This is a genomic window from Candidatus Sericytochromatia bacterium (assembly GCA_035285325.1).
Lineage (GTDB): Bacteria > Cyanobacteriota > Sericytochromatia > S15B-MN24 > JAQBPE01 > JAYKJB01.
Map to the genome: position 1 here is coordinate 1 of JAYKJB010000132.1, position 57,671 is coordinate 57,671.

Below are 57,671 nucleotides of genomic sequence, written 5' to 3' on the forward strand. Positions count from 1 at the left end.
TTCTGAAAATGGTCGCCAGCGAAAGCGAAGTGTTCGAACGGATCAAGAAGATCGTGATCGAGCGTTTGGACGTCAGTGATGCCTCGGTCACGCTGGACGCGGGATTCACCGAAGACCTCGGAGCGGACTCGCTGGATACCGTGGAGTTGGTGATGGCCTTCGAAGAGGAATTCAACGTCGAAATTCCGGACGAGGATGCCGAGAACATCAAGACCATCCGCGATGCCGTCAACTATGTGGTGAAAGCCGCCTGAGCCAACATCGGGGGCGACGCCGGCTTTCAGGCCGGACCGTTCCAGTCCGCGATGGCGGACCCCCACGTCAGCCCTGCCCCGAAACCTGACAGGCAGAGGGTATCGCCGCGCTTGATGCGGCCTGCGCCCACCTCCTCGGCCAGCACGATCGGAATCGAGGCCGCCGAGGTATTCCCGTAGCGGGACAGGTGACTGGGGACGCGCTCGAGGGGCACCCCCAGACGAGTGGCCACACCTTCCAAAATGCGCTGATTGGCCTGGTGCAGCAAGAAGGCGTCGATGTCGTCCAGCTCGCACCCAGCCATGTGACAGACCTCGCGGATCTGGTCCGGGACGGTATCCAGCACAAACTTGTAGATCTCGCGACCGTTCATTCGCATGAACGATTGCGGTCGGCTACGCGGCACGCAGTCGGTTGGTGAAGCGTCCGGCGCGATCACCAGCTGGTCCGCCCGGGTGCCATCGGTCGCCAGCTTGAGCGCGTGAAGCCCTTCGACCTGACCTCTTTCCACCACCACCGCCCCGGCGCCGTCACCGAACAGGATGCTGGTATTGCGGTCCTCGTAATCCATGAACCGGGAGAGGGCATCGGCGCCCACCAGCAGGCAGCGCGTGTACAGGCCGGTACGAATGAACTGGCTGACCACCGCCAGACCAAAGACAAAGCCGCTGCAGGCCGCTTCCATGTCGAAGGCCACCGCGCGCGTGGCGCCAAGGTGCGCCTGTAGCCAGGCCGCAGTGGAAGGCATCGGATGGTCCGGACTGGAGGTCGCCACCACGATCAGTTCCAGCGACGCCGGCTCCACTCCGGCCATCGAGAGCGCCTCCCGCGCAGCCGGCAGGCAGAGCTCCCACAGGTTTTCCTCTGGGGCCAGTACCCGACGCGTCGCGATGCCGGTTCGGCTGCGAATCCACGCGTCGCTGGTGTCAAGACGCGCAGCGAAGAAGTCGTTGGACAGCACCCGTGTCGGCAACTGCGCGCCCACGCCCGTCAGGGCGACGGGATGAAGGCCGGCTGGGAGGGGGTCACTGCCAGGTTGGGCAGGCATGGCGTATCTGGCCTTGTGTCAAAGGGCTGCGGGAGCGGGCCCGCCCGAAAAGGGAAAGGCGGCCGACGCCCCTGCCCCAAGCCTTGGGGCGGAACATCGACCGCCTCCTGAAGACTTTCCGGACCGGCACCTTTGATCCCGGTCACGGATGGTCCGCAGGGCGGAGGGTTTAGCCTTCCGCGGCGGGGACGCCGTACTGCCGACCCTTGTAGGTGCGGCAGCTCTGGCAGAGGGTGTGCAACAACATCGGCGCGCGGCAGGTCGGGCACGTCGTCAGGTTGGGAATGTGGATGCTGTTCATCCAGTGCGAGCGGCGGTGGCCGGTGCGCATGTTGGTGTGCTTCTTTTTAGGCTGGGGCATCGGGGCGTTCTCCGGGCGAGACGACGGCGCCGGCCGTCGATGGCGATAGTCAGGGGTCAGTGCTTCCCGTTGCGTTCCGGCTGAAAGCTGCTGAGTGCGGACCAGCGAGGGTCGAGACTGACGGTCTCACTGCTGGACACCAGAGGTTCACATCCGCACAGCTTGCGTACCGGCAGGCTGAGCAACAACGTCTGACGAACCAAATCACTAACGTCGAGGTAGCCCGAGAGCGGTACAGTCTCCTCCACCTCTTCGGCAGAGGGAACCGTATCGACCACTTCCAGAGCTTCCGTCAGTTCGAAGGCCACGGGCGCTTCGAAAAAAGCGCCGCAACGATCACAACCCAGGCGGATGCGGGACTGAAAGGGGCCGGTCAGTTGCAGCAAGTGATCGCCAATGCGTTCAACCCGCAGCTGACCCTTCACAGGTTCCACGAGCTGTTCGCCTTCATCAGGCAGCGCGAGCGACTCGTCAAAGTCGTACCACGTGACCGAACTCGGTGCTTGCAAAATGCTCGATACCAGGATCTGCATGTTGCGCTCCCGAACCCGACCAAAACAGCCTTATTATCATAAGAGAGGGCTAAGGACGTGTCAAGAAACGGAATCGTCCTGTCAGCGATGCCGTTCTCGCAGCTCGCGCGCGGTGTCACGGGCGACATCTCGCTTGGCGATTGCGTCCCGCTTGTCGTGGAGTTGCTTACCCTTTGCCAGACCCAGCTCCAGCTTGGCCCAGTCGCCATCCCAATAAAGCTTGAGCGGGACAAGTGTCAGCCCCTTCTCTCGGGTCTTCCCCAGCAAACGGAAGATCTCCGTCTTCTTGAGCAGCACTTTGCGGCGTCGCAAGGGGTCGACGTTGTAGATGTTGCCGTGGGTGTAGGGCGCCACGTGCATGTGATAGACCCAGACCTCGCCATCTTCGATGCGAGCAAAGGAGTCCGTGAGGTTCACCTTGCCCATGCGCAGGCTTTTGACCTCAGTACCGGTCAGCACCATTCCGCAGTCGAAGCGTTCCAGGATGTGATATTCGTGGAAGGCCCGGCGATTGTCGGTAATGATGCGGTGTGGCCGCGCTGGGGCTTTCTCGGGGGCAGCCAAGGCGAACGACTCCAGATGGGGGGCGGGCAAATTTCAATCATACACCCTCAGCAGCGCAGGCGTCGCCTTGCCTGAGGGTAACCTGGTTGGTTTCGTGGGAATAAAGGCCGCGGGGTCGGCCTGCTGGCCGCCTCGCCACGGAGGACGAGACCGACTTGCGCATCGCACTGGCCGCGGATCATGGCGGTTATGCCTTGAAGGAATATCTCAAGAGCCTGCTGGTCTCTTGGGGGCACGAGCCCATCGATATGGGCACCCACTCGGCGGCGGCGGTCGATTACCCTGACTTTGCTTTGCTCGGTGCTGCGGCCGTGGCTCAGGGCCAAACGGAGCGGGCCATTTTGCTGGATGGTGCCGGAATTGGCTCCGCGGTGGTGGCGAACAAGCTGCCAGGGGTGCGAGCCGGCTGTTGCAACGACCTGTTTTCGGCCCGCAATGCGAGGGCCCACAACGACACCAATGTTCTCACCCTGGGCGCGCGGGTGATCGGGGAGGGGCTCGCCAGTGAGATCGTGAAGGTCTGGCTGGAAACGGCGTTCGAAACCCGCCACCTTCCCCGCATCGACAAGATCGTGAAGCTTGAACAGCAGCTGTTCGGTGGCGCGCTGAAAGGTTGACCCCCCATGGATCTGAACCGGTTGATTGCGCGCGTGACCGATGAGGTGAGGGCTCAGGTCCAGTCGTTGCCTGTCGGGTCGTCGGCTGTGGATTCGCCTGCGGGAGATACCGTGGTGCTGTACACGCGGGCCGTTGCAGGTCTGCTTGCTCTGCTGGAACGCCTGGTGGCCGAGGGCGGAACGGTGGCCCTGCTGATCCCCCAGCACGGGGCGTATGGTGTCGATGTCCAGCGCATCAAGGAGATCGGGGTGCGCGTGTCGACCGTGACGCGCCAGCGCGGCCAGTTCGCCTGGCCGGAGGGAGCAAACCGCTTCACTCGCTTGCTGCTGCCGGGGCTTCACGAGGTGGCCGTGCGCGAAGTCGGGGGGCTGCTCGATGCGGCCCTGGCGCGAGCGCGTCAGCTCGCGGTCCCGGCGATCGCCCTGCACGGCTCCGACGTGGACGGCTCGGCCGGTCCGACTCCGACATGGTTGCCGGCAGGGGTGCAGTGGCAGCCCATGGCGACCTATGGCGGCCCCCGGGGCCCAGGTCGCCGGGCCGCTGAGCTGGCGCCCATGATCGATCACACGCTGCTGCGGGCCGACGCGACGGAGGCCGACGTTCGTCAGCTGTGTGCCGAGGCCGCCGAGTGGAAGTTTGCCTCCGTGTGTGTCAACCCGTCCTGGGTGCCGCTGGCCAGCCAGCAACTCAAGGGCACCGGTGTCATGGTGTGTACCGTGATTGGCTTTCCCCTCGGGGCCACCGACGCCCGGAGCAAGGGAGACGAGACGCGCCATGCGGTCGCCGCAGGGGCGGACGAGATCGACATGGTGCTGAACGTGGGCGCGATGAAAAGCAAAGATTATGAAACCGTGGCCCGTGACATCGCTGCCGTGGTCCAGGCGGCAGCAGGCAAGACCGTCAAGGTGATCCTGGAGACCGTGTACCTGAGCGACGAGGAAAAGGTGGCGGCCTGTCTGCTCTCCAGGGAGACTGGGGCACATTTTGTGAAGACCTCGACCGGGTTCGGACCAGGAGGGGCCACCGCGGCGGACATTGCCCTGATGCGTCGGATCGTGGGTCCCGTGATGGGGGTGAAGGCCTCGGGGGGGATTCGCGACACGGCGACGGCGCTGAAAATGGTCGAGGCGGGGGCCAGTCGCCTCGGTTGCAGTGCGAGTGTGGCGATCGTGAAGGGAGCCAGTGCCTCCGGCGGTGGCTATTGAACCGGCAACCAGGGCGAGCGGGCGTGCCGTGGCCAAACGTTCGAACTCAGCAGAAAGGGAGACAAGCGTGAGTGCAGGATCCGACCAGAAACCCAAGGTGATATTGCGGGCCTACGCATTTCTGGACACGGTCCAGCCGCAGTTTGCCTCTTTCATCTCCACCACGGCGCAAGGCTATCTGCCCACGGCAGGGCAGTCGATGCTGTTCGTGGAGGTGGCTCCCGGCATGGCCATCAACGATCTGGCAGACAAGGCCCTCAAGGGGACGCGTGTGCGCCCCGGCATGATGATCGTGGAACGCGCCTTCGGCATGCTCGAGGTGCATGAAGACAGCCAGGGAGAAGTCCGCCAGGCTGGCCAGGCCATTCTGGATGGGATCGGGGTGGGAATCGGGGAGGTCCTGAAGCCGAAGATCGTCAGCAACCAGGTCATCCGGCACGTGTCGGACTTTCAGGCCCAGCTGATCAACAACTTCCGCCGCGGCAACATGCTGCTCGGCGGCCAGACCCTCTTCATCATGGAAACCGAGCCAGCCGCCTATGCCGTGCTGGCCGCCAACGAGGCTGAAAAGGCTGCCAACATCAACATTGTCCATATTCAGCCCTTCGGGGCGTTCGGGCGGGTGTATCTCGGCGGCGAAGAAGCCGATATCGAGGTCGCCAAGGAAGCGGCCCTGCGCGCGGTGGAAGGCCTCGGCGGTAAGGCCTGGTAACACGACGTTCCCGGAAAATTGCATTCCCAGCCCCCCGCTTGGGGGAACACGACAAGGAGACCAGACACCATGTCAGACGCTCTCGGCATGATCGAAACCACCAGCTTTGCGGCCCTCGTGGAGGCGGCCGATGCCATGGTCAAAGCCGCCAAGGTGGAACTCACGGGTTACGAGAAGACCGGGGGCGGATACGTCACCGCCGTCGTGCGGGGAGATGTGGCCGCCGTGCGGGCTGCCACCGAAGCCGGTGCCCGCGCCGCGGAAAAAGTGGGCTCCGTGGTGGCCGTGCATGTGATTGCGCGCCCACATTCCAACGTGGATCGCGTGATGCCGCTCGGCCGCACCGGCGCCGACGCCCCGCGGGTCTGAGACCGTGCAGATTGGGGTGGTTTCCGGGACGGTGGTTTCCAGCCACAAGGACCCCCGTCTGTCGGGATGTAAACTGCTCGTCGTGCGCCAGGTCGATCTGGAAGGTCGTCCCAGTGGACCTTACGTGGTGGCGGTAGATGCCGTGGGCGCCGGCCCGGGCGAGTACGTGCTGTTCGCTACCGGCTCATCGGCTCGCCAGACCGACGCCACCGAGAATCGTCCCGTCGATTGCACCATCATGGCCATCGTGGACATGTGGGAGGTCGACGGGGTGGTTCATTATCAGAAGGACGCGCCCGTCTCCGTCGCTGAAGAATGAGCGCGCCGGGCGTTTGACCTGACGCCCGCGCGCGAGGAAGGCTCGCATGACACACGTGAACGAAGCTCAGGTGCGAGACCTGGTCTCCCAGGTGGTGCAACGCCTGCAGGCCGACGGTAGCCTGCCTCGTCCCGCGGGAACCTCAGGTGCTGCTGGAGTCGTGCAAGCGACTGCGAAGGCCCAGGAAAACCTGTTTGGTGAGGTGGAATGCGCCGTCCGTGCGACCCGGCAGGCGCAGGCCGAGTGGGCCAAGGCCGGGCTGGAAGATCGACATCGTGTGGTGGCCGCGATCCGGGCCGTGGGACACCGCCATGCGGAAGCGCTCTCGAAACGAGCGGTGGAGGAGACAGGGCTCGGTCGATTCGACGACAAACTGGAGAAATTGCGCCTGGTGCTCGACAAGACGCCGGGCCCTGAGGACCTGGACAGCCGTCGTCGGGTCTGGTCCGGCGATCACGGGTTGGTGCTGATCGAACTGGCGCCCTACGGCGTGATCGGCGCAATCACGCCCACCACCAACCCAGCCGATACGGTGTTCAACAACGCCATTAGCTTCGTATCAGCCGGAAACGGCGCCATCTTCAATGCGCACCCGACGGCCCGGGAGGTGTCGAACTGGGCGGCGCGCCTGATCAATCAGGCCATCATCGAGGCTGGAGGCCCCGCCCACCTCATCACCGCGGTGGCCACACCCACAATCGAAACGGCCAACCAACTCATGACCGCGCGCGGGGTAGACCTCCTGGTGGTCACGGGGGGGCCGCACGTGGTCAAGGCGGCCCTGCAAAGTCGCAAGAAGGTGATCGCCGGAGGCCCCGGCAATCCGCCCGTGGTGGTGGATGAAACGGCCGACCTCGAACGGGCCGCGCGAGCCATCTACAAGGGCGCGAGCTTCGACAACAACGTCATTTGCACCCTGGAGAAGGAATGCGTGGTGGTGGCGGCGGTGGCCGATAAGTTGAAAGACGAGCTGAAGCGCTGCGGGGCCTACGAGGTACCGCCCCACCTGCACGACAAGCTGTTTGCGCACATCTTCAGTCAGGACCATGGGCCTGGCAAGGAAGCCGTCGTGAACAAGCAGTGCGTGGGCAAGAACGCCAGTGAAATTTTGGCGGCGATCGGGGTCACGGTCGACCCGGAGCGCTGTCGCCTGGCGATCGTCGAGGTCAATCGCAACCACCCCCTGCTCTGGACAGAGCAACTGATGCCCGTTTTTCCCATCACGCGGGTGCGGGATGTGGACGAGGCGATCGACCTGGCGATCGAGTTGGAGGGCGGTCGTGGCCACACCGCCTGCATGCATTCGCGCAACATCGACGCGCTCAGCAAGATGGCCCGGCTCATCAACACGGCCATCTTCGTCAAAAACGGTCCCTCCCTGGCTGGACTCGGAGCGGGCAGCGATGCCCCCACGGCCTGGACCATCGCCGGCCCCACCGGCGAGGGCTGCACCTCGGCCCGCCACTTCACCAAGGAGCGTCGGTGTGTACTCACCGACGCCTTCCGGATCGTCTGATGCGCCCACCAGACCCGGCCCATCCGGCGATCGCCCTGCTGGAGTTGGCCAGCATCGCACAGGGCTATTTTCTCGCTGACCTGGTGATCAAGAAGGCCCCAGTGCACTTGCTGGAAGCCGATGCCGTCAGTCCCGGCAAGTTCCTGTTGCTGTTCTCCGGCGATGTGGCCAGCGTGCGCGAGAGCCATGAAGCGGCCTTGGCCTGCGGGGCCGGGGAGGTGATCGACACGCTCTTTCTGCCCCACGTGCATGCGCAAGTGCCGGCCGCCTTGGCCGGGGAAACGCTCGAGGCTTCGCTGGATGCCGTGGGCGTGTATGAACTGTTCACCGTCGCCTCGGCGATCGCCTGTGCCGACGCGGCCCTCAAGGCGGCAGATATTCGCTTGCTGACCCTGCGGATCGCGCGTGGGATCGGAGGCAAGGCTTTTTTCACGCTCACGGGCAGTCAGAGCGACGTCGAGGCGGCTTTGGAGGCTGCCGATCAGCTGGCTGTTCCGGGCGGGACCCGGGTGCGCCGGATCGTGATTCCCAATCCGCACGGAGAGTTCCTCTCCTGGCTGCAACCTCCCCGGCACTGAAAGGGCTCTGGCATGTTTGTCGCGCAGGTGATCGGCACCCTGGTGGCCTCGCAAAAAGCACCCGCTTTGCGGGGCATCAAGCTCATGATCGTGCAACCCCTCAACCCGGCCTTCGAGCCCAGTGGGGAGCCTCTCGTGGCGGTCGATACGGTGGGCGTCGGGGTCGGCGAGCGGGCCTTTTGTGTGCTGGGCAAGGAGGCCGCCTTTGCCTTACCAGACCCCTATGCCGCCGTGGATGTGGCGGTGGTTGGTATCGTGGATGATCTCACGGTGCCTCGGGAGGTGACGCCATGATGTTGGCCCGCGTGACTGGCACGCTGGTGGCGACCCAGAAGCACCCCGCCTATCACGGGCAGCGCATCGTGCAGGTCCAACCGCTATCCCCTGATTTACGGCCGCAGGGCTCTCCGTTCTATGCCGTGGCCCACATGCAGGCAGGAGAAGGCGACCTGGTGCTGGTGGCGCGCGAGGGGGGTAGCGCGCGCATGTTGCTCGACCTTGGGGAGCTCCCGATTCACGCGGCGATCGCCGGCATCGTGGATGCCGTGAACGAGGAGGTGGGCCTGAAATGACCGAATGGCAGGCCCGACGCGACATTGTGGCGGTATGCGCCGCGATGTATCAAAAAGGTTTCCTGGCCGCCACGGATGGAAACGTGAGCGTACGCTGTGGTGACCGGTTACTCGTCACGCCGTCGGGCGTGGCCAAGGGCCAGCTGTCGCCGGACGCGCTGATCGTGACGGACCTCTTCGGGCGACGCCTTCAGGGGGCGGGCCAACCCAGTTCCGAGATGGCCATGCACGTGGCCGCTTACGCGGCACGGCCCGAGGTGAGGGCCGTGGTACACGGGCATCCTCCGCGGGCGATCGCCTTTACGGTGGCCGGACGGCCGATCCCGGGACAGCTGTTGCCGGAGGTGGTGGTGAGCCTCGGCGGCGAGATCCCGACCCTGCCCTACACCACGCCGACCACCGAGGAGGTTCCCGCCGTGCTGGGGCCGGCCTTGCGGGGCCACGATGTGGTCATGATGGCCTGGCACGGCGCGGTGTGTCTGGGCCTTGATGCCTGGGACGCGTATTACAAAATGGAAAAGTTGGAGCACCTCTGCGAGGTCGCCCTGTTTGCCGAGCAACTGGGTGGGGCGCGCCCGCTGTCAGCCGAACAGGTGGCCAGGCTCAAAACGCTGGGTTCGACAGCCCCCCCACAGTGCTGACACCCCCCTGTGAACCGCGCTCGGGAGGCTGTCTCCGCCTGAGGCGCCGGGAGCCCAAACGCCAGCCTCAGTGGGCGTAACCGATGGGCGGGTGGTCGGCCATGTCCTCGAGGACCGGCCGCACCAGAAACATGTAGTCGCGGCTGGGCATTCGGGCCAGTTCGGCCGGGGGATAGCTGCGCGTCGCACTGGCGGCCATCACGAAGGCCAGATAGCGACCAGCCCCTGGGGGCCAAGGCGTGCCGAATCCCGAACCGAAAAACCGCTGGGTATGGATCGCGGACTCCGGACTATCCAGGGCCTGCAGCAGGCTGTGCGCCATCGCGCGCGAGGCGTGATGCCAGCCTGAGAAATGGCTCGGAGGGGTGTCAAGGTATTCGTTCCAGGGTCGTCCTGGCACCGCTCGCTCCGCCATGGCCAATTTCAGACCCTCCAGCTGGAGGCGCCGAGAAAGCGTCAGTGCCTCAGCCGTCTCCTCCGGCCCCTGGGAGGCCATCGCGTCAAGAAACGCCTTGGCGAAGGCCATTTTCGTCCGAGTGGGGTGGTACGGCAGCAGGTGCCGCGCATTGAGCGCCAACACGGCGCCGTTCTCGCCAGGCACGTAAACCCAGGGACGCGGGTCAAGGCAATACCACATGCTGACTTTCAGGCCGGAAGTGCCCGAAATGGGTTCCAGCCGACGAGCGACGCTTTCGAGGTCGGAGCGCCAGCGCAGGGCAAACTGGCCCAGGGCACGGGTCGGGACCTCCAGGCCGTTGCTCTGGCGCACGAACAGCAACTTCTGTTCGGGGGAGCGGTCGCGGTAGAACAGTGGATCGAGCGCGCGGGCCTGGGCCGCTTCATAGGCGGCCATCGCGTGCCGGGGCCCACTGCCCACGGCCACCAGAAACTCCGGCAGATGGTCTTCGACGGCCACCAGCGCGTCCGCCGGGCGGGCCCATCCAGCCAGCAGGGCAGCGGCCCACAGGGCCCGAATCACGGTGTGATGCATCAGGGATTGCGCCTCTCTCGCCAGAACTTCCAATCGTCAATGGGGTCGTCCCGACGCTTCGCGGGCAGTCGGTCCAGCCCCGTGAGCCCCGGTCGTGCCTCCCGATAGGTGTGGAAGGCCACTGCGGTGCCGAGCCCCTGGCCGACCCCCATGGCGACCGCCTGGGCCGTGGGGTCTGACAGGCCCGTGAGAGATAGGCCCCGCGTGAGCAGCAGCCCGCCCCCGATTCCCAAGAGGGCCCCCGCCCCGGAGACGGCCAGCAGGTCCAGCGCCAAGGGGCTATCGCGATAGGTCACCAGGCCGACCGTCGGCAGTCCCCAGACCAGCGCCACCGCCGCGCCGGCCGCCAGGCCATCAGAGGCCTGCGCCCCTTGCCCCAACCAGGGCGAGAGCAGGCCCACCAGGCGCCATCCCAGCATCGCCGTGAGACCTACCAGCGAGGCGTCGACCCAGAGGGAGCCGGTGGGGGCCTGAGGAGGCGTCTGCAACACCAAAGGAGGACCCGAGCGGGACGGGCTGGCCGGGGAGGCGAACGCCGAGGTCGCTGGACATGCCAACGTGGTACCGAACAAGCAAACGGCGAGCAAGCGCTTCACCCTTACTTTCTACCCGCTCGGAAGGGTCTTTTCGCCTCTTTCCTGGCGGTTGGAAGGTCGCTTTCGCAGGGGAGCGCAGGCCGTTGCGGGCCGGATAGATTGAAAAGAAGGCGTGGGGTATAATGCCCCGGTATTTCGCGCCCAGGTTGGGCGATTGCGCCCGGTTTTCGGGCTTGCCTCGAGAGGACCCGCGCGTGGCGGAACCGCTGCTGAAAGTTTCAGGCCTCAAAACCCATTTCTTCACGGACGAAGGGGTGGTCAAGGCCGTGGATGGCGTGGACTTTGAAATTCCGCGCGGGGGCATCCTGGGGATTGTGGGGGAATCTGGATGCGGAAAAAGCATCACCTCCCTCTCCATCATGCGCCTGGTCGCTCAGCCGCAAGGCCGGATTGTCGACGGGCAAATCTTGTTCAACGGACAGGACCTGTTGAAGCTCTCTGAGCCTGAGATGCGGCGGATCCGAGGCAACCGGATTGCACTGATCTCTCAGGACCCGATGACCTCGTTGAATCCCGTCCTGACGGTCGGTGATCAGATTATGGAGGCGATCATCTTGCATCAGGGCCTGTCCAAGGCAGACGCCCGCAAGAAGGCCATCGAAATGCTGGAGCGGGTGGGCATTCCGAGTGCCGACACCCGCATTGATGACTATCCACATCAATTTTCCGGGGGCATGCGCCAGCGAGTCGTGATTGCGATGGCGCTCTCCTGTGAGCCGGACCTCTTGATCGCCGACGAACCCACCACTGCGTTGGACGTGACCATCCAGGCCCAGATTCTCGACCTGATGCGGGACATCCGAGACCGCAACAACGCGGCCGTCATCATGATCACGCACGACCTCGGAGTCGTGGCGGAACTCTGCGACACGGTGGCTGTGATGTACGCGGGCAAGGTCGTCGAGTACACCGACGTCAACACCATCTTCCAGAATCCCCAGCACCCCTACACCCAGGGACTGATGAAGTCGATTCCGCAGCTTGGGGTTCGTCAGGAACGCCTGACGCCCATCGAGGGTCAGCCCCCAAGCCTGTCCAAACTGCCCGCCGGCTGCTCGTTCTCGCCCCGTTGCCCGCAGGCCTGGGCCAAATGCGCCGAATCGCCTCGCCTCGAAACGACCGATTCTGGTCACCTGGTCCGTTGCTGGCTCACGAAGGAAGCGAGCGCGCTCGCCAAGGAGGCCAAGTAAGTGTCTGACACCCTCATCGAGGTCCGGGACCTGGTCAAGCACTTCCCCATCACGCGGGGCGTGTTGTTTCAGCGTCAGGTCGGGGCCGTCAAGGCAGTCAATGGCCTCTCGTTCGATATCAAGCAGGGTGAAACCCTTGGACTGGTGGGCGAATCCGGCTGTGGCAAGTCCACCACGGGGCGCCTGATCCTTCGTCTGCTCGAACCCACTTCAGGCGCCGTGCGTTATCAGGGCCGGGATGTGCTCTCCTTGTCACCCAAGGAGATGCGGGAACTTCGGCGCGATATGCAGATCGTGTTCCAGAATCCCTATGCCTCGCTCGATCCGCGCATGACGGTGGGGGATTCCATCGCTGAACCGCTGCGAGTACACGGGATCGTGCGCGGAGATGCCCTGCACAAGCGCATCCGAGAGCTGCTTGACCGCGTGGGGCTGAACCCGACCTATGCGGACCGCTACCCCCACGAATTCAGTGGGGGGCAGCGTCAACGCATCGGGATTGCGCGCGCCTTGGCCATCAATCCGAAGTTTGTGGTCGCCGACGAGCCGGTCTCGGCGCTCGACGTTTCCGTTCAGGCGCAGGTGCTGAATCTGCTTGATGATCTGCAAGCTGAGTTCGGGCTGACGTATCTGTTCATCGCGCACAACCTCAGCACCGTGCAGCACATCAGCGATCGCGTCGCGGTCATGTACCTCGGCTCGATGATGGAGTTGGCCAATTCGGACGAGCTGTACGCCAACCCGAAGCATCCTTACACTCAGGCGTTGCTTTCGGCGGTGCCCGTGCCCGATCCCGCGGCCATGCGGGAGCGGGTCAAGCAGCGGGTCATTTTGCAGGGGGACATCCCCAGCCCCACCAACCCGCCGAGCGGCTGCGTCTTCCACACGCGCTGCCCCCACGCGATGGACGCTTGCCGGAGTCGCGTGCCAGTGGCTCGTGACCTCGGCAACCGCCATCTGGTGGCCTGTCACCTCTACGACCCTGAGGTGTCCCCGGCCGTGACAGCCACGGTACCTCAGGCGGCCACACCCACTCTGGATTCTTGAAAGCCGGCATGCCGACCTCTTCTCAACCCCTTCTCCGCTTCGCCCGCCAGGGGGCCTGCTTTGGCGTGAGGCTGGCCCTGCTGGGCTCGCTTCTGACGGCTTGCTCAGCCGAGACCAAGATCGTCGATAACGGCGCCATCGTGGTCTTTCATCAGCAGCAAGAACCCGATGCGCTCAATGGTCTGCTCTCGGACATGGTGGCCACTTCGGATGCCCTGCGCCCGATCCAGGAAGGCCTGGTCACGGTGGATGACCAGCTGCGGGTGGTTCCCGTGCTGGCCACCGAAATCCCCACCCCGGAGAACGGTGGAGTGGTGGTGAACGGGGGCCGGATGACCGTCACCTGGAAGCTTCGCAAAGGCGTGAAGTGGCACGATGGAAAGCCCTTCACCGCCAAGGACGTCAAGTTCACATGGGATGTCATCATGCATCCGAAGACGCGGGTGACCAGTCGCGATGGCTTCGACAAGATCGAGCGGGCTGAAATTTTGGATGACCATCGCATTCGCTTTCACTTCAAGCAGATCTATGCGCCGCACGAATTGCTCTTCAGCGGGGGAGGTGCGATTCTTCCGCGGCATGTGCTCGAACCATACTTGCTGGACCCGAAGGGCGATTCCATTAACAAGGCGCCGTTCAACCGCAAGCCCATCGGTACCGGCCCCTTCAAGTTCAAGGAATGGGTCGATGGCGACCACATCTCCATGGTGGCCTTCGATGATTACTGGCGCGGGCGTCCCAAGGTCGATGGCCTCAAGATGCGCATCGTTCCAGATGAGAATGCGGCATTTACCCTGTTGAAGTCAGGTGAAATCGATCTCTATCAGAGCGCCAGCATCAATCAGTTTCAGGCGCTGCAGAAACTCAAACACGTCAGCATCAAGCCGCTGGCTTCTTTGACCTGGGAGCACATCGACTTCAACCTCGGTAAACCGATGTTCCAGGACATTCGGGTGCGACGGGCGATCGCCCACGCCATCGACAAGCGGCAGATTTCGGAGAAAATCTACCAGGGCCTGTATGCGGTGGCCCACTCCGACCTGGCCCCCCTTTCTTGGGCCTATAACAAGGCCATCGAAGACCGCTACCCCTATGACCTGGACCAAGCGCGCAAGTTGCTGGATGAAGCCGGCTGGACTCCAGGTCTGGATGGCATCCGGACCCGTGGGGGCGAGCGTATGGCGATCCGCATTTCCTCGACGGCGGGACGCAAAACCCGAGAGCTGACGGAGCTGGTCTTGAAGTACTACTTCAAGAAGGTTGGCGTCGAACTTCAGATCGACAATTACCCGGGGCCGATCCTTTTCGGGCCGGCGCCAACCGGTATTCTCAAAGGATTCAAGTACGATCTTTCGCTTTCGGCCTGGTCGGCTGGCCCGGACCCCGACAACTTCGCCCTCTGGCACTCCAGCCAGATTCCGCCGGCAGGCCAGAATCACGTGCAATTCCGCCATCCTGAAATGGACCATTTGCTCGAGGCTGGGACCAAGTCCATCCGCCGGAGCGACCGGATCAAGGTGTACCATCGAACGGCTGAAATCCTGGCCGATCAGGTGCCGATGATCCCCCTCCTCTACTGGTCCCAGCTAGACCCGGTCAACGTGCGGCTTCGCCATTTCAAGCCCAATCCCTCCAGCAGTGGCAACTTGTGGAATTGCTATGAGTGGGAAGTGGTCCCGCTTGCGCAGGCCCTGTCTGCCCCTCGCACCCCGGAGAACTGATTCGTGGGTCGTTACGTCGCTCGTCGCCTGCTGGTCTCCCTGCCCTTGCTGGTCGGGGTATCTCTGATTCTCTACTTCTTGATGCGGTTGGCGCCGGGTGGGCCAGAAGCTGTGTACGGGCAGAACCCGCACGTTCGGGCGGAGGACCTGGCCCGAATTCGCGAACAAATGGGCCTCAACGACCCGATCTACCTGGCGTACTTCAAGTGGCTTGCAGCATTCCTTCAAGGCAACCTGGGCGTCTCTCTGTTCACGGGTCGCTCGGTGGCTGACATGTTATTGGAGCGTCTGCCCAACACGGTCTTGCTGATGGGGGCCTCATTGATTTTCAGCGTGGCCATCGGCGTGGTATTCGGGGTCATTTCCGCCATTCGACAATACTCCTGGTTCGACTATGCCGTCACCACCTTCGCTTTCTTCGGCTATTCAATGCCGACGTTCTGGTTTGGCATCCTCCTGATGATGGGATTCGCGGCCAACGACTACACCTTTCACGTGTTCGGCCAGGTGTGGACCACCGGCCACTGGTTGCCCGCAGCCGGGATGTTCGGGGCAGAGCGGGAGGGAACACTCCTGGACCTCTTCCGAAGCTTGGATTTGGCTGGCTTGGCGGATTTGGCCAGCCATATGGTGTTGCCAGTCGCCGTGCTGAGCATCGTCAGCATCGCCTCCTGGTCGCGCTATGCACGTTCAAGCATGCTGGAGGTGATTCGGATGGACTACGTGCGTATGGCCAGGGCCAAAGGGCTCAGCGAGTGGACGGTCATCTCCAAACATGCCTTGCGCAATGCCCTGATTCCCGTCGTGACCCTGGTCGCACTGGCCATTCCGAGCCTGTTCGCCGGAGCATTGATCACGGAGCAAATCTTTGCCTGGCCGGGAATTGGGCGATTGTTCATCGATTCCCTCAACAAGTCTGATTATCCTGTCGTGATGGCGATCATGTTCATCTCAGCGGTGCTGGTCGTCGTCAGCAATCTGCTGGCCGACATCCTCTACGCCTCGCTCGACCCGCGCATTCGCTTCAACTGAGAGGAATTTTGGCCTTGCATTCCGCCGATGCTTCCCAATCGCCCGCGGACGTGGCCCCGACCGAGGCCTACTGGGCAGGCGTCTGGCGCCGTTTTCGCAAGCACAAGCTGGCACTGGCGGGCCTCATTGCGCTGGTGAGCCTGGTGCTGGCTTGCTGGGGGGGGCCCTGGCTCTTGCCTTATGGTTTTGACGACCTGGACCTGGATCACGCCAAGGAAGCGTTTTCCTGGGCCCACCCGCTGGGCACGGATGAACTGGGCCAAGACACGCTGGTTCGTTTGTTGATCGCGGGACGCACGTCGCTGACCGTCGGTCTGGCAGCGGCCTTGTTTGGTGTGGTGGTGGGCTCGGCCCTGGGGGCGTTGGCTGGTTACTACGGCAAATGGATGGACGGCCTCGTGATGCGGACGGCCGATGTGATGCTGGCAGTCCCGGTGCTCATGCTGATGATGGTGCTGTCGACTTTCCTCAAATCGATGAATTTCCCTGGGGGCCAGATCGGCATCATCATTTTCATCTTGGGAATGACGGGCTGGATGACGGTCTCTCGCCTCGTGCGTGGCGAGTTTTTGACCCTGCGCGAGCAGGAATTCATTGAGGCGGCTCACGCTCAGGGCATGCAGGACGGGCGCATCATCGTGCGACATATGCTACCCAATGCGATGGCCCCGATCTTTGTGGCCGCTACCCTTGGCGTCGCGGATGCCATCATGATGGAGTCTGCCCTCTCCTTTTTGGGTTTCGGCATCCAGCCTCCCGTGCCGACCTGGGGCAACATGCTCACCAATGCGCAGCAATACATGATCGATACGCCCTGGCTGGCCGTGTATCCGGGCCTGCTGATCTTCCTGACGATTGTCAGTGTCAATTACGTGGGCGATGGTCTGCGAGATGCACTGGACCCCAAGCTCAAGCGCTGATCAGTCGCCCCAGTACTTGGACAGCCCCAGAACGCGCAACATCTGTTCAGCGCGCTTATAGGCTTTCTCCGGAATGCCGGCGGTGTTCCGGGTGCCGCGCAACTTGTCCATAATGACGTACACACAGATGGGGTCCAGGTCAAAGGTGGTCTCGTCGATGATCTGACGAAACTTGGCCATGGCAGCCCGCTCCGAGGCTTCGATGCTCGCGCGGAGACGCTGGTGTTCGGCGGAACGCTGAGCGGGGTCAGTCACTGGTTTTCTCCTCTGCCCCACGATCATACTGCGAATGTCGCATCTCCCCCAGCGTGTTACCGCCCGAAGCCACGATGTTTGCCTGGTGAAATGTGCCGCAGGCCTTGGAGCAATGGGGGTTTTGTCGCTTCCCTGCGGACGCGGGGATGGGGTATAACAGTCCAGGCGGCCTCCGCTTGAAGTGGCGGGCGCGGATCAGCAAAGGGTAGGGGAACTTGGCCGTCTTCATCGGACTCACCGGTAACAGCGAGGGCATGTCGAGCAGCGCCGCCAGCGGCGATTTTGGTGGCTTTGGCGTCAGGCCGCCGCTCTACTTGATCTCGCAGGATTATTGCAAGGCCCTCATCTCAGCCGGCGCCATCCCGGTATTTATTCCCCCGGTCGGGGATGCCATGATCCCCTCTTTGGTAGAGTCCCTGGACGGCATCCTGTTCTCCGGTGGGGTCGACATCAACCCAAAGGAGTATGACGAGGCGGCTCATCCCTTGCTGGGCGACCTCGATCTGGAACGCGATTCCTTTGAGTTGGCCCTCTTTGCGCACGTCTGGCACAAAACCTCCCTGCCAGTCCTGGGGGTCTGTCGCGGCCTGCAATTGTTGAACGTGGCCCTGGGAGGATCGTTGTGGCAAGACCTGCCCAGTCAGCGTCCCAGCCCGGTCCATCATTCTCAGCGTGACCACCGATACAAGGCGGTTCATCCCGTGCGAGTCGACCCTGAGAGCTATCTGGGTCAGATCTTGCCCAAGGTCATCGCGGTGAATTCCCTTCACCATCAGGGCATCAAGGATCTCGCTCCGGGGTTGCGTGCTTCGGCTTGGAGCCCGGATGGCCTGGTGGAGGGCGTGGAGGCCGTGGACCATCCATGTCGCATGGCCGTTCAGTGGCATCCGGAAAATCTGGCCGGCTCCTACCCCGAGTTTCTGCGAATTTTCGAACGGTTTATCGATTTTGCTCGGCAGGCCCGCGAGGCCCGGGTTTCGGGAAGCGGCCCTGTGGTGGCTTGAGTCTCCAGGAAAATCAGAGCAGCACCTTCAGGCCCAGCACGTCTCCTCGCCCATTCAAGCCAAAGGTCCACTCAAGGCCTGGCCGATGCCGATAGGCCACCTCAATTCCAGACGCACGCCAGGGCTCGAGGGCGGTGTAAGCACCTGCCAGGTTGAAACGTACGCTCCAATGCAGGCCGAAGTGGAAGGCGCTGGCCAGCCCGACCATGGGGGCAACACTCTCAAGGTTCCCGAACGCCGGTCCAGCCGCCTGCAGACCTCCCACCAAGGCCAGGTGGTAGGGGGCGTCGACCGGATTCCCGGCCAGGCGCAGCAGGGTGCGCACCTCCACGCGTGCACCGACAAAGGCGCGGCTTCCGATTCCGGCCCCCAGGGTCAGGTGGGGCGCCACGGGAACATCGTAGCTCAGCCCGACAGACTGCCCGCCGGCCAAGCCCAGCCGGGAGGCTGTGCCCCAATCCGCGGCAGGTTGGGTGCTGGCTCGGACCTCAGGAGTGACCGCGACCCAGCTGGTTGCCAGGCAGGCGAGGCAGGTCGAGAACGCCAGCAGCTTCGTCACGTCAGCCTCCCGGGAAACAAGGGTCGCTACTTGTCAGGCCGCCATCCAAGACAGGTGACTCACAGCTGCTCACTGGGGTGGATCGATGGCGCCGTGGAAGCGAGCGCTGCGGATGTTCGCCCCATCAAAGTCGGCAGAGGTCAGGACCGCGCCATCAAAATCCACCCCTGCCAGGTTGGCCTCGGAGAGGTCCGCCAGTTTGAGGTTTGCGCCGCGCGCGGAGGCACCCGCCAGATTGGATTCGGAACAGTCAGCCGCGTGGAGACAGGCATCCTCGAGGTCAGCACCGGCCAAATTGGCCTCTGACAGGTCCGTGGCCTCCAGGTTGGCACTCCGGAGGAGAGTACCGGCCAGGTTGGCCTCTGAGAGGTCTGCCCCCACCAAGTGGGCCCCTGTCAGGTCCGCGCCAGCCAGGTTGACCCCACACAGGTCAGCCCCGGCCAGTCGACTTCCGGCGAGCTGCGCGCCGGCGAGGTCTGCCTCGGCAAGCTGAGCATTGGTGAGGTCAGCTCCGGCCTGCACGGCGGCCTCGAGAACGTCCCGTAGATTTCCGTCTGCGTGCGAGCCGCGGTAAAGAACTGCATCGGTGGTCTTATGACGAATTTCGACTTGCATCATCGCCCGCTCTCCCAGCGCCCCTGAGCGTTCCAGTTGGGCTGAACCTCTGACTGGTTCAGATACGCTTCAGGCTTGAGCTCCCTGGATTCGATCAGCCCCAGTCCCTGCTCCAGCGCCCGGGTGAGGTCCAGACAAGCCTCACCAAGGACACCTTGCACGTGAAGCGTGACCTTGCCATCCGGCGAAATCAAACATTCGATTTCTTCCACGCCACTCCTCTTTCGTTGGCGACCGGCCGCCCCTCTGCCTTCGGAGGGGGCGGTTGGCTCTTGACCGGAGCGTCGCGGCCCTCCATCGTCGCTTGGATCATACCCAATTTCCGATCCAGAGCGGTTTTGGCATCGCCGGAAAAATGGGCCTGGGTCAGCAGTTCCACGGCCTCGGCTCCCCGCCCAAGCTTCCACAGCGTGGAGGCAAGGCCGTCCAGGGCGCCTGGACTGTGAGGGTCCTGTCGGACGGCGAGTTCGAAGGTTTCTCTCGCGGTTTCCAGACGACCTTGATGAAAACAAACCCAGCCCAATCCCACCCTGGCGTCCGTCAAGCGCGGGTCAATTCGCAGCGCCTTCTGATAGGCCCACAGGGCCTGGTCGTATTCACGCGCCTCAAGGTACGCGTGGCCCAGGCTGCACGGAAGCTCGGGATCGCGTGGTGATCGACGCGCTGCTTGATTGAATGCCTCAGCCGCCTCGGTCCAGCGCCCGGCCAGAAAATGAGCCCTCCCGAGCGCACTCAACCAGTTGGGGTCACCCGGTTGGGCGTCGTTCAGACGGGAAAAAATCACCTGTGCTTCTTCCGCGTCCGCAGACTCCAGCAGGGCCTCTCCAAGCGCAGCCGCCGCTTCGCCGTCTGCAGGGTCGCGGCGCAAGATTTTTCGCCAGTAGACCGCCGCCCGATCATGAGCCCCGTGCTGGGCATACAGCCTGGCGAGTCGATGGTCGAGGTCCGTCATCGTAGGGCGCTTGTGGGTGAGTTGCATCAGGTGATAGGCGGCCGCCTCCCACTGCCCCAATTGTTCCTGAATGCGGGCGAGGCTTTCATGGGAGCGCGGGTCGTCCGGCCACAGCCTCAGGGCGTCTTCGAGCAGCGGAGCGGCCTGCGCTGGATCACCCCGCATCTCACAAACCGTAGCCAAACCGAAGTAAGCCTCGGGATCCTGCGCGCCGGCCGCGATGGCACGCGCCAGGGCGTCTGCGGCTCGACCCAAGGCGGGCGGATCTTCCGCCATATGAGCCCAACCCAAGCCGACCAACGCCCCCGGATGGCGGGGGGCATTCAATTGCGCCCGCCGGAAGGTCTTGATGGCGGCCGCCGCTTCACCATTCCATAATTGGGCCCAACCGAGAGCCGACAGGGCCTCAGGATCGGTAGGCTGGGCCACGATGACCCCCTTCAACAGGGTGATGGCATCGGCCAGCTGGCCCCGTTCCAGATGAATGATGGCCATGTTGAAGCGGGCCGTCGGATGCTCCGGCTCCAACTCCAGGACCCTGAAATACGCTTCGAGCGCGTCCTCCAAGGCGCCAGCCCGCATGTGACGTTCGCCCTGGGACAGCCATTCGTCCGCCTCACGCCCCGCTGGCCATTCATCCGCGGGTTCGCTTAGCGGCCCCGGCTGCCCACCTCCCGGGAGGTGCGAATTGAAGCGCCAGCTGAGTCCATCGGTCTGGGGCGGAGGCACCCCCTCGCGCTCTGGTCTGGGCGCGCGCGGCATCAGAGCGTAACCACCTCGACGCAACGCCGGCACAGCGTGTCGTGCTCTGCGTCCTGGCCGACCGAAGGCGAGTATACCCAACAACGTTGACACTTGTGTCCCTCCGCCGGGGCGATGGAAACGCGCAGGGAATCTCCTGGCTCTGCGGTGTCACTCACTCCCGTGGAATCCAGCCGGACCTCCGAGACGAGAAGGATTTGAGCCAGTACGTCGGTCGGCAGGGTGTTCAAGTGTGCAGCCATGTCTTGGCTGAGAGGCTGAAGCACGACACACGCCTCGAGGGCTGATCCGATCATCTTGGCTTGTCGAGCCTGCTCCAGAGCCTTCAACGCGATCTCCCGCCATTCCGCCACCTGGGCCCATTTCACGGCCAATTCAGCATCCAGCCAGGATGCGTTGGGAGCCGGCCAATCCGCCAGGAAGACACTCTCTGGTTCGGGTTTCAACGCGTCAGGTAGATGGGCCCAGATATCCTCCGCGAGATGTGAGAGCACCGGCGCAATCAGCACACACAAAGCCGACAACACCTGGTCCAGCACGGTCTGGGTCGCACGCCGAGTGGCACCATCCGCCGCGTCGGTATAAAGAGCATCCTTGCGAATGTCAAAGTAAAAGCTCGAAAGGTCGACCACGCAATAGTTTTGAATCACCTGGTAAAAACGGAAAAATTCAAACGCCTCCAGGGCGTCGGTCAGCTCCTGGGTGACTTCGGCAAGGCGATGCAACGCGTAGCGATCAATCTCGGGCATTTCTTGGAAAGGAACGGCATCCCGAGCGCGGTCGAAGTCATTCAGGTTGCTGAGCATAAAACGGGCTGTGTTGCGAATTTTGCGGTAGATATCGGCCATCTGTTTGAGGATGTTGTCCGAGATCCGAACGTCGTTGGTGTAGTCGACGGAAGCAACCCACAGGCGCAGCACGTCTGCTCCATACTGCTCAATGACCTTACTGGGCTCCACCACGTTGCCCAGCGACTTGGACATTTTTCGGCCCTGTTCGTCGAGCACGAAGCCGTGTGTGATGACCGTTCGATAGGGCGCTTGCGCCCGCGTCGAGACGGCCGTGAGCAGGGAGGACTGGAACCAGCCCCGATACTGATCGGTCCCTTCAAGATACAGGTCGGCCGGCCAGGAGAGCCCTTCGCGGGTCTCGAGCACCGCCGCGTGGCTGCTACCGGAGTCGAACCAGACGTCCATGATGTCCTGCTCTTTACGGAACTCTTTGCCACCGCAGCGCGAGCACGCGAGGTGATCGGGCAACAGTTCACTGGCCTCCTTGCGCCACCAGGCGTCGGAACCCTCGCGAGCAAAACACGCCCCCACCGCCGCGATCGACTCGGCGTTCAGCAAGGGCTCGTTGTCCTGAGTACAATAAAAAATGGGAATGGGCACGCCCCAAGTGCGTTGCCGGCTGATACACCAATCAGAACGATTGGCCACCATGTTCTCGATGCGGCGCTCCCCACTGCCAGGAATCCACTGCACACCTCGGATGGCCTCAATGGCCGCTTGCCTGAAACCATCGACCGAGGCGAACCATTGCTCCGTTCCGCGGTAGATCACGGGCTTGTGACAGCGCCAGCAATGCGCATAGGCGTGTTGCAAGGTGCCTTCGTGGACTAGGAACCCGGTGTCCGCCAACCGCTTGATGATGATCGGATTCGCCTTCGAATAACGCAGGCCCGTTACCAGGGAGCCGGCTTCTTCCGTGAAAACCCCCTGCGCATTGACCGGTGCGAAGACGGGAAGCTGATACTTGCGCCCCACCTCAAAATCTTCGAGACCGTGGCCTGGAGCCGTATGCACCAAGCCTGTACCCGTTTCGGCCGTGACGTGTTCACCCAGCACGACCAGACTCGTCCGAGGCAAAAACGGGTGTTGCGCTTGCAACATCTCCAGTTCTGCGCCCACAAACTCCACCACGACCTCACCGGTCGTACCAGTCTCCGCCAAAAACTCACCCTGGCGCTCCTGCGCCACCATCAGATAACCATGATGATCCGTGCGCAGCACGACATACTTCATCTTCGGGTGAACGGCGATGCCAAGGTTGGCTGGCAAGGTCCAGGGGGTGGTCGTCCAGATCACCAGATTGATGGGTTCTGGAATATTGGACAACTTGCCGACCATGGCCTGGCTGGTGGCCTTGAGTGGAAACTTGACATAAATGCTTTGGGAAACGAAATCGTCGACGTACTCGATCTCTGCTTCTGCCAGGGCGGTCTCACACGTCGGACACCAGTAGACCGGCTTCAAGCCGCGGTAAATGAAACCCCGCTGGGCCATCTGGCCAAACACTTCAACTTGCTTGGCTTCGAATGCCGGATCCATGGTGAGATAGGGATTGGCCCAGTCGGCCAGCCCACCAAGCCGCTTGAAGCGCGCCTGCTGACCCTCAAGATTTTTCTCCGCAAACAACCGACACTTGGTGCGCAGTTCCACCGGTGTCATCGCGTGGCGGCCACCCTCTACGTCCTTCAGGACCGCGTGCTCGATCGGAAGCCCATGGCAATCGTAACCAGGGATGAAGGGAGCACGAAAGCCGCGTAAGGACTTGAACTTGACCACAATGTCTTTGAGCGTGCGATTCAACGCGTGCCCGATATGGATATTGGGAGAACTCAGGTAGGGCGGACCATCATGGAGCATGTAGGTCGGGGCAGCCTTGCGCTTTTCTTGAACCCGCGCGTACAGGCCCAAGGTTTCCCAACGCGCTTGAATTTCGGGCTCACGTTGGGTCGAGTTGGCGCGCATGGAGAACGCGGTCTGGGGGAGATTGAGAGTCCCCTTGTAATCGCGCTGTGCCGTGGTCATGACCCCTTCATTAGACTCCACGAATGTCACCTTTCTTCATCAGGAAAAAAAGGCAGGCCCCCCGTCTCAGAACGAGAAGCCCGCCTCCTTCAGAACGTGCGGACGAAACCTTCCGCCCATCTCGTCCTCTGCACCGCCAAGGTGGCGGTGCCTTCAGAATTGCCGCCGCATGCTCTGCCGGAGAAAATCCGGGATGTCTGGACCGTCTCCATTCCCCCCGGCCGGTGCGGCCGGGACATCGGATGGAGCCGCCGGGCGCGCCCCGTTAAACGAGGGAGCCTGAGGCTGAATGCTGGGCACGGAGCGCTGAGCCGACTGGAAAGAGGCCGCTGCGGGGGCCGCCTGTGCGGCGAGCGACTTCGACTGGTCAAACCCAGTGGCGATCACGGTGATGCGAACTTCGCCGTGCAGGCGCTCGTCAAGCACCGCCCCGAAAATAATGTTGGCTTCGCTATCCACGGATTCGTAGATGACAGCCGCCGCGTCGTTCACCTCGTGCAGCGTCATGTCAGCCCCGCCCGTCACGTTGAAGATAACGCCACAAGCGCCGTGAATACTGGCTTCGAGCAGAGGGCTGCTGATGGCCTCTCGGGCGGCCTCGACAGCGCGCCCTTCACCACTGGCAGAGCCGATGCCCATCAGAGCAGTACCGGACATGCTCATCACGGCCTTGACGTCCGCAAAGTCGACGTTGATGAGCCCAGGAATGGTGATGATGTCGGCGATGCCCTGAACCGCTTGCCTGAGAACGTCATCAGCGATCTGGAACGCCTCCTGCATCGTGGTCCGCTTCTCGACCACCTGAAGCAGCTTGTCGTTGGGAATCACAATCAGCGTATCGACACACTCTTTGATGGCCGCGACGCCTTCGATCGCCTGCTTCGAGCGCCGGTTCCCTTCGAACAGAAAGGGTCTCGTCACCACGCCCACGGTCAGCGCGCCGGCTTCTCGGGCCACCGCAGCCACGACCGGCGCGGCACCCGTGCCGGTCCCACCGCCCATCCCTGCAGTGATGAACACCATATCCGCCCCACTCAGGGCTTCGTGGAGATCGTCCCGACTTTCCTCAGCAGCTTTGAGGCCCACTTCGGGCTTGCCGCCGGCGCCAAGGCCCCGGGTCACTTTCTGACCAATCTGGAGTTTGCGGTCCGCCTTGGCCAAAGCCAAAGCCTGAGAGTCCGTGTTGATGGTCCAAAATTCAACGCCGGTCAGGCCGTTCTCAATCATGCGATTGACAGCGTTGGAGCCGCCGCCACCGACGCCGACCACCTTGATGTTGGCCACGTTATTGAGTTTGTCGTTTCTATCAGGCACCGCGTTCAGCCGAGACGCCCTGGTTCGATTCTTCCCAGGCAAGTACCGGCATCCCCCTTCCTTCGATTTTCAGTGTGTCCAGAACCGATTGACCAGCAACCGTCTCACAATTGCCAAGTTGTCGAACAGCCTCACACCGAACACCACCACTGCCGCGATGTAGAGATCGATCCCCAGCATGTCACCGAGGTAAGTCAAAGCCGCAGCGAGCAGAGAATTGAACGTGAAACCGCTGATAAAGACGGTAAGGTCGAACCTGTTTTCGAGACCCGCTCGCACGCCCCCGAGGCCGGTATCGAGGGCCGCAAGGATAGCAACCGCCGTGTACTTTGCCAAGGAATGAGGAATGCTGACGGGCGCAACGGCCCCCACGCCAATCCCCACGACGAGGCCAACCAGAGGAAGAAGAACGGCACTCGTCATCGGTTTTTACTGGCGGTTAGCGGTCTAGCATAACGGTATGAAGAGCCGCCAACGTACATGGGGACTTGAATGTCGGGTTTCCTTGAGATGGTAACTTGGATCCCATAGAATTGCAAGTATTCCACAACCCCTCCACGAAGCTGTAGAGCGGCCATCATGGTTTCTGCGTCCCCGATCGCACGAATGATGAACGGGGGAGTCAGACGCGATTTGTTCACCAGGATGGTCGGGCCAGCACAGCTAATTTCAGACATCTCCACCAACCGCTGGTCATTGATGGAAAGGGCCTCTGCCCCGCTCGCGCGCAGCTCGTTGACAATCTTCAGCAGGTCTTCGTTGTGAACGATCGCGATGTTCGGATTTTCCCCCTGGCTCAATGGCTTCACGCTGTCGGCAATCTCAACTTCAATGCCTTGGCCTGAAGCTGCTTGATGCCGACTGGAAATAGCGGCCTTGACAGGTGCCGCCTCATTGGCCTGTTTGACCCGGTAGCGCAGCGACTCGAGTTGGCGGGACAAGCGGACGTTCTCAGCCTCTGCATCCTTGAGCATCAAGACCAACTCTTCCACGCGCCGGCTCGGCAAGTCGTTACGGAAGGCTGACTGGGCCTTGAACTGCGCCACGATCAACAGCCCGGAGGCCAGAGACGTCAGGGTGACAGGAACAATCCAGTGTTTCACGGGCCACCCTAACCAGTCGCGCCAAATGGCGCGAAGGCGCTTCAGCGGGGAGGCGATGTGGTCGCGGTGGCTGGCGCGTGCTTTTCAGCCTCTTCAGCCTCCTTTTCCACCTTCACCTCGTCACCGCTCTTCAGGACAAAGGTTGGACTCTTCGGAAACCGAAGATTGATGTATTTTAAGCGGGTTCGATATGTCTCCGCCAGGGGGCGCAGTTCCTGGAACAGTGCGATTTTGAGCGCGGCCTGGTCAGGACTGCCGAGCCGGACCGGCCATCCCCCAATCGCCGCATACACGTCCTTCTCCCGCCGCAAGTCGACACGGCCCGAGCTCTTGGCCGGCCACGCCACCAGCAGGTCAAGCAGGAATTGATGCAGAGACTTACCGATTCGATCTCCAGGCTGCATATCGAGCCAAACCCTGGTCGAAAAGCGAGCACTGATCCGGGCGACCGGGGCAGCAAAGATCACGCCCTCCCGATCCGCCCAGCGAGCCAATGTTTCACCTGGCGGACCTTCCACCCGAACCCAGGCCTCGCGCTCGACGATGGTCACTTCCAATCGGGGCGGAAACAGCCAGCGCTGAACGATCACGTTCTCAATGGCCGGCACTCGCGACAGTTGCTGGGAAATCGAGTGGGGATTCAACAAAAATAGAGGCGTATTCTGCGGGATGTAGAGGCGATTGAAGATGTCCTGCTTGCTCACCAGTCGATTACCGGTGACTGTCATCAGGCCGTCCCAGCGCCAAAAACCACCGAACCACAACCACCAGATGGCGAATCCCAGCAGCAGGGCAAACGGCACGCGGGCGAAACGAAGCAGACGTATCGCGGTCCTGCGGCGGCGTCGATACTCTCGGTCAGCGCTTTCGGTGCCTCGCGATAACCAATCGAACTCGCGAGCTGCGGGTGTCCCCAAAGAGGTACTGTGCCGATGGCCAGTCGCCTCGCTATCGCGTTCACCGCGTCCCGACATGAATTCCCAAACCGACCACCTCCGGCACGAGATGGACACCGTAGCGAGCTTCTACGGCCTTTTGAAGATAGATAATGACAGAATTGATGTCATCCGCAGTCGCTCCTCCGCGATTGACAATGAAATTCGCGTGTTTTTCAGACACCTGAGCCTGGCCGACCTGGTACCCCTTGGCACCTATCGCTTCAATCAAAGCGCCGGCAGCCGGCAGACCGTCACCGGGATTGCGAAACGTGCTGCCGCCCGAGGGAAAATTGGTCGGCTGCTTCTCGTTGCGCCACCGCTGCAATTCACGAATTTTCTCCCTGGCGGCCTGCCGATCCACCGGTGGCAGAAGCCAAAAGCCCTCCAGGAAAACCAGCGGCTCATCCTGCAAACGACTGTGACGATAGGCGAACTGGAAATCTTCCTTGGACCACCCTTGGACCTGCCCCATGCCATCAAGAACGAGGCCCTCCAGGAAATGGTCCGAAACCGCGAGGCCATGGGCACTGGCGTTCATCGCAACGGCGCCGCCGAGGCTTCCTGGCACGCCGACCAGCGGTTCGACTCCGCCGAAACCAGCTTGATTCACCGAGACGACGAACTGCGCGCACGGCACACCCGCTTGGGCTCGCACAAGGGCGTGCCCTTCCTGATCCGTGATATCCACGGAAGAAAAATGGGCACCCAAACGGATCACCAGACCATCGAATCCCTCATCAGCAACCAGCACGTTACTGCCCCGCCCGAGGGCCCGCCACGGAACCTGATGCTCGGTGGCCCAGCGGCACGCGACCTGAAGGGTGGAGAGGTCGACGGGTTCGATGAAGTAACGCGCAGAACCGCCCACCTGCCAGGTGTTGAAGCTGGAGAGGGAGACGTTTTCTCGAATGCCGGCGGGAAGTGTCATGGGGGTGGTATCAACCTTGATTGGCAGCATTCACGCCCCCTAAGCCGTTCGTGCTGCCGGATCGAAGCGGTCTTCCAAGCGCGATAGCAACGGCTGAGCGACCAAGTGAATATCCCCCGCTCCAAGCAGCAGGACCAGGTCACCTGGATTGGCCTGGCCCGCCAGATGCTCGACGGCGGCCTGATGGGAAGGGGTATGAGCGACCGGGACCCCTGGCATCGCCTCCCTGACGAGGTCTGTCAGGGAACCTGCATCCACCTTTCGAGGCGCTTCGCCGGCGCCGTAGGTATTCAGGATCGTCACACTGCGCGAGCCACCAAACGAATCACTGAATTCCTTGAGAAGTGCCTCGAGCCTGGAGTGCCGATGGGGTTGGAAAACCGCGTGAATGGGACGACCAAGCAAGGCCGCCGCAGAGAGCGTCGCTTTGACCTCTGATGGGTGGTGAGCGTAGTCGTCCACCACCGTCACCCCTCCCACCGTTCCAATGGTCTGGAAGCGCCGCTTGACTCCTCCAAACGCGACCAGTGCTCGCTGCATCGGGATGGGGGTAATCCCCATTTTCAGGCTGGCCACGATGGCGGCGGTGGCATTGAGGACATTGTGGTGCCCGCCCACCTTCAAGGCATACGGAACGCCGGCGACCTCGAAGGTGGAGCCTTCTGAACTGAGCCTCACCTGTTTAATGGGAAAATCGGCATCCGAGCTGGTTCCGTAGGTCACAAATGGGACACTCACTCGGTCCCGCAGGTCGCGAACCCCGGCGTCATCCAGACACCCCACCACCAGGGAACCGGCCGGAAGGGCACGAATGAAGGAGGCCACCACCTCAATGATCTCATCCAGGTTCTTGTAATGTTCAAGGTGATCACCCTCGAGGTTGGTAACAATCACCAGCTTGGCCGTCAGGTTGACCAGCGACTTGTCGCTTTCGTCCGCCTCGGCCACCAGCCAAGGCCCCTCCCCGTGGCGTGCGTTACCGCCAAGTGCCGGCAGATCTCCTCCCAATAGAACGGTCGGATCCAGATCGGCAGCCAGCAAAATCGCGGAGAGCATTGCCGTCGTGGTGGTCTTGCCGTGCGTCCCCGTGACGGCCACACTGCTCTTTGCGGCCATCAAGCGCCCTAAAACGGCAGACCGATGGTGAATCGGCAAGCCGCGTCGAAGGGCTTCAGCCACCTCTGGGTTCTCCGTGGACACCGCCGTGGAGACCACCAAGGCGCGCGCGTCAGGCCCGACATTCTCCGCGGCGTGGCCGATGTGAACCGTAATCCCCAAGGACTGAAGGCGCTGAACCGTGGCCGACATCTGGGCATCGGAACCAGAAACACGAACGCCCTTGGCGTGACACACCTGGGCAACGGCACTCATCCCCACGCCACCGATGCCGACGAAGTGCAAGGATTGGGGAAGATTCACTGACTTGTTCCTTCAACGTGGAGCGGCGCGTTTCAATTATGCGCGCCGCGGAGCGCGAGGGGAGGTGAGTCGCATCACCCGCCGCTGCGTCGCTAGCAGCATTGCTTCCAGCGATCTTTGAATCCCAGCGGGGTCTGGGGCTCAAAGCAGACTCAGGAGCAACTTGGCCAGTTTATCGGCAGCCTCTGGACGTCCGGTTCGCCGACTGGCCTCGGCCATGCTACATAACGACTCTGCGCTGCGCAACAAGGGGAACAGGGTGTCGGACAGACCCGTCACCTGGCAGTCATGATCATCGACCACGACTGCTGCGCCGGCTTCCACCAAGGCCCGAGCGTTCAGGCCCTGGTGGCCCCCCGCGTGCGGGTAGGGGACCAGGATCATGGGTCGGCCGGCCGCACTGAGTTCTGCAATCGTGGTAGCACCGGCTCGACTGATCGCCAGTTCGCAGGCCGCAATGGCGGTTGGCATCTCCTGAAGGAACGCGTGGATCTGCAAACGCGGCCCGCAGTGTTCTCTGAGCGCTTCCACTGTCGCTGCGTGGTCCGCCTGACCCGTCACGAACAACACCGACCAACGGGTGCTGTTCAGCAGTTCCGGGATCAAGGTGGTGACTGCGCGATTGATCACCCGAGCGCCTTGAGACCCCCCCGTGACCAGCAAAAGGGGGGAATCATCCGCAAAGCCGAGCACCCTGCGCGCCTGCTGGGTTGACTGTTCGGTGACCCCCGCGCGTACCGGGTTACCGAAGCGCTCGCTGCACGCCGCCGGGAGATAGGCTTCGGTGCCCGGAAGGGAAGTGGCCACCCGCTTCGCGTGACGCGCGAACCAACGGTTGACCTTTCCGGGATAAACATTTTGTTCATGCAGGACGTAAGGAACGCGTTTGAACAAACACGCCATCAGCACGGGTGCGCAGACGTAGCCTCCTGTCGCCAGCACCACCCGAGGTTTCTCGCGATCGAATACGCGGATCAGTTGCCCGAACGCCCGCGCGGTTTGCCAGAGGGCGTGCAGGCTCTTCAACGGATTGGGGGAAAGTCCAGCTGAAGGTACGCCCACGAACCTGAGTCCAGACGCTGGGGCGACTTCGCCCTCGATGCGCTCAGGGTTTCCGACATACAGCAAGCCGACCTCGGGGGCGAGGCGTTGGAGTCGCTCCGCAACCGCCAGGGCAGGATACAGGTGACCACCCGTGCCACCACCAGTCAGGATGATCTCAGCCATGAATTCAACCTTCGATCGCCTCGTTGTCGGCAGGCCGCATCATCGTCAGGCCGTGGGGCTTGGTTCCACGGGCGTGGATTCCGCCTGTCTCTGAATCTGTCGACTGATGTTGAGAAGCAACCCCATCGATATCAGGGTGATGGTCAAGGAACTTCCCCCGAAACTCATGAATGGCAGGGGAATCCCGGTCGTTGGCAGCGATGCCGTGACCACCCCCAAGTTGATAAAGGCCTGCGCCACCACCGTGGAGGTCAGGGCGATGGCGAGCAGAGCCAAAAAAGGATCTTTGGACTTTCCCGCGATCGAGATACCGCGCCAGGCCAACGCGAAGAATAGCACAAGGAGCGCCAATCCCCCCACCAGTCCGAGTTCTTCAGCCATCACGGCGAAAATGAAGTCGGCATATTGGATGGGCAAGTAAAAGAGCTTCTGCTTGCTCTGGCCCCAGCCCTGCCCCAGGATGCCACCGGAGCCGATGGCCATCAGAGACTGAACGAGTTGATAGCCATTGCCCTGAGGATCCGACCACGGGTTCAAAAATCCCAACCAACGAAGTCGCTGATAGGGCGTCGACCAGGAGATATAGAGCACGGCGGAGGTGGCAATCGCTCCCGCCGTGACCATGTAAGCAAGTCGCGTCCCGTAACTGTAAAACAGCACGAAGGCCGAGAAGGCCAGGACGATCGTGGTTCCCAGGTCCGGTTGCACGAGCACCAGGCCAAGGACCGCAATGGCCGGAAAGAAGGCCTGTCGAAGCGACTGAGACGTCCAAGGGAGGTCGCTGTGGCGAGCCAGAATGTCGGCCAGGTACAGAGCCAAACTCAACTTGGCGAGTTCGGAGGGTTGGACCGAGAGTGGACCGAATCGTAACCAGCGACTTGAACCCAACTCAGTCACTCCGAGGCCGGGGATCTGGGTGGCGAGAAGTAACACGGCGGTCAAGATCAGCAAAGGTTTCGCGAGAAAGCGAACAAATGCCAGATCGGCCGTGGCTGCAAGCAACATCAAGGTAAGCCCGAACACACACCACATGCCCTGGCGCTGGACGTAGTACAGACTATGGTGCAGTTCACTCTCGGCGACTGGCGCGCTGGCGCTCAAGATCGACAGCAAGCCCCAGGCCAGCAAGACCAGGACAATGACCAGCAACGGCAGATCGAATTGCGATGATCGTCTGGCCCTAGCTCGCCGAGGAATCGGGGCGGATTCCCAGGGAGTTGACGATTGACTTGAAGGCACGGCCACGATCCTCGTAGTCCTTGAACATATCGAAACTGGTGCAGGCTGGCGAGAAAAGCACCACATCACCCGCCTTGGAGCGGTCCTGCGCGAACATCACGGCGTCCTTGAGCGACTCCGCCTGGAAGATGCGATCAAACCCGCTTTGGCGAAGCGCCTTATCAAACAAGGGCGCCGCTTCACCCAGCAAGACCACGTGCTGAACGCGTTCGCAGATGGCCTGCAGCAAGGGAGCCATGTCCCCTCCCTTGTCCCGTCCCCCTGCGATCAGAATGATCGGCTCAGAGAACGCGGCGATCGCCTTGACCGTCGCGTCGTAGTTGGTTCCCTTGCTGTCATTGACCCAGAGCACGCCGTCCGCAGCAGGCAGCAGTTCGATGCGATGCTCCACTCCCCTGAATTTCGCGATAGCCTCACGGACCGGCTCCACCCGGAGGCCAAGCGCAGCCGCGATCGCCACGGCGGCAAGCACGTTCTCCAGATTGTGCTGGCCCCGCAGCGGCACCTCCGCAACCGGCATGACGGAAACGGAACCCCCGTCAGAGTTCAGCACGATCCAGTCATCCACGACGCACACGCCACGCCCCAACGGACGTCTCGCGGAGAAAAGCAGTTCCCTGCCCTGAAGCGTGCCGGACAAGGAGTAGACCGTCGGGTCATCCGCATTGAGGACGGCCCAGTCGTCCGGTGTTTGATTCTCAAAAATGCGGCACTTGGCCCGCCAGTATGCATCCCGGGTGCCGTGTCGATTCAGGTGGTCGTCGCTGAGATTGAGAATGGCCGCCACCTTTGGCCGAAAGGTCGAGATCGTTTCCAACTGAAAGGAACTGACCTCTGCCACGATCGCCTCGGCAGGTTCCGCGACAAAGCTCACCAGTGGGGTTCCGATGTTTCCCCCGACCAATGTCTGCACTCCGGCACTGCGAAGAATCTCTCCGACCAAAGTCGTGGTGGTGGTTTTGCCATTGGAACCGGTAATGGCGATGTAGGGGGTGTGGGGCCGGAGTTGAAAGGCGACTTCGATTTCTCCCAGCACGGGGACGCCGTCTGCCAATGCGGCTTGGACAATCGGCAGGTCGACCGGCACCCCGGGGGACACCACCAGAACATCAGCGTCAAGACAGGCTGAGGAGTGGCCGCCCCCGTCGACTCGGAAATCCCGTCCCAGTTCCGCGCGGACCAATGGCTCCAGCACGTCGTTGCTGCGCGTGTCGCTCAGAATCAACTCACAGCCAAGTCCAGAGAGGACCTTGGCGCAGGCCAGGCCGCTGCGCCCGAGCCCCAGGATGGTAACGGTTTTATTTTGCCAATCCACCTTGGATGCAACCTTCAGAGAAGCAAGCTCAATCGCTTGCGGACTTCCATGATAGCCCATTCCTCACGATTATTCGATTGGGGGCCAGATTCACAGCCGCGGCGCTCCCCACACCGCCAGGGCGGCGCACATGGCCCCCAAGAGTGCAAATCGGGCCACGACCTTGGTTTCCTTCAAGCCCGACAGCTCGAAATGGTGATGAAGCGGGCTCATCTTGAGCAGACGCTTGCCACCCGTGCGCTTGAAATAGGTCACCTGCGCGATGACGGAGAGGGTCTCCACGATGAAGACCGCTCCGATGAGGGCGTACCAGAGTTCCACGTGACCGAGGATCGCAGCTCCACCGAGGGCTGCCCCCAGCGCGAGAGAACCAGTATCCCCCATGAACACCTGGGCTGGATGAGCATTGAACCACAGGAAACCGAGGCAGCCGCCCACCAGGGCCAGCAGGGCGCCCGTCAGGCCCAGATTCAGGGAGAGGTCGTTCCCCACCAGGCCGGCGGATAACCAGACCACGCAGCCAAGCGCCATGGCCGCAATGGCCACCGTCGTGCCTGCCAGGCCATCGAGACCATCCGTCAGATTGACCGCGTTGGAACTGCCCACGACGATGAAACACGCCACGGGCCAGTACCAATACCCGAGGTCCAGCACCCGCAAACCCGAAACAGGCGGCATCAGCCACACGGTGGACCAGCCCAGCTGGTGAAGCACCAGCAAAAAGACGACGGCGATCAGCACTTGCCCGGCTAACTTCTGGCGAGCGCTGAGCCCCTTGTTGGAGCGCTTTTTGATGATCAGCCAATCGTCAAGAAAGCCCAGGCCCGCGTAGGCCAGAACCAACCCCAAAAAGGCCAGCAAGACCGGGTGAGATAGACCTCCGAGGACACAGGTCAGCAGGAAGGGGAAGACAATCAACCATCCACCCATGCTGGGCGTGCCCGACTTGGCCTTGTGAGACTCAGGCCCCTCCTCGCGGATGACCTGCCCGAATTTCAACTCATGTAGCACGCGGATCAAAGGCCGCCCGACCGCCAGGGCTAACGCGAAGGCCACCAAAAGATAAGCGAGTGAGGGCAAGAATGAGCTGGTCATCAAGTGGCGGGGTCTCCCAAAAGCGCGATCAGGCGTTCGATCAGACGCTCGAGACGGGCGGAACGCGAAGCTTTCACGAGTAATCGGTCTCCAGGGGCGAGCAGATCCGCCAGATATCGAGCCGCTGGCTCGAGATCATCAAAGGTGTGTGCAGGGAAGGCATCACCCACCCCTTGACGGTAAGCGTCCGCAAACTGCCCCACAGCCAGCAGCCCGTTGAGCGGAAGCAAAGCTGCCACGGCCCCTACTTTTCGATGCGACTCTTCCGCAAATTCCCCTAACTCAGCCATGTCGCCCAAAACCACAAAACGCCGACCCGACGAACCTTCCTGGGCGAACGCCTTGATGGAGGCCGACACGCTCTCGGGATTGGCGTTGTACGCATCGTCCGTGATGAGAATGCCCCGCAGGTCCAGCTGCCGCGCGCGCCCGGGCAGCGTGTCGGGCTTCAGGTCAAGCCGAGCCCCTGGCAGCAAGCCCAGCGCCCAGCCGGTCGCAATCGCTGCCAGCGCATTGGCGCGATGGTGATCCCCCCACAGCGGCAGTCTGACTTCTGAGCGGCCTCGCGAAAACGACTTGCCTGCTTTCCAGTAAACTGTGAACACTTGCCCGTGCTTCACTTGCTGCACGTCGTGGCTCCAGACCGTTGCGGCGGGGTCCTCCAAGCTCCAAGACACCATGGCCCCCCCCCAGCGGGCCGCCTCCGCGCTCGCCATCGCATCGTCATACGGGACGATCGCTCTGGCGCCCCGAGGAAGATGGCGCCACAACTCGGATTTGGCCGAAGCGATCGCCTCTCGCGACCCCAAACGTCCAATGTGGGCCGTGCCAATATTGGTCACGATCCCGATATCAGGTTCTGCCAAATCAGTCAGATAGGCGATCTCCCCCGGGCCACGCATGCCCATCTCGATGACGCCAAAGGCGTGGTCCGCCTCCAAAGCCAGCAGGCTCAGGGGAACTCCAATCTCATTGTTCTGGTTCCCCTCGGTCTTCGCCGTTGCTCCGAAGGCCCCCAGGTAGGCTGCCAGCATTTCCTTGGTCGAGGTCTTTCCCGATGAGCCTGTCACGGCGATGACTTTCAATGACAGCTTTCGCCGCCACGCTCGCGCCAGCTGCCCCAAGGCCAACTTGGTATCTGGGACGGTCAGGCCCCAAGCCCCGTCCGGAACCAGCGTAGGCGACGTGACGACCACGCCGCGAGCCCCGGCCGCGAGGGCTTGAGACAGGAAGTCGTGACCGTCGAAGCTTTCCCCTCTCAAGCATAAAAACAGATCGCCCGGCTGGACGGCCCGACTATCGATGCGAACGGCTGAAAAGGGGAGGTCGGGAATTCGTCCCACCGCGGCCCCTTGTGTCGCATCCACAACTTCCTGCCAGGTCAACACGCGCTTATCCTCCCTGGTCAGTGTATGTCTCTGGCCCGGTCGCGTGCCGTGAGAGAGATCATTCCCGCCGTCCAGCCTGACGGGGTTGCTTTCGCTCCTGGAGAGAGACAATCATCTCACTCGGCTGCACGCCTGCCTGCCGCAGTGCTTCTGCCGCCACTCTTGAGAAGAGCGGCGCCGCCGTCATACTGGCCCAGTGAACCTTTCTCGGGGCATCGAGCAAGGTCAGAATCGCAAACCGGGGATTACGACTGGGAGCGAAGCCGACAAACGAAGCGACCACGTCATCCGAGTAGCCTCGACCGTCCTCTCTGACCCGCTGCGCCGTTCCGGTCTTGCCGGCGACCCGGTAACCTGGAACCTTCGCCTCCTGCCCCGTCCCCTTGAGAACCACTTGCTCCAGCATGCCCATCAATTGCTGGGCAGTCTTTGCAGACATTCCGCTCCCGAGTTCCTTGACGGGGAAGACTTGCAGGACCTCACCCTTACTCGAAACCACGCGGTCAATCAGACGAGGCGCCATTCGCATACCGCCGTTCGCCACCGCGGCAGAGGCGCACAAGATCTGCAGAGGGGTCACGGACACCCCCTGTCCGTAGGAAATGGTGGCCTGGGAAAGACGGCGCCAGGGCAACGCAGGCAAGACGCCCTTGCTTTCTCCCGTGATCTTGCTTTCGGTCAGTTGACCGAACCCGAGGCGACTCAGAAAGCGGCGATGATAGGCGGCCGTCATCTGAAAGGCAACCTGGGAAGTTCCGACATTCGAGCTCTGTTCGAGAATTTCCGAAACGGACAGTTCTCGCGTTCCCACCCCTTCGTCGTGCTCGGAGATGACCTGGTCGTCGATCTTGATGCGTTCAGGACATACAAAAACCTGGGTCGGGCCAATTCGACGGGCCTCCAATGCCGCAGCCACCGTGAAAACCTTGAAGGTGGAACCGGGCTCATAGACGTCCGTGACCGCCCAGTTCTTGATTTCCTTCCACTGGTAGCGATTGAAATGATTGGGGTCGTAGGTGGGAAGCGTGGCAAAAGCCAGCAAATCCCCGGTCCGTGGGTCCATGATCATCACCGTGCCCCGCCGCGCTCCCGAACTGAGGATGGCCTGTCCCAACTCTCGCTCCGCCACGTGCTGGAGATTCTCATCGATGGTGAGAATGACCTGACTGCCACGACTGAGGTAGGAATCAAGCACCTTGCTAGACCCTTCCCGTAAAATTTCCCGGCCGTAGGCGTCCACTTCCACGTCGACCTTTTGATGGGGGCCACGCAAAACAGCATCGAAGGAATGCTCGATCCCTGCCAGCCCCTGATTATCGATGCCCACGAAGCCGATCAGAGTCGCCGCCAACCGTCCTTTGGGATAGATGCGACGGCTCTCGCGGACCGCCCCGATGCCGGGCAGCTTGAGGGCGCGAATGCGCTGATAGGTGTGGTCATCAGCCAGGCGATAAAGCCAACGGAAATGATCGCCCTCGAGCTTTCGCAACAGCGCAGGGGCGCTCGTCTTCAAGATGGGAGCCAAGCGCTCGGCCGTCATCCGTCGATCAAACCGTTTGGTATCGCGAGGGCTGGCGTAGATGGAGAAAGCCTCCACAGAAGCCGCCAAGGTCTTGCTGTTGCGGTCGACAATCTCACCGCGGATGGATGAAAGGTCCACCTTCTTGGTGCGCTGCGCCTTGGCCAACACGCTCAGGTGGCCAGCCTCCAAAACCTGTAGGTAGGCCAGGCGAGCGGCCAACAGAAGCGTTGCTGCCCCAAAACCCGCCAGCACCCAAAGCGCACGCTGGCGTATGAGCGTCACCCGCGCCGTCACAGCTCAGAATCCCTCACGGATGAGGGGGCGACGAGGCGGCAAATCCCTGGCGGGATGGCGCTGCACGAGCAAGGGGCGCTTGATATAGACCACTTCCTCCGGCTGCCGCATGCCAAGCCAGCCAGCCTTGCGGTCGATGACCTGCGGATTGCGAACCATTTCCAGTTGCATGCGATCCTTGATGGTCATTTCCCTCAGATGATCGATTTCCTGTTTGACGCGATTCAGCCGTGCTTCCTGAATGACCGTATGCACATACATGACCAGAATGGCCAGTAAAAGGCCCGAGATCGCCATCATCCAGACCCGAGGGAAGCCCTGACGCCTGGCTCGTCGTCCCAGGGGCTCGAGGGGAGCTTGCGCCTTGCCCATACCTTCTTGTCGTGACAGGTCAGTGATCATCTGGTTTCAATCCATCGCCCACGCCCATCAGGGCAACCGTCTGGCCACTCGAAGCTTGGCGCTTCGCGCCCGAGGATTTTCGCTCAGTTCCTGGGGTTCCGCCACCAGGGGCTTCTTCGTGAGCACTTCCAAGGTGGACACTTTTTGGCAGGTGCACACTGGCTGCCTCGGTGGACAGACACATGCCTTGGCCTGCTCTTGAAAAAAGCGTTTCACGATACGGTCTTCCAGCGAGTGAAAACTGATCACCCCGAGCCGCCCGCCAGGGGCGAGCGCACGGACGGCCTGAGGAAGGGCTCGCTGAAGCATCCCCAGCTCGTCGTTTACGGCAATTCGCAAGGCCTGAAAGGCACGAGTCGCGGGATGGATTGGCTCCCGGGAGCGTGGCAGCGTCTGCTCAACAAACGCCGCAAACGCTGCCGTATCTTGCCAGAACCGACCATGGCTCCTCTCCGCGACGATGGCTCGTGCCAGGCGGCGCGAATGGCGTTCCTCGCCGAATTCAAAAAAGATTCGAGCCAATTCGGCTTCACTCATATTCTGCAAGATGTCTGCCGCCGTCAGAGCCCCAGCCGGGTCCATGCGCATATCGAGGGGGCCCTTGGCGCGGAAACTGAAACCGCGCTCCGCGTGATCCAGTTGCGGTGAGGAAACCCCAATATCAAAGAGAATGCCCTGTAACGGTGGAAGCCCCCAGAGGTCGATCTGGTCGAACGAGCCTTGGAATAGCTTGAAATTTTCTCCGACCGCGGTCAATTGTTCCGAGGCCGCCTGAATCGCGCGAGGGTCACGGTCACAGCCGAAGAGAAATCCGTCGCTCCCGACCGCCCGGAGAAGCCTGGACGCGTGCCCCGCCCCACCGACGGTCGCGTCGAGCACGCGGTCACCGGCTTGCGGTGCAAGACTGGCCATCACGGCGTCCGGAAGCACCGGGAGGTGATGGAACGCGTCGGTATCGGAAGTAGAAGTGTGCTGCAATGATGATGCCTCGTGCCCCCAACGGGGCGACTGCAACATAATACCGCCTTGGACCGAATTCGTCCCCGTCAGCAAAAAGGAGGGGGAAATCCCCCTCCTGAAGCCAGTCTGTAAGCCGAGTTCTGTTCCCACGAATGGGAAGCCATCATCTATCTGGGACCCGTGTTGCCACTGGCCTCTAGCGACCAGACCCGGAGATCGGCGGGCCGCCTCATTTCTCCTGCTTGGTCTTGCTCCAGACGGGGTTTACCTAGCCGATGGGTCACCCCACCGCTGGTGGGCTCTTACCCCACCATTGCACCCTTACCTCCTTGCGGAGGCGGTATATTTCTGTGGCACTGTCCTTGGGGTCACCCCCACTGGACGTTATCCAGCGTCTTGCCCTGCGGAGCTCGGACTTTCCTCGGCCGACGAGGTCGACCGCGATGGCTCAACCGACTTCAGTGTGGATTGTAGCATCTGCGGCACACGCCAGTCACCCGCGGCGCCTTCAGCGACAGGCCAGCTGGTAGAAGGTTTTCCGCGGTTCTGCTGCAGCCAGGTTTCGATGCGTTGACGCTCCGGGGACGGCGCGGCCACCTCCAGGTAGCGTTCAAACACCCGAATGGCCTCCGATCTTCGGCCCAAGGCCGCAGCCGCTCGTCCGAGGGTTAACATATAAACGGCTTCGCGCGGGGCCAGCTGACACGCCGCTTGGGCTTCCCGGTAGGCCGCTCCGTGCTCCTTGCGATGCTGGTAGAGCTCAGCCATCAGGTGGAAAACCGGCGCCGTCGGGTTTCGCAAGCGGCTGAGCACACGCAGTTCCAGAAGCGCATCATCCGTTCGACCCAGCTGCGTGTAAGCATTGGCAATGCCCAGGTGGGCATCAGCGAAGGCGTCGTTGCGCTTCAAGGCATCCCGATAAACCCAGAGGGCGTCCTGCCATGCTTCAGCTGCCACCAACAGCGCCCCCAGGTTGCCATGTGCCGTCAGATCTTTGTCACATCGCGCGATCGCGGCTTCATAATGCGAAACCGCTTCTGCAATGCGGCCTTGAAGTTGGAGCGCATATCCCAGATTGTTGTAGGCCCAGTAGTCGCTTGAACGCCCGGAAACCGCGAGTCGAAACTGGTCCTCGGCCTGCCCCCAGCGCTCCTGCGCCAGATATGCCAAACCCAAATTCAACCGATATTGCGGATCTTCCTTTCGAGCAAGCGCTTTGACGTAGTAGCTGATGGCGTTCTCATGCTTTTCCATGCGGTAGAGCACGTAACCCAAGCCGTTCAGGGCCGCGGCGTCATCGGGACCGAGCCGCAAGGCGCGCTCGAACGCCGAGCGGGCATGGTCGTAAGCCCCCATGTCAGCCAGAGCCACACCGAGGTCCACCAGCGTGTCGACCTTTTCGGGGGCCGCGGCCAATGTTTTGCGCAGCAGCGCCTGGCCTCGGTCCGTAGCGCCCGTGTGAAACGCCGCCAAGGCCTGCTTCAAGCCCGCTTCTGGGTCAAAAGCAGCGGCGCCCTGCGGGCCCAAGGGTGCCGCAGAGGCCGAAACCTGGGGCGCCAAGGTGGCGATCGCGACGGCAAAGCACAGCACAGCAAGGGGGTGACGCAAGGTGGACCTCAAGGGAAGCCGAACGCTTCCTTTATACCCAGGAAGTCCGTGGTCTCAGCGCGTCTTGCGCTCCCCCGGGGCGCGTCCGGCCGTCTGATCGTCCCTGGGAACGGGGTCTCGCCCCTGCGGCTTGCTGCCACTCAGTGCCTTGCGGATTTGCACTCCCAGTTGGGTCGGGTTCCACTCTTGTCGGGCCGCTTCTCGCAACCATTTGTGGCGCTGCGACAGGGTGGCGGCGGGTAGTTCGAACAATACCACCCGATGATGTTCCCAGCCCACGCCGGAGACTCGCTTTCCCTTGGGAAACGCTTCGGACACTCGCGACAGCAATTCAACCTCCGAGGCGCGCATGCCCAGACGGTTTCCCAGGGCCCGCCAGGAAACGCCCTGGCTGGCAAACGCGGCGGCCACCCCGGGCGTACCCGCGAGGGTTTGTCTCACCGAGAGCAACATTTCACCCAGGTGCCACTTGGCGCCATCCAGCAGGTGCAACTCGGCTCGCAAGTTCTCCAGCACACGTGGCCAGTCCAGGTAGGTGAAGCGAAGCGTGTTGGCTTTTCCTGGTGTTCCAGACCCCATGTCATCCCTCCTGACAGGCTTTCAGGCCGCGATCATAGGGTTCGGAGGGGAAGCGAATCCAGCACCTGACTCCCAGGGTCTTTGGTGCGTGTGCGGGTTGACAGGCCGGAAAGGCCTGTCCAAGCACCCGTCAGCCCTTCACCGCACCGGCCGTTGCATCGCCAATGAAATGACGCTGCATCAGCAAGAAGAAGACCACAATCGGAATGACGGCGATGACCGAGCCAGCGGCGATCAATCGCCAGTTGGCACTGAAGGTCCCGGCCAGGTAGGCCACACCGACTGGCAGGGTGTAGAGCTGGGGGTCGTTCAGCACCACCAGGGGCCAGAGGAAGTCGCCCCACGAGCCCACAAAGGTGAAGATGGCGAGGGTGGCCAGAGCGGGACGGGAAAGCGGCAGCATCACCTTCCGCCAGATGTCCCACACGTTACCACCGTCCATCAAGACCGCTTCTTCCAACTCCTTTGGAATGGCCGCGAAGGCTTGTCTGAGCAGAAAAATACCAAAGGCGGACACGCCCGTTGGCAGCACAAGCCAGCTGTACAGCCAGTATTCTGACTGAGCACCTTCGGGCACCACGGCCATCAAGCCGCCGTGTAGTTTCATCACAATGGTGAACAGGGGGATCATGATGACCGGGAATGGCACCATCATGGTCGCCAATATCGCGAAGAAGGCAAAGTCACGCCCCCGAAAACGCATGCGGGCCAGGGGATAGGCCGCCAGACTCGCGAGCACCAGGTTCAACAGGACCGAGGCCAGAGCGACCACCACACTGTTTGCGACATAGCGACCAAATGGGACGGCCACCCAGACAGCCTCAAAGTTCTTGAGCGTGGGCTGCTCCGGCCATAACACGGGGGGATACTGAAAAATGTTCTCGCCATCGCCTCGCAGCGCGGTCACCAGCAACCAAAGGAATGGCCCGATCGCAAAGACGGCCACGGCGCACATGGCCAGGTATCGCATCCCAACTTTGCCAACCGTTTGCTTCACGCGCGCACCCCTTTCTCGGGCAAGGGTCTACCACGATGCAGACGCTGATAAAGACCCCACGCGGCACAGCTGGCCGCCAGCTCCGCCAACATGAATTCAGGGCCGGAAAACGGTGCGTGGGTGCGTTTGAGCAGGGTCATCACCCCCCAGGCGCGCTCGCCAACCAGCAAAGGGAAGGCGACGAGACTCCGGTAGCCACCCTCCACGACCCAGGTCGGAATGGCGAATCGGTTCTCTTGGTGCGGGTCGCCAGTTCCGAGTGGAATTCGTCGAACCAGGGCCTGTGCCTCCAGGCTGTCTGCAGAAGCCGTGGCGCCAGGTGAAAGGCGCAAGGCGCCGTGGGTTTCCAGCAGGCGCAGCCGACCCTCGGCATCCCGCACCCAGAGCATCGCGGCATCATGGCCACACAGTTCCTCCACGGCACGCCAGAAACTCAGGTTGGCGCCGTGCTCCGTCACGTGCGAGGTGAGAGATTGAATCCCTTCGGTCAAGCGCCCCGCATATCCCAGCAGGCTGAGGTCTTCCCGAGCCCGCGTCCCAGGCGCACTCGACGCTGCCCCCTCCAGGGCAGGCAGACCCTGCTCCGTCAAACTTTCCAGGGCTTGGACCACCAAGGGGTCGTAAGCCGAGCCGGCCAGCGAGCGAACTTCACTCATGGCTTCAACGGCGCCCATCGGTGCTCGGTAGACCTGCGGCACGGTCAGGGAGACGTAGGCTTCCGCCAGCGCGAGGATCCTCGCCTCGAGCGGAACGTCGTCCCCCCGCCGCCCGTCGGGATAGCCTTGCCCATCCCAGCGCTCGTGGTGTTGCAGGATCAGGGGAACGACCTCTGCCAGGGCGGGGATTCCTCTCAAGAGTTCAGCCCCGCGCAAGGGGTGGCGCTCGACAAGTTGACGTTCTTCGGGCCACAGGGGGCCTGGCCGTCGGCGAAGGGTCTCCGGTAAAAACACCAGCCCGATGTCGTGCAACCGTCCTGCCAATTCCAGCGCTCGAAGACGAGAAGGCGACAACCCCAGTTGCTGGCCGATCGCTGAAGCGAGCCGCGAGACAGCCTCTCCGTGCTGCACCAGCGCCGGATCTGCCAGACCCAGGAGTCGTTCGGCCCAGGCTCCGGCTTCTCGTTCCTCGTCTCGCAATAATAGCTCCTGCCGGACCAGTCGCAACCACATCGCCAGCTGGCTCGAAACAGCGCTCAGCCAGTTTTGTTCGCCGGGCTGCCACGACAGGTCGTCGAAGCGATTGGCGAGACACAAGACGCCCTGAGCCCGTCCCTGAAACGTCAGGGGATGGACCATCAAATGAGCAAAACCTAAGCTTTCGAGCCCATTGAGAGCGCCATCCGGTATTCCTTGCGTCTCATCCGAGGCCAGCGAGGTGGCCGGTGCGCCTGTCAGAAAAACCTGGGAAACCAGCCCACCGTCCGACAGTGGAAAGCCCATTTCGGCCACCGCGCGCGCGATGATGGTCGGGGCGGCGATCGCCGCAAGTTGAAGCATGTGAGGGTCAGCGGGACCCGGCAGCAGGATGGCGCACACCTCACATCGCAGCACGCGCGCCACTTCCCTCACCATCACGGCCAGGGTGTCTTCCGGCCGCCCTGGCGCATCCATCAACTCGAGAAAACGCTGCATCGCGGCTTGCTCTTCTCGGCGCTGGAGGAGTTGCTGGTGGCTCGCCTGGGAGAGGCTGGCCAGCTCATCCAAGAGGCTCGCCGTATACTGCCGGATCACTTCCAGCAAGGCGTGCCAATCCGGTGCCGGCAGTCCCAGTTGCCACGTGGCCTCCCGCAATGCCTGGTCGACGTGGAACAACAGCAAAGAGAGGGCTTCCAGGCTCAAGTCCTGGCGCCACCTGGCCAACCAGCGGGCGTGGCGCGAGCGTCGCTGCGACCGGGGCGACTCGTGCGCCCACTCCACCAGACCCGTCCAGTACGCCGCAGAAAATGTGCCGCAGGAAACCTTGGGAAGGCCCAGCCCCTCGGCAATTTCCGAGGCACGGGCGCCCCAGGCGGATTCCATCGCCTCGGCCAGTGGGCCGTGGGCTTGGAAATGGCTCAAAAATTTTGGAGGGACAGCCGTCATGCCGGACGTGGAGAGGAGGGGCGGCACCCCGACAGCATAGCACGGCCTCGCCCAAGCCTGAGCCTCGCTCCGCAAAAAAAGCAGCCACCCCTTGTGTAAAACCGGTGACGGGGGGTATAAAGTCAGAAGAGATATTGTGACAGTTCAACAGTTCAGCAGGGAAGCCTTGCCGCCTCAACGCAGGGACTCATTGTTGCGGGTTGGACAGGGGAAGCGTCCGTGCGCTTCTGTGATCGAGGTGGCTGTTTTCGCTGATGCCACGTGAGCCTGCAGAGCAGGCGACGTGTCGTGTCCCTGGATGAGTGATTCCCTCCATCCAGGTCAAGTGGTCCGTGCACGGGACCTCGTGTGGTGGCACAGATGTGTCAGGCCCGGGTCTCAGTGTCTCCAGGCAGGTCAACGGACTGCGCCCGCATGCACTTGGTCCGCGCTCGCCGTCGTGCGCCTCACCCTTCCCTCGGGAAGGCTGCCCGGCGCCGGTGGGCAGGACGACCTTGGAGGTCATTGCCGTGAAACACACCTACAGCGGGTTGCTGGCGCTTGAATGTCCCGATTGCGAGACGCACTTGGTGAATCTCGCGCCCCATGGTGAACGTTACCATTGCCCAGACTGCGACCTTGAACTCTATCGTGAGGTCGACCACTTCGCCAAGGTGCGGATGGGTGAATCGGTGGGCTTGATCTCCGTGAACGAGGTCAAGCTGCAGGTCATCTGGCGGGCGCACGCCCTGGCGTACGCGGGCTGACGCGCACCACATTTTGCCTCGAATTGCTTCCGCCCGCCTGACGCTTGAGCCAGGGCGGGCGGAAGGGTATAAAGGGGCTCAGGTTGCCTTCACAGACAGGACGCGTTCATGGTTCCGAGCTACTTGCTTGTCGATTTTCACGCGCACCTGCGAGGAACGACGGCCCTCCAACTTCCAGATGACCGCAGTGGCATCTACCTGAAGGAGTTGGCCGACCTGATGGAACCCTTGACCCGTCAGGTGGCTGGACTTTGCGGTATGCACTTTCGCGACCCGTTCAGCCGCTTCCTTTACCGCAGCATCAACGATTATGCGGTTCAAGAGGTCAAGCGGGTTTTCGAGAAGTACACGGTGGAGCTGCTGATCCAGAGCATGGACCGAAGCGGCATTGGCCACACCGTGGTATGCCCCATCGACCCCTTTTTCAGCACGCAGGACCTGGCGCAAGCCATTCAACCCTATCCTGGAAAGTTCAGTCTCTTTGCCACTGCGGACCCCGCCCGCCTGGATTGCCTTGAGCGGCTGGAGCGAGACTTGAGCGATCACCCCGTGGTCGGCCTCAAGCTGAATCCGGCGCGGGCGGAATCCGTGAGCGAAGAAAAGCGGATGACGGAGTTACTCGCCCTGGCTCAGTCACGTTCATTGCCGGTCTTCATTCATACGGGTGCGGTTCCCTTCGAAACGGAGGGATTCGATGACCTGACAGCACTCGGCGAGGTCTGTGCGGCATTTCCGCGCGTCAGTATCACGATCGCTCACATTGGCTGGGACCAGCACGCCAAGGTGATTGCCCTGGCGGAGCGTTTCCATCACGTTTCGGTGGAAACGTCCTGGCAGCCGCCCAAGGTCATCAGGCAAGCGGTCGATCGGCTTGGGGTCCATCGCGTCCTGATGGGCTCAGACTTCCCTCTTCTCCAGCAGACCGCCGCCTATGACAACGTCACCCAAGCTTTGACGCCGCTTGAGGCCAGAGCAGTCTCCAGCCGAAATGCCCAGCGCTTGTTGGGACTTGCCTCGTGAGCGTTTGGCCATTGCCCTGCCTGAACACGCCCCACGCGGGATGAAACGATGCCAAGTTCGACTCAGGAGCATTACCACGCCTTCAAGCGATGGCTGGGGCCGTGCCTGGGTGAACTGGCCTGCCCCACCCAAGTCGTGGGGGCTCGCCACATTCCTGCCACGGGACCCGCCCTGCTGGTGTGTAACCATCGCAGTTGGATGGACCCTTACCTGATTTCCTCCCGCACCCGCCGCATGATCCATTGGGTCATGGCGCCCTTCGTGGCCTCGATACCCTTCCTGGGGAAGCTGATGCAGGAGGCGGGGGGACTTCCCATCCTCCGAAACAGCGATCGCCGCGTGGATGCCTTGATCGGAGATGTCGTTGCTGAATTGCGACGCGGCTCCCTGGTCGGTATCTTTCCGGAGGGAACAGATCCATTTCTGACACCGCGGGCCCCAGATAAAACCAGCCCCTTCCATCGCACCTTTGCACGGGCAGCCTTGGCGGCCGATATTCCTGGTTTGAAAATAGTGCCCGCGTGCATCTATCCCATCCGGGAGGCGCAACTTGCGCCGCTCCCCGCTGCCTGGCTCCGCGCCCTGGCTCCTGATGAACCCATTTTCCAGCTCGAATCGTTGGAACTCCGAGTCTACCAGGAGGCCCTGGTCCTGATTGGGGAACCCTTGACACCCGACGCGGGATACCAGACCCTTGACGTTCGAGGCAGCATAGCCACTTCATTCAGGCACGAGCAACGCATCAGGGCTTTGGTGAAGCAGGTCAAGAGTCGGGTTGACGCGCTCCTGAGAGAGGCTGCCGAATGGTCTCAACTGAGGGCACCTCGCGCACCGTTGCGCGGATAACGCCGTCCCAATCTGTCTGAACCGGTAGGGAGGATGACATGGCCAGAGCAACACACCTGACTGCCGCTTTTTTGGCGACGGTGGCCCGTCACGGCAAGCGCCCAGCCCTGTCGCACAAGGCGAAGGGCACCTGGAAAACCAGAAACTATGAGGACTACGGTCGTCTGGCCAGATTGCTGGCGTTGGCGTTGCTGGAACTCGGGGTTCAAGAAGGTGATCGGGTGGCGCTGCTGTCCGAGAACCGCCCCGAGTGGGTGATGGCGGACCAGGCCATTCTGATGGCCGGAGCCGTCACCGTTCCGCTCTATCCGACGTTGACGGCTTCCCAGACGGCCTACATTTTGAACAATAGCGAAGCGCGTCTGATTTTCCTCTCCACCGAGGCTCAAGTGGAAAAACTCATGACGCTGCGGGGCCAGTTACCCCACCTCGAACACGCGGTGGTGATGAACGAGATCCCCCAACGGCCGGACCAGCGCGCCATCTTCAGCTGGGATGATCTGATCGCCCTGGGCAGTCGTGTGGAAGACAAGCATCAGGCGGACTTGAACCGCCGGATGAGCAATCTGGGGCCCTCCAATCTCGCCACTATCGTTTACACCAGCGGCACCACGGGGGAACCGAAAGGCGCCATGCTGACCCACGGCAATCTGATGTCCAATGTGGCAGAGGTGGTTCCTCTGATTGGCCTGAAGGAGTCGGACTCGTCCCTGTCTTTCTTGCCGCTCTCCCACGTGCTCGAGCGAATCTCAAATTTTTCCGCGGTTGCGGCGGGGGCGCACGTTTACTTTGCCCAGAGCGTTGAATCCGTGGCAGACGACCTGGTGGACGTTCGTCCCACGATGCTTACCTCGGTTCCCCGTCTGTTCGAGAAGATCAAGGCGCGTGTGCTGGACCGAGTGAGCAAAGAGAGCTTACCGAAGCGAGCCGTGTTCGAATGGGCCCGGCAGGTCGGGGAGGCCTATGTGGAGGCCCTGCAGCAGGGGGCTCCACGTCCATTCGACCTCGCCTTCAAGCAACAGGTTGCCGATGCGATTGTTTTCAGCAAGATCCGCGATCGCACGGGAGGTCGTTTACGTCTGTGTATCAGCGGTGGCGCGCCTCTGGCTTCCGACGTGGGCCGTTTCTTCGCCATGCTGGGAATCGAGATCGTCGAGGGCTATGGGCTCACGGAGACGAGTCCTGTGGTGGCCTTCAACCGGCCTGGAGAGGTTCGCTTTGGCACGGTTGGACGACCGCTGCCTGGGGTAGAGGTGCGGCTGGCCGAGGACGGGGAACTGCTGGTGCGTGGGCCCAATGTCATGGCGGGCTACTTCAGAAATGCCGAGGCAACCCGACAAGCCATCGACGAGGACGGATTCTTTCACACAGGTGACGTGGCGGAAATCGACCCGGATGGGCGAATCCGGATCGTGGACCGCAAGAAGGAAATCATCGTGATGTCGAACGGTAAGAATGTGGCGCCTCAGCCGATCGAGAACGCCCTGAAGTCGAGTCAACTGATCGAACAGGCCATGTTGATTGGCGATCGCCGAAATTACATCACGGCGCTGATCGTCCCGAATCCGGAGGCACTGGAAAGCTTCGCGAAGGAGCAGCGATTGGTTGGTCTGTCTCACGCGGAGTTGTTGGGAAATTCCCAGGTGCAGGCTCTCTTTGCTCGCGAAATCGATTCCATCTCCAAGACGTTCGCGCGCTACGAGCAAGTCAAGCGTTTCACCTTGCTGCCGCGGGCGTTTGACCCGAATCAGGACGAGATGACCCCGACCCTCAAGGTCAAGCGACGGGTGATTCAAGCCCACTTCCAGGCGGAAATCGAAGCCATGTACGCGGAAGAGAGCGTGACAGCCTGAAACACCCCCCTCGTGGGAAGGGTCCGCCGCGTCAGGTGGCGTTGCCCTCTGGTTCAGGTTGATTCTGGCCTCGCACCACGCTGCGGAAGGAGAGATTCATGGCCAGCAGGCACGCCACTCCAATGATGGTGACCGGGAGATATTCCAGCAAATTCAGCACCAGTCCGTAACTCACGGCGGTCTCTTTGGGAATGGCAAAGAGCCCCAACGAGATCCAACAAAACAGTTGGAAGGTGCCAATGAATCCAGGCGCCGAGGGAATCAGAGTGCCCAGATTGACGATCACCATGGTGATGAGAAAAGCCCTCAGAGGCAGCTCCAGATGAAACGCTTGCCCCACCAAGGCGTAGGTGACGCCCTCAATGCTCCAGATCAGCAACGAGGCGCCCATCACAAACGCCATGACGCCTGCATTCCGCACGCAACCGATCCCCTCCACAAAAGCATCCAGTAACTCGCACAATCGCGTGGCAAGCCCATCCGGGAGCCACTTGCGAAGCAGACCACGAATGGTGTCACCCAGCGGCGCATGCATCTCCAACGCCAGCAACACGGCAAAGGCGCTCACAAACACCGCGCCGGCGAAGCCGCCTGCCCACTGAATCGAGTCCGGGAAGTCGTGCTTGAGTGATAACCAGCCCAACTTGTGGGCCAGCAGCAAGGCTCCCAGAATGAACAGCAAAGACAGACCATCAAAGATGCGTTCGACCAGAATGGTCGCCAGGCTGGTGCTCTTGCGAATCCCCGTTCGCACGCGCAAGACGTAGGCCCGCACAAATTCTCCCAATCGGGCGGGCAAGAGATTGTTGGCCATGTAGCCTATCATCACGATGCCCAGAACCTGACGGGTGGGAAGCGCCTGACTGGTGCTCAACAAGGTTTTCCATCGGAGCGCCCGCACCAGAAAAGTACTCAGAAACACTCCCAGGGCGGCCAACAGGTAGCCCACGTTCAACCCTGACAACGAGGCCAGCAACCTGGTGGTATCGACCTTGCGGAACACCAGAAAGAGACAGATGCCTGAGAGCGCGAGACCGATCAGATTGCTTTTCTTGCCGAACACTTGCATCTCCCCAGGCGAAAAAATGCTCCATCCTACCATGGCGGTAAATGAAACCTTCACCCAGGCTTTACGTTATATTGGCCGTGGCACAGCGTAATCAGGGGATTTCACGATAAGCGTACCGGTCAACCAAGGCCGTCAGCAACGGGCCAAGCGCCTGAGCAAGAGCGGCATCTTCCAACCGGGCGCGCCAGGGCGCGTCAAATCGCGGCAGTGCGGCGAGGGGCGGAGGCAACAAATCTGCTCCAGGCCATTGAACCGGAAGGGCCCGTGACTCCCTGACACTGCCCTCAGACCGCTTCTGCCAGAGCGGTCGTCCCTCCGCGTCAAGAAGGGTCAGTACGATTCGCAGGCGGACAGTGCACTGGACATCCACTTCCCACGTCATCGTGGAGCCGCTCAGGGTCGGCAGGGCCTGGGCAGAAGCAATTCCCCGCTCGACACGTCGTGGTGTGGCGGGAATGAAGGTGTCTTCCACGACGTCCAGGGCACCCGTCAGGGACGGTCCAGCATTCGAATTTTCCGTCAGTAATCCGACGCGGGTGAGTTCATCACGAACCTGGCGCTCGACCCGGAATCGCAAGTGAGGGACATCAGTGCCTGACTGAAAACGAGCGAGTCGCAACTGGCTAATGCCGCACGCTTCGAGTGGCAACTCCGAGCGCTGCAAATAGAACTCTCGGGTTGCACACCCAGAGAGGACGAGAAGCGCAAATGCAACTGGTAGCCATCGCTTCACGGCATGGTCCATTCGAACCGAGCCGATTCCAGCTTGTCCCCCAAACGCAGTGGCAGTCTCAGTTCCAAATTCACCGCGCACGCTGCCGACACGAACGCCAGCTGAGCCTCATGAGATTCACCAGGCGGAATCGCGCGTTCGAACCATAGGGTATCCAGGAGATGCCGATAGGCCACCGCGCGATCGGCGGCCTGTTGTTCATCGGCCAGGGCCCACAGAGGCCAGCGTCGTCGATAATCGGTCAGGCTCAGAGCGCGTCGGTCAACGATCCCATCGACAAGCAGGTGAGCCCCCTCTGGTTGCACCAACACCCGTTCCCCTGTGAGCGGCTCGACGGCCAAGGAAAACTGCCAGACATCATCACCATAGGGGATGACGGCACGGGAGATGGTGCCCCACGGATGCCAGGCCGTGGGAAGGTACGGGGCAAACCCTCCGGGGGCAACCCGGCAGCGAACAAAAGCATTTTGCCACACGCGCGCGGGCAGCGATGGAAAGGCCCAGGCCCTGCGCGCGGGCAATTCGCGATAGCCCGACCAAGTGGCACACCCCTGGAGGGTTGTCGTGAACAGAAGCAACGCCATCACAAGCCGCCGAAGTTGTTGATTCGTGACGTTTTCGGCAGGGGACGCAGGCACCGGTTCCAGTGAACTCCACCAATCAGGGCCCTCCTATCATACCGGTTTGTCCAGGCCGCTGTCGTTCCGACTCAGCCCGCCGGACCCTCGGGATGGAAGCGACTCGGGCCTGCCCTGAAATCTCTGGAAAACGAGCATCGGGGCGTGGTAGATAATGAGTCAGGAGTATCTGAAAGTGAAACCAGCACGCGCGGTATTTTTGGACCGAGACGGGACGATCAACGTTGAGGCGGGCTACATTCGGGAACTGGACAATCTGCGTCTGGCACCTGGAGCGGCGGCCGCCATCAAGCGACTGAATGAGGCTGGCATCCTGGCCATTGTCGTGACCAACCAGAGCGGCCCGGCGCGGGGCTACTACGCCGAATCTTGGATTGATTGCTTGCACGAGCGACTCGTTGACCTGCTCAAGGCTGAAGGCGCTTTTCTTGACGACATATTCTATTGCCCTCATCTCCCTGATGGAATCGTGCCGGAGTACAGCTTTGCCTGCGCGTGCCGCAAGCCGGAACCTGGAATGCTGCTGGCCGCCGCGGACAAGTTCCAACTTGACCCGCAGTTCTCCTACATGATTGGCGACAAGGCCACGGACGTGGAGGTGGGACAACGAGTCAAGAGCAGGACTGTGCTGCTTCGTTCGGGCTACGGCGAACAGGTGCTGGCGGGGGCCTACCAGTGGCCGTGTCGGCCTGATCACATCGCGGATGACCTGGAAGCGGCAATCGAATGGGTCTTCCAGGACATCGCGGCCCCCCCGCGTGTCTAGCAGCCTGTTCGGCGTCGCCTCCACGATCGCCTTGCTCACCCTGCTGAGCAAGGGATTTGGATTCGGCCGTGAACTCGTGATTGCCGGAGTGTTCGGCGCGAGCGTGGCCAAGGATGCCTACACGGCCGCCTACATCATTCCTTCGTTCTCCTTGGTCATGCTCGGCGGGTTGACAGGACCGTTTCATACGGCCGCCCAAAAGGTTCTGGCGACCCTGCGCCAGCAGGGTCGGGAAGATGACATGCCTGATGTGATGGCTTCCATCACCTTGATCGTGTCGCTGGTCTTGGGGGCGTGTGCCCTGCTGACGTATTGGGCGGCTCCCGCCGCGATCAGGCTGGTGGCCTTTCAGGCCTCGGATGCGACTTTCGACCTCGCGGTGATGCAACTGCGGATCATGGCCCCACTGATTCTGCTGGGCGGCTGGATCGGCATCTTGTGCGGCGTCTCGAATGACCAGGGAGACTTTACCCGACCCAGCCTCTCGCCTTTGATCGCAAGTTTGGCGGTCATCCTGGCCGTCTTGCTGAGACCCGACCCGCTCACGCTGGCCTGGGGGACCCTACTGGGGGCCTTCGGGCAGTTGATTCTGCAACTGCCTGCGGCCTGGAAACTGTGGGGGGGAAGCGTCCATCTCACCCGGTTGTCGTGGAGAACGGCTGAGGCCAAAAGCATCTGGCACATGCTCCTACCCGCTTGTGTCAGTTCAGGGGTGGGAACGCTATCCGTCATCATTGGAACCAATTTTGCCTCAAGCTTGCCGGCGGGTTCGATCAGCGTATTCGACTTCGCCAACAAACTTCTGCAGCTGCCACTCGGGATTCTCATGACGGCCCTGCTCATCCCCCTGTTCCCCCTGCTGACACGGGCCGTGGTGGCCAAGGATGATACATCTCTGACCCATCATCTGAATCGAGGGCTCACCACCATCGCCTACGCCACGTTTCCCTTGATGGCCTACTTCTTGGCGGGCGGATTGCCACTCGTGACGGTCGTTTACCAGCGTGGTGCCTTCGACCGGCAGGACACCTTGGCCACCACCAGCGTGCTGGGAATCTGCGCGCTGGGTATCGCCAGCTACGCCGCTCGAGACCTGATGGTGCGTGTTTTCTACGCGAGCAATGATGGAAGAACACCGCTGCTGGTCAGTGTGGCTTCTCTGGCGTTGACCACGTTGGGTATGGCTTTGGTGGTAAAACCCTATGGACTCGAGGGGCTAGCGGCCATCACGGCCTTGGTCACAACCGTGAACTGCGGCTTGAACGCCGGCTTGTTGAAGCGTCGAATACCCGGCTGGAAATTAGCCGGAGTGATTCGCCACGCGAGCCGTGCCGCTTCAGCGGCGTTGGCTGCTGGCCTGGCCACCTGGGCAATCGCCAACCAGTTTCCGCTTACGGATGACTCCTCGCGAACGTGGCTGCTGCTCGTGCTTCAAACCGGCGTGTTTTTAACCGTCTATCTGCTGGTGGTCTTGGTTGTCTCCGAACCCGAAATGCGTTTGGCCTGGCGTAATCGTCTGCTCGAACGACTGAAAAACCCGCGCTGAAGGTGTCCCTTCAAAATTTCGGCAAAGCGTCGGATTGGCTTGCAATTCCCTGGGGACCGGGTATAACAGAACGCGTGACGCCCCTCGACAAAGGCATCCCCTGTGACTTTTTCATCGAACTTGCTGCTGGAGGGAAATCTCGGCCCCATCAGCCTCCCCAATCTACTCCAGCTCATTGCGCTCGAACAAAAGTCGGCCGTTCTTTCCCTGACGCGAGTGGAAATCGGGCAGATGGCCGAGCTGGTCTTTCACTCGGGCGAACTGGTCAATGCACGAGTCAATCATTTGGTTGGTGACGCAGCGGTGTACCGGATTATTTCGTGGTGGAATGCCGGGACATTCAAGTTGATTGCCATCGACACCGATGTGGAGATGCCCCCTCCCGATGTCACCAGCCGAGTGGACTATTTACTCTTGGAAGGGATGCGTCAGATGGACGCGACCCAGCACTACCGCCAGCTGTTACCGGCATTGACCAGTGCCGTTTCGTTCACTCAGAGCGCCCTCGATTCCTTCAGCTGGGATCGGGCTGACCCTCCGGAATGGATACCAACCTACGTCCGCAACCTTCCGCGGTCCTTCACCATGGCGCAACTGCATCAGGCTTGTTTGCTGGATGAATTGCGGCTGGCAAATCTGATGAGATTGCTGCTCTCCACGCAGGCCGTTCGGGTTCACGGGGAAAGCGGCGGAGGCGGTGGCCCCTATGGAGGGGGCGGACAGGTGGCTCCGAGCACCCGCTATCAGGCCTTCGCCCAGTTGTTGATGGAATACGTTGGGTATGAACAGGCGCATACCATTCTTGACCAAGTGCTTTACGACCTGGCTTGGAACGACCTGGATGGAGCCACGTTCAGTCAATTACTCGATCTGTGCGATCGCTTGAGCCACGCTCTGATGCCACATTTGGAGAAGAAACAGGTCACGGATGCCATCCGACGTTTGCGTGCCAGAACCACCAGCCTGGTTTAGCGACCTGCCACCGACGTAACGAGGGAGACAGTCATGCCCACGATCGTGATCGGCCCCTGCCAATTCTGCGGCGCCGAGGTCAAAGCTGATGAAAAACGAGACGCTTCTGCCATTCCGCTCTTGAAGCGGGCAGCGCAAATGAACCGACTCACGTGCAAGCCCTGTGGCTCAAGCGGCGCACGGACCGTCGATCGGGACAACCCCCCTGACATCCTCAGCTAGACCGGTTTTTTTGCGGAAGCCAACTACCGGAGGTTAGACGGTGTGCGATCGGCCACGGCCAGCCTCGCTGACTTTCATTAGGATCTCGGCGTACCTCACTCAACAGGTCTGATGTCGATGTCTGAGTCTCACTGCTCCGCTACTCCCATCCAGCCTGGTGGCATCGGCGACCGCTCCACGGCGTCTGTTCCCCAGGCAGTCTGGTACGATGACGCCATTCAGGCACTCAAAGCGGAATCGCCCCAGCCCGCCAAACTGGCGGCCTTGCGCATGCTGGCGAAGGCTCCGCAAAGTTGGGATGACGTTCTACTGGTGGCGCTGACCTCGCGCGAAGAAGCCATCCAGGTCGCAGCGTTACAGACCTTGGGCAGTCAGGCGCGCCTGGAGTCGCGTCACATCGGCTCGTTCGAGCGCTTGCGGGGACTGCCCGTGCTGCTCGAAGCAGCCCACGAGGCCTGGCAAGCAGCCTGGGCTCAACTAGGCGATGGGCCGAGCAGTCAAGTTCAGGCCTCACCCTCGTTAGAGGTGACCCAGCTGCCGGCGGATATCTCCGCGCGATTGGCTTCTCTTCGCCAGGAAAATGAAGTCCTGCGAAGCAATGAAGCGACCTTGAGAGCCGACTTCGACAAGCTTCGTGGAAGCATGCTGGCGCTTCAGACCAGCTTGGAGCTTGCGGTTCAGCAAGAGACCCAGAAGGTGCAAGAGCTTGAAAGCCTGAAAGCCTCTTTGGCCAAAGAGCGCGAGGCCCATGCGGTGGCTCTGCACGCACGCGCCTTGGAAACCGATAGCCTGTTCCATGCGTCCTGTCGCCTTGACCGTGCCCGGAAACGCTGGATGGCAGGTTCAATCGCCCTTTCGCTGATCTGTCTCGGCTCGCTGGTCGTGCAACTGGCCGGCCGTTCACCCGCGCTTGCCAGTGAACCGCAGGCGCGGGTGGTCAAGGCCGCTGAATCCGCAGGATACCGTCTGGCGGTGGCATCGCTTGCATCCGAAGCGAGCCGGCTCGAACTCGATGGAGATCTCGAAGCCGCGCTGGGAGCCTGGCAGTGTATCTCGCGTTGCGCCAAGGACCAGGGGCTGGCCTCCCACGCCATGACCCGGGTCGACGACCTCACGGGTCGGATCTCACGAGGCGAGCGTCTGGGCGCTCATCAACAGGTTTCTCCCCCTCACCTCGATTCGCCGAGGCTGACGACCACCAAGTCGATGCCCGTGCCACCGGTTGCGGTTCCGAGGTCAGCCAGGAAGCTCAGCGAATACACCCTGGACACTCCTCGACGGGCGCCAACCAGCCAGGTCACGAATCGCGCTCCAAAAAAACAAGTGTTCGTGGGTGAGAAGCCTGCCGCCAAAGCTTTCCAGGCGCCTGACACGACCAACCCGGATCCGATTCCCCCTAGTGTCCGCGAGAGGTTCTGAGGTCTGATGAGTTTCCAGGCCTTTTCGTTGCGCGTCGCCTTGCTTGCTTGGCTTCTCTGGGTTCCAGATGGCCCAGTGGCGGCAGCGGAGGGGAAAAAGCCGGAACCTCGCCTACTTCCGCTTGAAGCCGTCAGAGCCGTCGCGTCCAGAGAAGGCCTGCCCATCCTCGCCGTCCACGCCGAAGCGCCGAGACGGCTGGTGGTGGTCTGCGGTGGGGTCATGGACAAGCCCACCTTTTTGCGACGGGCCAGTCTGGTCTCATTTGCTGCCTTTCAAAGCTTTGCGGCGCCAATCGAGGTCGTCTTCGAGCATTCGGATGCCGAACGACATCAACGCTGCAGGGTCCGCCAGGACGACCTCAATCTGTATCTCAAGAGCGCCATCTCTCGACGGGAATATGACCGTCGCCTCGCTTATCAGTCAGAACCAAGCAACCCTGGGCAGCGCCTCCCGTCCCCTCCCGCGCTCGTGCCCTCGCCTCCCCCTGCTCCTCCCGTCCAGGCTCTTCAGGGTGCGTTGGGAGTTTCGGCGTCCAAACCGTCGGCGAGTCCGCTGCCTCAGGCATCGCCATCGGTGTTCCCCTCTGTCACGCCGTCCCCGTCTCCATCGGCGTCCCCCGAGACCAACCTTCCTTACTCCGTGTCGTTTCATTGGGGAAGGGTGCCTGCCTCGCCCGTGACCTCCCCTGCCGCTGTGCCCTCCTCGCCTGGGGTGGTGTCGTCAGCCTCTCCGGCGCCTTCAGCGCCGGTGCCCCGAAGCACCGAAAGGCCTGTGGTCTCGAAAAGCGTTCCAACGGATGCGCTTTCGAAGGCCCAGCCTGGCTTCGGCCGTGGTCTACAAGGTGGCGCGTCCGAATGGCGGGCTGCCTACGGTCTCGGGGTGGGCAAGACCCTGTATGACGCACTCAGCTTGGAATACACCCGCCCGGTCCTGTCTTCGCTCGACCTCCGCCCCAGCATCTGGATGCTGGGGGGCCTGACCCCGTTCAGCCTCTTTCGACGCTCAGCGAGCAGCCTGGACGGCGTCTCGATTGCGCTGGACTTACTGGGCACGAGCCAGCGCTTGGCTCGGCCGCACGAGCTGGCTTACGAAGCAGGGGTGGGCGTTCGTGCGTCGGTGTTACAGGGAGCGACCAGCGGCGTCTGGCCCGCCACTCACCTCCGCGTGGGGGCCCGCTGGGAGTCACTCAGTGTCTCCTTGCGCTACCCTCTGCTTGCGAGGCCGGGAGACCCCACCGCGACCTGGGACGTCTTGGTCGGTTGGCTCTGGCAACAGGGAGGCTCGCCAGACTGACGTCTGGTGCTCGCGCGTCGCGCCTGATCCATTGTAGGATGGGCGCGTGATCGAGACGAGTCTGTCCGCATTTCAGCGTGCCCACCTCACCAGCGCGATGGAGCAGGCCAACCTCCGGGGCGCGTGGCTGGGCATCGACCTGGTGGCGTTGTCTGAGAATCTGCGCGCCATCAAGTCCCTGCTTGCCCCTACAACTCGGATCATGGCGGTGGTCAAAGCGGACGCCTACGGCCACGGGGCAGCCATGGTCGCAGAAGCGGCCCTTCATCATGGGGCCTCGTCTTTGGGGGTCGCCACGGTGGAGGAGGGCGCCAAGCTTCGTCGCTCGGGCCACAAATCCCCCATCCTGGTTCTGGGTATCGTGCCCGATGCGGCCTACGAGGCGGCCATC

The 57,671-nt window shown here is 62.0% G+C and carries 58 protein-coding genes and 1 other RNA gene (1 of these 59 running past the window's edge); 27 read left to right on the forward strand and 32 right to left on the reverse strand.

Annotated elements, in window-relative coordinates:
• Positions 1-8: 8 nt before the first annotated feature.
• Entirely contained in the window at positions 9-254 is a 246-nt protein-coding gene (locus VKP62_15985) for an acyl carrier protein (GenBank protein ID MEB3198697.1), read from the forward strand.
• 26 nt (positions 255-280) lie between these two features.
• On the opposite strand, the gene VKP62_15990 is transcribed toward VKP62_15985, so the two are convergent.
• The 4 genes from VKP62_15990 to smpB form a co-directional block, all read right to left on the reverse strand.
• Positions 281-1,303: a beta-ketoacyl-ACP synthase III gene (locus VKP62_15990; protein ID MEB3198698.1), complete on the reverse strand. Its 1,023-nt coding sequence runs from the start codon at positions 1,301-1,303 to the stop codon at positions 281-283.
• Between the two features lie 169 nt (positions 1,304-1,472).
• On the reverse strand, positions 1,473-1,664 hold the full coding sequence (gene rpmF / locus VKP62_15995; protein ID MEB3198699.1) for a 50S ribosomal protein L32: 192 nt from the start codon (positions 1,662-1,664) through the stop codon (positions 1,473-1,475).
• Between the two features lie 56 nt (positions 1,665-1,720).
• A complete protein-coding gene (locus VKP62_16000) occupies positions 1,721-2,197 on the reverse strand; it encodes a DUF177 domain-containing protein (protein MEB3198700.1) in 477 nt (158 codons plus the stop codon).
• A gap of 81 nt (positions 2,198-2,278) precedes the next feature.
• On the reverse strand, positions 2,279-2,761 hold the full coding sequence (gene smpB / locus VKP62_16005) for an SsrA-binding protein SmpB (GenBank protein ID MEB3198701.1): 483 nt from the start codon (positions 2,759-2,761) through the stop codon (positions 2,279-2,281).
• A gap of 155 nt (positions 2,762-2,916) precedes the next feature.
• Here smpB and rpiB point away from each other — a divergent pair, with 155 nt between their 5' ends.
• The 10 genes from rpiB (at position 2,917) to VKP62_16055 (ending at position 9,291) form a co-directional block, all read left to right on the forward strand.
• The gene (gene rpiB / locus VKP62_16010; GenBank protein ID MEB3198702.1) at positions 2,917-3,378 is read left to right on the forward strand and encodes a ribose 5-phosphate isomerase B; all 462 of its coding nucleotides are present in this window, start codon (positions 2,917-2,919) and stop codon (positions 3,376-3,378) included.
• 498 nt (positions 3,379-3,876) lie between these two features.
• A complete protein-coding gene (gene deoC / locus VKP62_16015; GenBank protein ID MEB3198703.1) occupies positions 3,877-4,584 on the forward strand; it encodes a deoxyribose-phosphate aldolase in 708 nt (235 codons plus the stop codon).
• A 67-nt stretch (positions 4,585-4,651) separates the two neighbouring features.
• A complete protein-coding gene (locus tag VKP62_16020; GenBank protein ID MEB3198704.1) occupies positions 4,652-5,296 on the forward strand; it encodes a BMC domain-containing protein in 645 nt (214 codons plus the stop codon).
• 69 nt (positions 5,297-5,365) lie between these two features.
• The gene (locus VKP62_16025) at positions 5,366-5,665 is read left to right on the forward strand and encodes a BMC domain-containing protein (GenBank protein ID MEB3198705.1); all 300 of its coding nucleotides are present in this window, start codon (positions 5,366-5,368) and stop codon (positions 5,663-5,665) included.
• 4 nt (positions 5,666-5,669) lie between these two features.
• Positions 5,670-5,984, forward strand: a complete 315-nt coding sequence (locus VKP62_16030; GenBank protein ID MEB3198706.1) for a EutN/CcmL family microcompartment protein — start codon at positions 5,670-5,672, stop codon at positions 5,982-5,984.
• Positions 5,985-6,030: 46 nt separating this feature from the next.
• On the forward strand, positions 6,031-7,500 hold the full coding sequence (locus VKP62_16035) for an aldehyde dehydrogenase family protein (GenBank protein MEB3198707.1): 1,470 nt from the start codon (positions 6,031-6,033) through the stop codon (positions 7,498-7,500).
• Positions 7,500-8,078 (forward strand): BMC domain-containing protein, encoded by a 579-nt coding sequence (locus tag VKP62_16040; GenBank protein MEB3198708.1) that lies wholly within the window; start codon positions 7,500-7,502, stop codon positions 8,076-8,078. The genes VKP62_16035 and VKP62_16040 overlap by 1 nt, the downstream gene beginning before the upstream one ends.
• A 12-nt stretch (positions 8,079-8,090) precedes the next feature.
• On the forward strand, positions 8,091-8,372 hold the full coding sequence (locus VKP62_16045) for a EutN/CcmL family microcompartment protein (GenBank protein ID MEB3198709.1): 282 nt from the start codon (positions 8,091-8,093) through the stop codon (positions 8,370-8,372).
• Entirely contained in the window at positions 8,369-8,650 is a 282-nt protein-coding gene (locus tag VKP62_16050; protein ID MEB3198710.1) for a EutN/CcmL family microcompartment protein, read from the forward strand. Before VKP62_16045 ends, VKP62_16050 begins: the two co-directional genes overlap by 4 nt.
• On the forward strand, positions 8,647-9,291 hold the full coding sequence (locus tag VKP62_16055; GenBank protein MEB3198711.1) for a class II aldolase/adducin family protein: 645 nt from the start codon (positions 8,647-8,649) through the stop codon (positions 9,289-9,291). The genes VKP62_16050 and VKP62_16055 overlap by 4 nt, the downstream gene beginning before the upstream one ends.
• A gap of 67 nt (positions 9,292-9,358) precedes the next feature.
• On the opposite strand, the gene VKP62_16060 is transcribed toward VKP62_16055, so the two are convergent.
• Both VKP62_16060 and VKP62_16065 read right to left on the reverse strand, forming a co-directional pair.
• Complete coding sequence (locus VKP62_16060; GenBank protein MEB3198712.1) at positions 9,359-10,282, reverse strand: hypothetical protein; 924 nt, start codon at positions 10,280-10,282, stop codon at positions 9,359-9,361.
• The gene (locus VKP62_16065; GenBank protein ID MEB3198713.1) at positions 10,282-10,878 is read right to left on the reverse strand and encodes a hypothetical protein; all 597 of its coding nucleotides are present in this window, start codon (positions 10,876-10,878) and stop codon (positions 10,282-10,284) included. The genes VKP62_16060 and VKP62_16065 overlap by 1 nt, the downstream gene beginning before the upstream one ends.
• A gap of 194 nt (positions 10,879-11,072) precedes the next feature.
• Between VKP62_16065 and VKP62_16070 the strand changes: the two genes are divergently transcribed.
• Genes VKP62_16070 through VKP62_16090 form a run of 5 tightly spaced genes read left to right on the forward strand, consistent with a single transcriptional unit; the run spans position 11,073 to position 16,788 of the window.
• A complete protein-coding gene (locus VKP62_16070; GenBank protein ID MEB3198714.1) occupies positions 11,073-12,068 on the forward strand; it encodes an ABC transporter ATP-binding protein in 996 nt (331 codons plus the stop codon).
• Positions 12,069-13,115, forward strand: coding sequence for a dipeptide ABC transporter ATP-binding protein (locus VKP62_16075; protein MEB3198715.1), 1,047 nt, complete (start codon positions 12,069-12,071; stop codon positions 13,113-13,115).
• 8 nt (positions 13,116-13,123) lie between these two features.
• Positions 13,124-14,836, forward strand: coding sequence for a peptide ABC transporter substrate-binding protein (locus tag VKP62_16080; protein ID MEB3198716.1), 1,713 nt, complete (start codon positions 13,124-13,126; stop codon positions 14,834-14,836).
• 3 nt (positions 14,837-14,839) lie between these two features.
• On the forward strand, positions 14,840-15,868 hold the full coding sequence (locus VKP62_16085; GenBank protein ID MEB3198717.1) for an ABC transporter permease: 1,029 nt from the start codon (positions 14,840-14,842) through the stop codon (positions 15,866-15,868).
• A 14-nt stretch (positions 15,869-15,882) separates the two neighbouring features.
• A complete protein-coding gene (locus tag VKP62_16090) occupies positions 15,883-16,788 on the forward strand; it encodes an ABC transporter permease (protein ID MEB3198718.1) in 906 nt (301 codons plus the stop codon).
• Here the strand turns inward: VKP62_16090 and VKP62_16095 are convergent, their stop codons facing one another.
• Positions 16,789-17,043, reverse strand: a complete 255-nt coding sequence (locus VKP62_16095) for a hypothetical protein (protein MEB3198719.1) — start codon at positions 17,041-17,043, stop codon at positions 16,789-16,791.
• 215 nt (positions 17,044-17,258) lie between these two features.
• On the opposite strand from VKP62_16095, the gene VKP62_16100 reads away from it, so the two are divergent.
• Positions 17,259-18,047: a gamma-glutamyl-gamma-aminobutyrate hydrolase family protein gene (locus VKP62_16100; protein ID MEB3198720.1), complete on the forward strand. Its 789-nt coding sequence runs from the start codon at positions 17,259-17,261 to the stop codon at positions 18,045-18,047.
• A 13-nt stretch (positions 18,048-18,060) separates the two neighbouring features.
• Here the strand turns inward: VKP62_16100 and VKP62_16105 are convergent, their stop codons facing one another.
• The 23 genes from VKP62_16105 to VKP62_16215 all read right to left on the reverse strand — a co-directional run bounded on the left by VKP62_16105 (position 18,061) and on the right by VKP62_16215 (position 44,094).
• Positions 18,061-18,606, reverse strand: coding sequence for a hypothetical protein (locus VKP62_16105; GenBank protein ID MEB3198721.1), 546 nt, complete (start codon positions 18,604-18,606; stop codon positions 18,061-18,063).
• A gap of 69 nt (positions 18,607-18,675) precedes the next feature.
• The gene (locus VKP62_16110; protein MEB3198722.1) at positions 18,676-19,224 is read right to left on the reverse strand and encodes a pentapeptide repeat-containing protein; all 549 of its coding nucleotides are present in this window, start codon (positions 19,222-19,224) and stop codon (positions 18,676-18,678) included.
• Positions 19,221-19,433: a DUF2997 domain-containing protein gene (locus VKP62_16115; GenBank protein MEB3198723.1), complete on the reverse strand. Its 213-nt coding sequence runs from the start codon at positions 19,431-19,433 to the stop codon at positions 19,221-19,223. Before VKP62_16115 ends, VKP62_16110 begins: the two co-directional genes overlap by 4 nt.
• Positions 19,412-20,935 carry a tetratricopeptide repeat protein gene (locus VKP62_16120; GenBank protein ID MEB3198724.1) on the reverse strand — a complete coding sequence of 508 codons (1,524 nt, stop codon included), beginning with the start codon at positions 20,933-20,935 and terminating at the stop codon, positions 19,412-19,414. The genes VKP62_16115 and VKP62_16120 overlap by 22 nt, the downstream gene beginning before the upstream one ends.
• Positions 20,935-23,748 carry an isoleucine--tRNA ligase gene (gene ileS / locus VKP62_16125; GenBank protein MEB3198725.1) on the reverse strand — a complete coding sequence of 938 codons (2,814 nt, stop codon included), beginning with the start codon at positions 23,746-23,748 and terminating at the stop codon, positions 20,935-20,937. Before ileS ends, VKP62_16120 begins: the two co-directional genes overlap by 1 nt.
• A 153-nt stretch (positions 23,749-23,901) precedes the next feature.
• On the reverse strand, positions 23,902-25,032 hold the full coding sequence (ftsZ, locus tag VKP62_16130; protein MEB3198726.1) for a cell division protein FtsZ: 1,131 nt from the start codon (positions 25,030-25,032) through the stop codon (positions 23,902-23,904).
• A 99-nt stretch (positions 25,033-25,131) separates the two neighbouring features.
• Positions 25,132-25,485, reverse strand: a complete 354-nt coding sequence (locus tag VKP62_16135; GenBank protein MEB3198727.1) for a small basic family protein — start codon at positions 25,483-25,485, stop codon at positions 25,132-25,134.
• Complete coding sequence (locus VKP62_16140) at positions 25,482-26,165, reverse strand: DUF881 domain-containing protein (GenBank protein ID MEB3198728.1); 684 nt, start codon at positions 26,163-26,165, stop codon at positions 25,482-25,484. The genes VKP62_16135 and VKP62_16140 overlap by 4 nt, the downstream gene beginning before the upstream one ends.
• A gap of 41 nt (positions 26,166-26,206) precedes the next feature.
• The gene (locus VKP62_16145; GenBank protein ID MEB3198729.1) at positions 26,207-26,968 is read right to left on the reverse strand and encodes an FtsQ-type POTRA domain-containing protein; all 762 of its coding nucleotides are present in this window, start codon (positions 26,966-26,968) and stop codon (positions 26,207-26,209) included.
• A 154-nt stretch (positions 26,969-27,122) separates the two neighbouring features.
• Positions 27,123-28,061 carry a UDP-N-acetylmuramate dehydrogenase gene (gene murB, locus VKP62_16150; protein ID MEB3198730.1) on the reverse strand — a complete coding sequence of 313 codons (939 nt, stop codon included), beginning with the start codon at positions 28,059-28,061 and terminating at the stop codon, positions 27,123-27,125.
• 9 nt (positions 28,062-28,070) lie between these two features.
• Positions 28,071-29,450: a UDP-N-acetylmuramate--L-alanine ligase gene (gene murC / locus VKP62_16155; protein MEB3198731.1), complete on the reverse strand. Its 1,380-nt coding sequence runs from the start codon at positions 29,448-29,450 to the stop codon at positions 28,071-28,073.
• A 141-nt stretch (positions 29,451-29,591) separates the two neighbouring features.
• Positions 29,592-30,677 carry an undecaprenyldiphospho-muramoylpentapeptide beta-N-acetylglucosaminyltransferase gene (gene murG, locus VKP62_16160; protein MEB3198732.1) on the reverse strand — a complete coding sequence of 362 codons (1,086 nt, stop codon included), beginning with the start codon at positions 30,675-30,677 and terminating at the stop codon, positions 29,592-29,594.
• Between the two features lie 45 nt (positions 30,678-30,722).
• Entirely contained in the window at positions 30,723-31,826 is a 1,104-nt protein-coding gene (gene ftsW / locus VKP62_16165) for a putative lipid II flippase FtsW (GenBank protein ID MEB3198733.1), read from the reverse strand.
• Between the two features lie 31 nt (positions 31,827-31,857).
• Positions 31,858-33,231 (reverse strand): UDP-N-acetylmuramoyl-L-alanine--D-glutamate ligase, encoded by a 1,374-nt coding sequence (gene murD, locus VKP62_16170; protein ID MEB3198734.1) that lies wholly within the window; start codon positions 33,229-33,231, stop codon positions 31,858-31,860.
• 90 nt (positions 33,232-33,321) lie between these two features.
• A complete protein-coding gene (gene mraY / locus VKP62_16175; protein MEB3198735.1) occupies positions 33,322-34,326 on the reverse strand; it encodes a phospho-N-acetylmuramoyl-pentapeptide-transferase in 1,005 nt (334 codons plus the stop codon).
• Positions 34,326-35,714 (reverse strand): UDP-N-acetylmuramoyl-tripeptide--D-alanyl-D-alanine ligase, encoded by a 1,389-nt coding sequence (gene murF, locus VKP62_16180; GenBank protein ID MEB3198736.1) that lies wholly within the window; start codon positions 35,712-35,714, stop codon positions 34,326-34,328. The genes mraY and murF overlap by 1 nt, the downstream gene beginning before the upstream one ends.
• A 58-nt stretch (positions 35,715-35,772) precedes the next feature.
• A complete protein-coding gene (locus tag VKP62_16185; GenBank protein ID MEB3198737.1) occupies positions 35,773-37,455 on the reverse strand; it encodes a penicillin-binding protein 2 in 1,683 nt (560 codons plus the stop codon).
• A 78-nt stretch (positions 37,456-37,533) separates the two neighbouring features.
• On the reverse strand, positions 37,534-37,932 hold the full coding sequence (locus tag VKP62_16190) for a hypothetical protein (GenBank protein ID MEB3198738.1): 399 nt from the start codon (positions 37,930-37,932) through the stop codon (positions 37,534-37,536).
• 27 nt (positions 37,933-37,959) lie between these two features.
• Entirely contained in the window at positions 37,960-38,949 is a 990-nt protein-coding gene (gene rsmH / locus VKP62_16195) for a 16S rRNA (cytosine(1402)-N(4))-methyltransferase RsmH (protein ID MEB3198739.1), read from the reverse strand.
• Positions 38,950-39,005: 56 nt separating this feature from the next.
• Positions 39,006-39,352, reverse strand: an RNA gene (gene rnpB, locus VKP62_16200) — RNase P RNA component class A.
• Between the two features lie 1,202 nt (positions 39,353-40,554).
• A complete protein-coding gene (locus VKP62_16205; GenBank protein MEB3198740.1) occupies positions 40,555-41,079 on the reverse strand; it encodes a hypothetical protein in 525 nt (174 codons plus the stop codon).
• Between the two features lie 130 nt (positions 41,080-41,209).
• Complete coding sequence (locus VKP62_16210) at positions 41,210-42,076, reverse strand: carbohydrate ABC transporter permease (GenBank protein MEB3198741.1); 867 nt, start codon at positions 42,074-42,076, stop codon at positions 41,210-41,212.
• The gene (locus VKP62_16215; GenBank protein MEB3198742.1) at positions 42,073-44,094 is read right to left on the reverse strand and encodes an HD domain-containing phosphohydrolase; all 2,022 of its coding nucleotides are present in this window, start codon (positions 44,092-44,094) and stop codon (positions 42,073-42,075) included. Before VKP62_16215 ends, VKP62_16210 begins: the two co-directional genes overlap by 4 nt.
• Positions 44,095-44,666: 572 nt before the next feature.
• On the opposite strand from VKP62_16215, the gene VKP62_16220 reads away from it, so the two are divergent.
• From VKP62_16220 to VKP62_16235, 4 genes are all read left to right on the forward strand, one after another.
• Positions 44,667-44,903 (forward strand): hypothetical protein, encoded by a 237-nt coding sequence (locus VKP62_16220; GenBank protein MEB3198743.1) that lies wholly within the window; start codon positions 44,667-44,669, stop codon positions 44,901-44,903.
• Between the two features lie 108 nt (positions 44,904-45,011).
• Complete coding sequence (locus VKP62_16225) at positions 45,012-45,923, forward strand: amidohydrolase family protein (GenBank protein MEB3198744.1); 912 nt, start codon at positions 45,012-45,014, stop codon at positions 45,921-45,923.
• Between the two features lie 48 nt (positions 45,924-45,971).
• Positions 45,972-46,769: a lysophospholipid acyltransferase family protein gene (locus VKP62_16230; protein MEB3198745.1), complete on the forward strand. Its 798-nt coding sequence runs from the start codon at positions 45,972-45,974 to the stop codon at positions 46,767-46,769.
• 38 nt (positions 46,770-46,807) lie between these two features.
• Complete coding sequence (locus VKP62_16235) at positions 46,808-48,622, forward strand: long-chain fatty acid--CoA ligase (GenBank protein MEB3198746.1); 1,815 nt, start codon at positions 46,808-46,810, stop codon at positions 48,620-48,622.
• A gap of 31 nt (positions 48,623-48,653) precedes the next feature.
• Here the strand turns inward: VKP62_16235 and VKP62_16240 are convergent, their stop codons facing one another.
• Both VKP62_16240 and VKP62_16245 read right to left on the reverse strand, forming a co-directional pair.
• On the reverse strand, positions 48,654-49,685 hold the full coding sequence (locus VKP62_16240; GenBank protein ID MEB3198747.1) for a lysylphosphatidylglycerol synthase transmembrane domain-containing protein: 1,032 nt from the start codon (positions 49,683-49,685) through the stop codon (positions 48,654-48,656).
• A 735-nt stretch (positions 49,686-50,420) separates the two neighbouring features.
• The gene (locus VKP62_16245; protein ID MEB3198748.1) at positions 50,421-51,008 is read right to left on the reverse strand and encodes a hypothetical protein; all 588 of its coding nucleotides are present in this window, start codon (positions 51,006-51,008) and stop codon (positions 50,421-50,423) included.
• A gap of 229 nt (positions 51,009-51,237) precedes the next feature.
• Between VKP62_16245 and VKP62_16250 the strand changes: the two genes are divergently transcribed.
• The 6 genes from VKP62_16250 to alr form a co-directional block, all read left to right on the forward strand.
• The gene (locus VKP62_16250; protein MEB3198749.1) at positions 51,238-51,828 is read left to right on the forward strand and encodes an HAD family hydrolase; all 591 of its coding nucleotides are present in this window, start codon (positions 51,238-51,240) and stop codon (positions 51,826-51,828) included.
• A complete protein-coding gene (gene murJ, locus VKP62_16255) occupies positions 51,821-53,374 on the forward strand; it encodes a murein biosynthesis integral membrane protein MurJ (GenBank protein ID MEB3198750.1) in 1,554 nt (517 codons plus the stop codon). Before VKP62_16250 ends, murJ begins: the two co-directional genes overlap by 8 nt.
• Before the next feature lie 102 nt (positions 53,375-53,476).
• Positions 53,477-54,346: a DUF4388 domain-containing protein gene (locus tag VKP62_16260; protein ID MEB3198751.1), complete on the forward strand. Its 870-nt coding sequence runs from the start codon at positions 53,477-53,479 to the stop codon at positions 54,344-54,346.
• Positions 54,347-54,685: 339 nt separating this feature from the next.
• Positions 54,686-55,987 carry a hypothetical protein gene (locus VKP62_16265; protein MEB3198752.1) on the forward strand — a complete coding sequence of 434 codons (1,302 nt, stop codon included), beginning with the start codon at positions 54,686-54,688 and terminating at the stop codon, positions 55,985-55,987.
• A gap of 771 nt (positions 55,988-56,758) precedes the next feature.
• On the forward strand, positions 56,759-57,280 hold the full coding sequence (locus tag VKP62_16270; protein MEB3198753.1) for a hypothetical protein: 522 nt from the start codon (positions 56,759-56,761) through the stop codon (positions 57,278-57,280).
• Between the two features lie 46 nt (positions 57,281-57,326).
• On the forward strand, positions 57,327-57,671 hold the 5' end (the start) of the coding sequence (gene alr, locus VKP62_16275) for an alanine racemase (protein ID MEB3198754.1). 828 nt of this gene lie beyond the right edge of the window; the window shows 345 of its 1,173 coding nt (coding positions 1-345); its start codon is at positions 57,327-57,329; its stop codon lies beyond the right edge, outside the window.

Excerpts from the sequence above, each read along its gene's own strand:
- VKP62_15985 (MEB3198697.1), top strand. The coding sequence starts at position 9 with ATGGTCGCCAGCGAAAGCGAAGTGTTCGAACGGATCAAGAAGATCGTG.
- VKP62_15990 (MEB3198698.1), bottom strand. The coding sequence starts at position 1,303 with ATGCCTGCCCAACCTGGCAGTGACCCCCTCCCAGCCGGCCTTCATCCC.
- rpmF (MEB3198699.1), bottom strand. The coding sequence starts at position 1,664 with ATGCCCCAGCCTAAAAAGAAGCACACCAACATGCGCACCGGCCACCGC.
- VKP62_16000 (MEB3198700.1), bottom strand. The coding sequence starts at position 2,197 with ATGCAGATCCTGGTATCGAGCATTTTGCAAGCACCGAGTTCGGTCACG.
- deoC (MEB3198703.1), top strand. The coding sequence starts at position 3,877 with ATGGCGACCTATGGCGGCCCCCGGGGCCCAGGTCGCCGGGCCGCTGAG.
- VKP62_16025 (MEB3198705.1), top strand. The coding sequence starts at position 5,366 with ATGTCAGACGCTCTCGGCATGATCGAAACCACCAGCTTTGCGGCCCTC.
- VKP62_16035 (MEB3198707.1), top strand. The coding sequence starts at position 6,031 with ATGACACACGTGAACGAAGCTCAGGTGCGAGACCTGGTCTCCCAGGTG.
- VKP62_16040 (MEB3198708.1), top strand. The coding sequence starts at position 7,500 with ATGCGCCCACCAGACCCGGCCCATCCGGCGATCGCCCTGCTGGAGTTG.
- VKP62_16045 (MEB3198709.1), top strand. The coding sequence starts at position 8,091 with ATGTTTGTCGCGCAGGTGATCGGCACCCTGGTGGCCTCGCAAAAAGCA.
- VKP62_16050 (MEB3198710.1), top strand. The coding sequence starts at position 8,369 with ATGATGTTGGCCCGCGTGACTGGCACGCTGGTGGCGACCCAGAAGCAC.
- VKP62_16055 (MEB3198711.1), top strand. The coding sequence starts at position 8,647 with ATGACCGAATGGCAGGCCCGACGCGACATTGTGGCGGTATGCGCCGCG.
- VKP62_16060 (MEB3198712.1), bottom strand. The coding sequence starts at position 10,282 with ATGCATCACACCGTGATTCGGGCCCTGTGGGCCGCTGCCCTGCTGGCT.
- VKP62_16080 (MEB3198716.1), top strand. The coding sequence starts at position 13,124 with ATGCCGACCTCTTCTCAACCCCTTCTCCGCTTCGCCCGCCAGGGGGCC.
- VKP62_16110 (MEB3198722.1), bottom strand. The coding sequence starts at position 19,224 with ATGATGCAAGTCGAAATTCGTCATAAGACCACCGATGCAGTTCTTTAC.
- VKP62_16120 (MEB3198724.1), bottom strand. The coding sequence starts at position 20,935 with ATGCCGCGCGCGCCCAGACCAGAGCGCGAGGGGGTGCCTCCGCCCCAG.
- ileS (MEB3198725.1), bottom strand. The coding sequence starts at position 23,748 with ATGACCACGGCACAGCGCGATTACAAGGGGACTCTCAATCTCCCCCAG.
- VKP62_16135 (MEB3198727.1), bottom strand. The coding sequence starts at position 25,485 with ATGACGAGTGCCGTTCTTCTTCCTCTGGTTGGCCTCGTCGTGGGGATT.
- murB (MEB3198730.1), bottom strand. The coding sequence starts at position 28,061 with ATGCTGCCAATCAAGGTTGATACCACCCCCATGACACTTCCCGCCGGC.
- murG (MEB3198732.1), bottom strand. The coding sequence starts at position 30,677 with ATGGCTGAGATCATCCTGACTGGTGGTGGCACGGGTGGTCACCTGTAT.
- mraY (MEB3198735.1), bottom strand. The coding sequence starts at position 34,326 with ATGACCAGCTCATTCTTGCCCTCACTCGCTTATCTTTTGGTGGCCTTC.
- VKP62_16190 (MEB3198738.1), bottom strand. The coding sequence starts at position 37,932 with ATGATCACTGACCTGTCACGACAAGAAGGTATGGGCAAGGCGCAAGCT.
- rsmH (MEB3198739.1), bottom strand. The coding sequence starts at position 38,949 with ATGTTGCAGTCGCCCCGTTGGGGGCACGAGGCATCATCATTGCAGCAC.
- VKP62_16205 (MEB3198740.1), bottom strand. The coding sequence starts at position 41,079 with ATGGGGTCTGGAACACCAGGAAAAGCCAACACGCTTCGCTTCACCTAC.
- VKP62_16215 (MEB3198742.1), bottom strand. The coding sequence starts at position 44,094 with ATGGAATCCGCCTGGGGCGCCCGTGCCTCGGAAATTGCCGAGGGGCTG.
- VKP62_16225 (MEB3198744.1), top strand. The coding sequence starts at position 45,012 with ATGGTTCCGAGCTACTTGCTTGTCGATTTTCACGCGCACCTGCGAGGA.
- VKP62_16230 (MEB3198745.1), top strand. The coding sequence starts at position 45,972 with ATGCCAAGTTCGACTCAGGAGCATTACCACGCCTTCAAGCGATGGCTG.
- VKP62_16235 (MEB3198746.1), top strand. The coding sequence starts at position 46,808 with ATGGCCAGAGCAACACACCTGACTGCCGCTTTTTTGGCGACGGTGGCC.
- VKP62_16245 (MEB3198748.1), bottom strand. The coding sequence starts at position 51,008 with ATGGCGTTGCTTCTGTTCACGACAACCCTCCAGGGGTGTGCCACTTGG.
- VKP62_16265 (MEB3198752.1), top strand. The coding sequence starts at position 54,686 with ATGTCTGAGTCTCACTGCTCCGCTACTCCCATCCAGCCTGGTGGCATC.